General features: G+C 71.4%; 52 protein-coding genes and 1 pseudogene (2 of these 53 cut by a window edge). 25 read left to right on the forward strand and 28 right to left on the reverse strand.

All coding sequences use genetic code 11. The features are described from left to right. Both ACYVIH_RS01700 and ACYVIH_RS01705 read left to right on the forward strand, forming a co-directional pair. Positions 1-155: the 3' portion of a ParA family protein gene (locus ACYVIH_RS01700; RefSeq protein ID WP_460865729.1), read on the forward strand. Its footprint begins 715 nt before the window's first position; 155 of the gene's 870 nt are visible here — the last part of the coding sequence; its start codon lies beyond the left edge, outside the window; its stop codon occupies positions 153-155. Then, the gene (locus tag ACYVIH_RS01705; protein ID WP_460865248.1) at positions 152-1,189 is read left to right on the forward strand and encodes a ParB/RepB/Spo0J family partition protein; all 1,038 of its coding nucleotides are present in this window, start codon (positions 152-154) and stop codon (positions 1,187-1,189) included. The genes ACYVIH_RS01700 and ACYVIH_RS01705 overlap by 4 nt, the downstream gene beginning before the upstream one ends. Before the next feature lie 316 nt (positions 1,190-1,505). Here ACYVIH_RS01705 and ACYVIH_RS01710 read toward each other — a convergent pair whose 3' ends face one another. From ACYVIH_RS01710 to ACYVIH_RS01720, 3 genes are read right to left on the reverse strand one after another with little or no spacing between them, the layout of a single operon-like run. Next, positions 1,506-2,282: a lysophospholipid acyltransferase family protein gene (locus ACYVIH_RS01710; RefSeq protein WP_460865250.1), complete on the reverse strand. Its 777-nt coding sequence runs from the start codon at positions 2,280-2,282 to the stop codon at positions 1,506-1,508. 15 nt (positions 2,283-2,297) lie between these two features. Beyond that, a complete protein-coding gene (locus tag ACYVIH_RS01715) occupies positions 2,298-3,263 on the reverse strand; it encodes a D-alanine--D-alanine ligase family protein (RefSeq protein ID WP_460865253.1) in 966 nt (321 codons plus the stop codon). Between the two features lie 13 nt (positions 3,264-3,276). Beyond that, a complete protein-coding gene (locus tag ACYVIH_RS01720; RefSeq protein WP_460865255.1) occupies positions 3,277-4,677 on the reverse strand; it encodes an aminotransferase-like domain-containing protein in 1,401 nt (466 codons plus the stop codon). 68 nt (positions 4,678-4,745) lie between these two features. Between ACYVIH_RS01720 and ACYVIH_RS01725 the strand changes: the two genes are divergently transcribed. Further along, on the forward strand, positions 4,746-5,417 hold the full coding sequence (locus tag ACYVIH_RS01725; RefSeq protein WP_460865257.1) for a GNAT family N-acetyltransferase: 672 nt from the start codon (positions 4,746-4,748) through the stop codon (positions 5,415-5,417). Here the strand turns inward: ACYVIH_RS01725 and ACYVIH_RS01730 are convergent. The 8 genes from ACYVIH_RS01730 to ACYVIH_RS01765 all read right to left on the reverse strand — a co-directional run bounded on the left by ACYVIH_RS01730 (position 5,414) and on the right by ACYVIH_RS01765 (position 15,650). After that, positions 5,414-6,631, reverse strand: a complete 1,218-nt coding sequence (locus tag ACYVIH_RS01730) for an N-acetylmuramoyl-L-alanine amidase (protein ID WP_460865260.1) — start codon at positions 6,629-6,631, stop codon at positions 5,414-5,416. The two genes, ACYVIH_RS01725 and ACYVIH_RS01730, sit on opposite strands and share 4 nt — an antisense overlap. Before the next feature lie 106 nt (positions 6,632-6,737). Continuing rightward, positions 6,738-7,064, reverse strand: a complete 327-nt coding sequence (gene trxA, locus ACYVIH_RS01735; protein ID WP_460865265.1) for a thioredoxin — start codon at positions 7,062-7,064, stop codon at positions 6,738-6,740. A gap of 75 nt (positions 7,065-7,139) precedes the next feature. Beyond that, on the reverse strand, positions 7,140-8,150 hold the full coding sequence (gene trxB / locus ACYVIH_RS01740) for a thioredoxin-disulfide reductase (protein ID WP_460865268.1): 1,011 nt from the start codon (positions 8,148-8,150) through the stop codon (positions 7,140-7,142). A gap of 106 nt (positions 8,151-8,256) precedes the next feature. After that, positions 8,257-9,063 carry a hypothetical protein gene (locus ACYVIH_RS01745; protein WP_460865270.1) on the reverse strand — a complete coding sequence of 269 codons (807 nt, stop codon included), beginning with the start codon at positions 9,061-9,063 and terminating at the stop codon, positions 8,257-8,259. Continuing rightward, on the reverse strand, positions 9,060-9,791 hold the full coding sequence (gene sigM / locus ACYVIH_RS01750) for an RNA polymerase sigma factor SigM (RefSeq protein ID WP_460865272.1): 732 nt from the start codon (positions 9,789-9,791) through the stop codon (positions 9,060-9,062). The genes ACYVIH_RS01745 and sigM overlap by 4 nt, the downstream gene beginning before the upstream one ends. A gap of 2 nt (positions 9,792-9,793) precedes the next feature. Beyond that, a complete protein-coding gene (locus ACYVIH_RS01755) occupies positions 9,794-11,692 on the reverse strand; it encodes a protein kinase family protein (RefSeq protein WP_460865274.1) in 1,899 nt (632 codons plus the stop codon). Between the two features lie 62 nt (positions 11,693-11,754). Beyond that, positions 11,755-13,416: a murein biosynthesis integral membrane protein MurJ gene (gene murJ, locus ACYVIH_RS01760; RefSeq protein ID WP_460865276.1), complete on the reverse strand. Its 1,662-nt coding sequence runs from the start codon at positions 13,414-13,416 to the stop codon at positions 11,755-11,757. Then, complete coding sequence (locus ACYVIH_RS01765; RefSeq protein WP_460865731.1) at positions 13,413-15,650, reverse strand: DUF6049 family protein; 2,238 nt, start codon at positions 15,648-15,650, stop codon at positions 13,413-13,415. The genes murJ and ACYVIH_RS01765 overlap by 4 nt, the downstream gene beginning before the upstream one ends. A gap of 142 nt (positions 15,651-15,792) precedes the next feature. Here ACYVIH_RS01765 and ACYVIH_RS01770 point away from each other — a divergent pair, with 142 nt between their 5' ends. Further along, complete coding sequence (locus ACYVIH_RS01770; RefSeq protein ID WP_460865278.1) at positions 15,793-17,223, forward strand: CCA tRNA nucleotidyltransferase; 1,431 nt, start codon at positions 15,793-15,795, stop codon at positions 17,221-17,223. A gap of 22 nt (positions 17,224-17,245) precedes the next feature. Here the strand turns inward: ACYVIH_RS01770 and ACYVIH_RS01775 are convergent, their stop codons facing one another. The 3 genes from ACYVIH_RS01775 to ACYVIH_RS01785 form a co-directional block, all read right to left on the reverse strand. Continuing rightward, positions 17,246-18,541 carry an MFS transporter gene (locus tag ACYVIH_RS01775; RefSeq protein ID WP_460865280.1) on the reverse strand — a complete coding sequence of 432 codons (1,296 nt, stop codon included), beginning with the start codon at positions 18,539-18,541 and terminating at the stop codon, positions 17,246-17,248. Positions 18,542-18,701: 160 nt separating this feature from the next. Further along, the gene (locus tag ACYVIH_RS01780) at positions 18,702-19,793 is read right to left on the reverse strand and encodes an inositol-3-phosphate synthase (protein ID WP_460865283.1); all 1,092 of its coding nucleotides are present in this window, start codon (positions 19,791-19,793) and stop codon (positions 18,702-18,704) included. Between the two features lie 17 nt (positions 19,794-19,810). Further along, positions 19,811-20,422, reverse strand: a complete 612-nt coding sequence (locus tag ACYVIH_RS01785; protein WP_460865285.1) for a PadR family transcriptional regulator — start codon at positions 20,420-20,422, stop codon at positions 19,811-19,813. A gap of 181 nt (positions 20,423-20,603) precedes the next feature. Here ACYVIH_RS01785 and ACYVIH_RS01790 point away from each other — a divergent pair, with 181 nt between their 5' ends. Further along, a complete protein-coding gene (locus ACYVIH_RS01790) occupies positions 20,604-22,811 on the forward strand; it encodes a transglycosylase domain-containing protein (RefSeq protein WP_460865287.1) in 2,208 nt (735 codons plus the stop codon). A gap of 2 nt (positions 22,812-22,813) precedes the next feature. Further along, complete coding sequence (locus ACYVIH_RS01795; RefSeq protein WP_460865289.1) at positions 22,814-24,280, forward strand: glycosyltransferase family 87 protein; 1,467 nt, start codon at positions 22,814-22,816, stop codon at positions 24,278-24,280. A gap of 61 nt (positions 24,281-24,341) precedes the next feature. Here ACYVIH_RS01795 and ACYVIH_RS01800 read toward each other — a convergent pair whose 3' ends face one another. From ACYVIH_RS01800 to ACYVIH_RS01815, 4 genes are all read right to left on the reverse strand, one after another. Then, the gene (locus ACYVIH_RS01800) at positions 24,342-25,376 is read right to left on the reverse strand and encodes an alanine racemase (protein ID WP_460865291.1); all 1,035 of its coding nucleotides are present in this window, start codon (positions 25,374-25,376) and stop codon (positions 24,342-24,344) included. A gap of 7 nt (positions 25,377-25,383) precedes the next feature. After that, on the reverse strand, positions 25,384-26,535 hold the full coding sequence (locus tag ACYVIH_RS01805; protein ID WP_460865293.1) for a lipid II:glycine glycyltransferase FemX: 1,152 nt from the start codon (positions 26,533-26,535) through the stop codon (positions 25,384-25,386). 155 nt (positions 26,536-26,690) lie between these two features. After that, positions 26,691-27,500 carry a deoxyribonuclease IV gene (locus ACYVIH_RS01810; protein WP_460865296.1) on the reverse strand — a complete coding sequence of 270 codons (810 nt, stop codon included), beginning with the start codon at positions 27,498-27,500 and terminating at the stop codon, positions 26,691-26,693. Between the two features lie 23 nt (positions 27,501-27,523). Then, entirely contained in the window at positions 27,524-27,997 is a 474-nt protein-coding gene (locus tag ACYVIH_RS01815) for a pyridoxamine 5'-phosphate oxidase family protein (RefSeq protein ID WP_460865297.1), read from the reverse strand. A gap of 281 nt (positions 27,998-28,278) precedes the next feature. Here ACYVIH_RS01815 and rpsF point away from each other — a divergent pair, with 281 nt between their 5' ends. From rpsF to rplI, 4 genes are all read left to right on the forward strand, one after another. After that, positions 28,279-28,572: a 30S ribosomal protein S6 gene (gene rpsF, locus ACYVIH_RS01820; protein ID WP_460865734.1), complete on the forward strand. Its 294-nt coding sequence runs from the start codon at positions 28,279-28,281 to the stop codon at positions 28,570-28,572. Positions 28,573-28,696: 124 nt separating this feature from the next. Continuing rightward, on the forward strand, positions 28,697-29,293 hold the full coding sequence (locus ACYVIH_RS01825) for a single-stranded DNA-binding protein (RefSeq protein ID WP_460865300.1): 597 nt from the start codon (positions 28,697-28,699) through the stop codon (positions 29,291-29,293). 104 nt (positions 29,294-29,397) lie between these two features. Next, entirely contained in the window at positions 29,398-29,634 is a 237-nt protein-coding gene (rpsR, locus tag ACYVIH_RS01830; protein ID WP_128861280.1) for a 30S ribosomal protein S18, read from the forward strand. Between the two features lie 14 nt (positions 29,635-29,648). Beyond that, a complete protein-coding gene (gene rplI / locus ACYVIH_RS01835; protein ID WP_460865303.1) occupies positions 29,649-30,098 on the forward strand; it encodes a 50S ribosomal protein L9 in 450 nt (149 codons plus the stop codon). Between the two features lie 109 nt (positions 30,099-30,207). Here the strand turns inward: rplI and ACYVIH_RS01840 are convergent, their stop codons facing one another. The 3 genes from ACYVIH_RS01840 to ACYVIH_RS01850 all read right to left on the reverse strand — a co-directional run bounded on the left by ACYVIH_RS01840 (position 30,208) and on the right by ACYVIH_RS01850 (position 33,879). Continuing rightward, complete coding sequence (locus ACYVIH_RS01840) at positions 30,208-31,860, reverse strand: hypothetical protein (RefSeq protein WP_460865305.1); 1,653 nt, start codon at positions 31,858-31,860, stop codon at positions 30,208-30,210. Positions 31,861-31,975: 115 nt separating this feature from the next. Next, complete coding sequence (locus tag ACYVIH_RS01845) at positions 31,976-32,482, reverse strand: hypothetical protein (protein WP_460865307.1); 507 nt, start codon at positions 32,480-32,482, stop codon at positions 31,976-31,978. A gap of 50 nt (positions 32,483-32,532) precedes the next feature. Continuing rightward, positions 32,533-33,879, reverse strand: coding sequence for an MATE family efflux transporter (locus ACYVIH_RS01850; RefSeq protein WP_460865309.1), 1,347 nt, complete (start codon positions 33,877-33,879; stop codon positions 32,533-32,535). A gap of 555 nt (positions 33,880-34,434) precedes the next feature. On the opposite strand from ACYVIH_RS01850, the gene dnaB reads away from it, so the two are divergent. The 5 genes from dnaB (at position 34,435) to ACYVIH_RS01875 (ending at position 39,135) form a co-directional block, all read left to right on the forward strand. Next, positions 34,435-35,793 (forward strand): replicative DNA helicase, encoded by a 1,359-nt coding sequence (gene dnaB, locus ACYVIH_RS01855; protein WP_460865737.1) that lies wholly within the window; start codon positions 34,435-34,437, stop codon positions 35,791-35,793. A 19-nt stretch (positions 35,794-35,812) separates the two neighbouring features. Beyond that, positions 35,813-36,262, forward strand: coding sequence for an HNH endonuclease (locus ACYVIH_RS01860; protein ID WP_460865311.1), 450 nt, complete (start codon positions 35,813-35,815; stop codon positions 36,260-36,262). A gap of 395 nt (positions 36,263-36,657) precedes the next feature. After that, positions 36,658-38,022: an HNH endonuclease signature motif containing protein gene (locus ACYVIH_RS01865; protein ID WP_460865314.1), complete on the forward strand. Its 1,365-nt coding sequence runs from the start codon at positions 36,658-36,660 to the stop codon at positions 38,020-38,022. 73 nt (positions 38,023-38,095) lie between these two features. Beyond that, on the forward strand, positions 38,096-38,707 hold the full coding sequence (locus ACYVIH_RS01870; protein ID WP_460865318.1) for a LysE family translocator: 612 nt from the start codon (positions 38,096-38,098) through the stop codon (positions 38,705-38,707). Continuing rightward, on the forward strand, positions 38,704-39,135 hold the full coding sequence (locus ACYVIH_RS01875) for a PIN domain-containing protein (protein WP_460865322.1): 432 nt from the start codon (positions 38,704-38,706) through the stop codon (positions 39,133-39,135). Before ACYVIH_RS01870 ends, ACYVIH_RS01875 begins: the two co-directional genes overlap by 4 nt. Positions 39,136-39,237: 102 nt before the next feature. Here ACYVIH_RS01875 and ACYVIH_RS01880 read toward each other — a convergent pair whose 3' ends face one another. From ACYVIH_RS01880 to ACYVIH_RS01890, 3 genes and pseudogenes are all read right to left on the reverse strand, one after another. After that, entirely contained in the window at positions 39,238-39,849 is a 612-nt protein-coding gene (locus ACYVIH_RS01880; RefSeq protein ID WP_460865739.1) for an aminotransferase class III-fold pyridoxal phosphate-dependent enzyme, read from the reverse strand. Continuing rightward, positions 39,791-41,584, reverse strand: a pseudogene (locus ACYVIH_RS01885) (aminotransferase class III-fold pyridoxal phosphate-dependent enzyme); the annotation flags it as partial. The pseudogene ACYVIH_RS01885 and the gene ACYVIH_RS01880, both read right to left, overlap by 59 nt. A gap of 40 nt (positions 41,585-41,624) precedes the next feature. Beyond that, a complete protein-coding gene (locus ACYVIH_RS01890; protein WP_460865324.1) occupies positions 41,625-42,137 on the reverse strand; it encodes a cupin domain-containing protein in 513 nt (170 codons plus the stop codon). A 72-nt stretch (positions 42,138-42,209) separates the two neighbouring features. On the opposite strand from ACYVIH_RS01890, the gene ACYVIH_RS01895 reads away from it, so the two are divergent. The 3 genes from ACYVIH_RS01895 (at position 42,210) to ACYVIH_RS01905 (ending at position 45,137) form a co-directional block, all read left to right on the forward strand. Continuing rightward, the gene (locus tag ACYVIH_RS01895) at positions 42,210-43,271 is read left to right on the forward strand and encodes a response regulator transcription factor (protein ID WP_460865327.1); all 1,062 of its coding nucleotides are present in this window, start codon (positions 42,210-42,212) and stop codon (positions 43,269-43,271) included. A 205-nt stretch (positions 43,272-43,476) separates the two neighbouring features. Beyond that, positions 43,477-44,319 carry a phosphotransferase family protein gene (locus ACYVIH_RS01900; RefSeq protein WP_460865331.1) on the forward strand — a complete coding sequence of 281 codons (843 nt, stop codon included), beginning with the start codon at positions 43,477-43,479 and terminating at the stop codon, positions 44,317-44,319. 41 nt (positions 44,320-44,360) lie between these two features. Beyond that, entirely contained in the window at positions 44,361-45,137 is a 777-nt protein-coding gene (locus tag ACYVIH_RS01905) for an SGNH/GDSL hydrolase family protein (RefSeq protein ID WP_460865334.1), read from the forward strand. Positions 45,138-45,216: 79 nt separating this feature from the next. Here the strand turns inward: ACYVIH_RS01905 and ACYVIH_RS01910 are convergent, their stop codons facing one another. Then, complete coding sequence (locus ACYVIH_RS01910; protein WP_460865337.1) at positions 45,217-45,504, reverse strand: YiaA/YiaB family inner membrane protein; 288 nt, start codon at positions 45,502-45,504, stop codon at positions 45,217-45,219. Between the two features lie 215 nt (positions 45,505-45,719). Here ACYVIH_RS01910 and ACYVIH_RS01915 point away from each other — a divergent pair, with 215 nt between their 5' ends. Beyond that, entirely contained in the window at positions 45,720-46,115 is a 396-nt protein-coding gene (locus ACYVIH_RS01915; protein ID WP_460865339.1) for a hypothetical protein, read from the forward strand. Positions 46,116-46,210: 95 nt separating this feature from the next. Then, entirely contained in the window at positions 46,211-48,349 is a 2,139-nt protein-coding gene (gene glgX, locus ACYVIH_RS01920; RefSeq protein WP_460865343.1) for a glycogen debranching protein GlgX, read from the forward strand. An 80-nt stretch (positions 48,350-48,429) separates the two neighbouring features. Here the strand turns inward: glgX and ACYVIH_RS01925 are convergent, their stop codons facing one another. Then, complete coding sequence (locus ACYVIH_RS01925; protein WP_460865345.1) at positions 48,430-48,588, reverse strand: hypothetical protein; 159 nt, start codon at positions 48,586-48,588, stop codon at positions 48,430-48,432. Positions 48,589-48,736: 148 nt separating this feature from the next. Here ACYVIH_RS01925 and ACYVIH_RS01930 point away from each other — a divergent pair, with 148 nt between their 5' ends. Continuing rightward, positions 48,737-50,617, forward strand: coding sequence for a DEAD/DEAH box helicase (locus tag ACYVIH_RS01930; RefSeq protein ID WP_460865347.1), 1,881 nt, complete (start codon positions 48,737-48,739; stop codon positions 50,615-50,617). 103 nt (positions 50,618-50,720) lie between these two features. On the opposite strand, the gene ACYVIH_RS01935 is transcribed toward ACYVIH_RS01930, so the two are convergent. Further along, positions 50,721-51,464, reverse strand: a complete 744-nt coding sequence (locus ACYVIH_RS01935; RefSeq protein WP_460865349.1) for an RDD family protein — start codon at positions 51,462-51,464, stop codon at positions 50,721-50,723. A 109-nt stretch (positions 51,465-51,573) separates the two neighbouring features. Here ACYVIH_RS01935 and ACYVIH_RS01940 point away from each other — a divergent pair, with 109 nt between their 5' ends. Further along, positions 51,574-52,071 carry a VOC family protein gene (locus ACYVIH_RS01940; RefSeq protein WP_460865350.1) on the forward strand — a complete coding sequence of 166 codons (498 nt, stop codon included), beginning with the start codon at positions 51,574-51,576 and terminating at the stop codon, positions 52,069-52,071. A 9-nt stretch (positions 52,072-52,080) separates the two neighbouring features. Here ACYVIH_RS01940 and ACYVIH_RS01945 read toward each other — a convergent pair whose 3' ends face one another. Continuing rightward, positions 52,081-53,388 carry a cation:proton antiporter gene (locus tag ACYVIH_RS01945; protein ID WP_460865352.1) on the reverse strand — a complete coding sequence of 436 codons (1,308 nt, stop codon included), beginning with the start codon at positions 53,386-53,388 and terminating at the stop codon, positions 52,081-52,083. 480 nt (positions 53,389-53,868) lie between these two features. Here ACYVIH_RS01945 and ACYVIH_RS01950 point away from each other — a divergent pair, with 480 nt between their 5' ends. The 3 genes in view from ACYVIH_RS01950 to ACYVIH_RS01960 are tightly spaced (at most 2 nt apart) and all read left to right on the forward strand, a layout consistent with a single transcriptional unit that may run on beyond the window. Beyond that, positions 53,869-54,240, forward strand: a complete 372-nt coding sequence (locus ACYVIH_RS01950; RefSeq protein WP_460865355.1) for a hypothetical protein — start codon at positions 53,869-53,871, stop codon at positions 54,238-54,240. A 2-nt stretch (positions 54,241-54,242) separates the two neighbouring features. Beyond that, positions 54,243-54,941, forward strand: a complete 699-nt coding sequence (locus tag ACYVIH_RS01955) for a response regulator transcription factor (RefSeq protein WP_460865356.1) — start codon at positions 54,243-54,245, stop codon at positions 54,939-54,941. Beyond that, on the forward strand, positions 54,934-56,123 hold the 5' portion of the coding sequence (locus ACYVIH_RS01960; RefSeq protein WP_460865359.1) for a HAMP domain-containing sensor histidine kinase. Its footprint extends 49 nt past the window's final position; only the first 1,190 of its 1,239 coding nucleotides appear in the window; its start codon is at positions 54,934-54,936; its stop codon lies beyond the right edge, outside the window. Before ACYVIH_RS01955 ends, ACYVIH_RS01960 begins: the two co-directional genes overlap by 8 nt.

The raw sequence follows: 56,123 nt of genomic DNA on the forward strand, positions 1-56,123 counted from the left end.
ACCAGGTGCTGCGGACCGCGATCCCGCGGTCGGTGCGTGTCTCGGAAGCGCCGAGCTACGGCCAGACCGTGATGACCTACGACCCCGGCTCGCCAGGGGCACTCAGCTACCTGGAGGCGGCGCGGGAGATGGCACTCAGAGGAGCACAGCGATGACACAGCAGCGACCGGGACAGCGACGCGGACTCGGCCGTGGACTGGGCTCCTTGATCCCTACGGCGCCGCCCGCGCCTGATCACGGCGCTCGCGAGGGTCACGACGCGGCCGGGCAGGCGGTTACCTCGCCCGGCGATGTCGCCGCGGAAGCCGGATCGCCGGGCGCGGACGCGGCCGAGGACAGCCGAGGGCTGCCGGAAGGTCTGGCCCCGGTGGAGGGCGCCTACTTCGCCGAGCTCGAGGTCGCCCGGATCACGCCGAACCCACGTCAGCCGCGGCAGGTCTTCGAGGAGGAGGCGCTCGCGGAGCTGGTGCACTCGGTGAAGGAGGTCGGACTGCTCCAGCCCGTGGTGGTGCGCCGGGTCGGTGAGGACCGCTACGAGCTGATCATGGGCGAGCGGCGGTGGCGGGCCACCCAGGAGGCGGGACTGAGCAGGATCCCGGCGATCGTCCGGGACACCAGCGACGACGCGATGCTCCGCGACGCGCTCCTGGAGAACCTGCACCGATCCCAGCTCAACCCGCTCGAGGAGGCGGCCGCCTACCAGCAGCTGCTCGACGACTTCGGCTGCACACACGAGGAGCTGGCGTCGCGGATCGGGCGGAGCCGTCCCCAGATCAGCAACACCCTCCGGCTTCTCCGGCTGTCCCCGGCGGTGCAACGCCGGGTTGCGGCCGGCGTGCTGTCGGCGGGCCACGCCCGTGCCCTGCTGTCGGTGGAGAACCCGGAGACCCAGGACCGCCTCGCCGGCCGAGTGATCTCCGAGGGCATCTCTGTCCGGGGCCTGGAGGAGATCGTCGCCGTCGGCGACCTCGGCTCGGACGAGAAGCCGAAACCGCGCCGACGCAAACCCCACGCGCCCGCACTCGACGACCTGGCTGCTCGGCTCTCCGACCGGCTGGAGACCCGAGTCAAGGTGGACCTGGGCAAGACCAAGGGCAAGATCACCGTCGAGTTCGCCTCGATCCCCGACCTCGAGCGGATCGTCGACATCCTCGACCCGCGCTCGGGCGAGACGAACGAGCGACCGTAACGACTTGACGATCTAACGATTTAGATGCAAATCGCTTTGTCGACAAATATCGCAACAGAATGTTTCACATGAAACCCTCTGCGGATCCGGCGAGGTCCGAAGCGCGAGGCGCGACCGCTCATCCGCGAAGGGGAGCCCCGGCCGCGGCATCGGCGGCTCAGCGGGCCTCCCAGACGCGCTCCGCGACCGCCAATGTGGCGCCAGGCAGGCTCGCGTAGCCCAGTCTCACCCTGCGTGCCAAGACCCACGGCGCCTTTCGCGTGGGCGTGCAACCCCAGGGGGGAAGTGCCACCGGAGCGCCGAGCGCGGCGCTCGGTCAGCGGCGATCCTGCTGGGCGCGGCGCTCGGCCTTCCTCGCGGCCCGACGCTCCTTCTCCTCCGCGTCGAGCTCGGCGGCCCGCTCCGGAGTGGGGGCGCTCCCGCCTCGGGCGGCCGGCAACCACCAGGATCCTGGCGGCTGCTCCTGGGCAGGGTAGGAGTCGATCGTGTCGGCGAGCAGGGAGCTCATCGCGCGCCGGAGCTCCGCCGTGTCGGCGACGGGATCCTCACCCGAGGGACGCAGCGGCTCGCCGACGCTGATCGCGATCGTCTTGCCGCGCGAGAAGTCCTTCGGATGGTCCTTGGTCATCATCCGCTGCGTTCCCCAGACGACGACGGGGATCAGCGGAACCCCGGCCTCGGCCGCCATCCGCACCGCGCCCGTCTTGAGCTCCTTGATCTCGAAGCTGCGCGAGATGGTCGCCTCCGGGAAGATGCCGACGATCTCGCCCATCCGCAGGTAGCGCAGTCCCTCCTGGTACGACGCCAGCCCCTCGCCGCGGTCGACCTCGATGTGGTGCAGGGACCGCATCACCGGGCCGCCCACGGCGTGGTCGAAGATCTCCTTCTTCGCCATGAACCGCACCAGCCGCTTGGCGGGCTGGGCGGCGAACCCGGCGAAGATGAAGTCCAGGTAGGACACGTGGTTGACCGCGAGCAGGGCAGGGCCGGAGCGGGGGATGTGCTCGGTGCCGGACAGCTGGAAACGCAGGCCCAGCAGCTTGAAGGCGGTCTTGGCGGCCAGCACGACCGGGGGGTAGGTGATGTCGCGCACGGCAGGCTCCTCGGCTCAGCGATCGGTGGACCGCGCCACGGCGACGCGGACCAGGGACTCGACGAGCCCACCGAGCTCGAGCCCGGCGGACTGCACCGACAGTGGCACCGTCGAGGTCTCGGTGAGACCCGGAGCGACGTTCACCTCGAGGAACCATACTGTCCCCTCGGCGTCGATCATCAGGTCCGAGCGGGACAGGTCGCGCAGCCCGAGCGCCTCGTGCGCGGCGACGGCGACCCGCGCGCACTCGGCGGCGAGCTCGTCGCTCAGCTTGGCGGGCACCACGAACTCCGTGCTCCCGGCGGTGTAGCGGGCCGTGTAGTCATACACGCCGCCGTCGGGATGGATCGACACCACCGGCAGCGCCCGGGGGCCCTCGCCGGTGTCGACCACGGGTACGGCGACCTCCTGACCCTCGATCAGCACCTCCACCAGCGCGGTGTCGCCGTAGGCGAAGGCGTTGACCATCGCGCTGGGCAGGTCGCCGGCATCCCGCACCACGGTGCAGCCCAGGGCGGAGCCGCCCTTGGCGGGCTTGACGATCAACGGGAGCCCCAGCCGGTCGACGATAGCGTCCATCACCGCTGTTGCGCCGAGCTCACGGAAGGTCTCGTGCGGAAGTGCGACGCCGGGCGGGGTGTGCAGGCCGTGCCGGGCGACCGCGGCCTTCGCGACCGGCTTGTCGAACGCGGCGCGACAGGCGGCCGGCCCTGAGCCGACGTACGGCACCCCGACGAGCTCGAGCACCTCGCGGAGGGCCCCGTCCTCACCGGTCTCACCGTGCAGCAGAGGCACCACGCAGGCGGGTGGCTCGGCCAGGATCGCGGGCAGGAGGCCCGCGTCGACGTCGCGCTCCTCCACCTCGACCCCGGTGTCGCGCAGCGCCTCGGCGACCCTACGTCCGGACCGCAGGGAGACGTCGCGCTCGTGGGACAGGCCGCCGGCGAGCACCACGATCCGGCCCTCGACTGCTTCGTTCACGTCAGGCTCCTGCTCAGGTGAGGTCGGTGTTGGGGGCTTCGTAGCCGCGGCGGAGGGTCGAGTGCAGCTCGGCGGTGCCGAAGGTCTCGCGCAGCTCCATCTCCTCCTCGATCACGCCCACGAGGCGGCGCACGCCCTCCCGGATCCGCTCCGGGGTCGGATAGCAGTACGACAGCCGCATGCTCTGGGCGCCGAAGCCGTCGGCGAAGAACGCCGTCCCGGGCACGTAGGCGACCCGGGCGGTCACCGCGCGCGGCAGCATCGCCTTGGCATCGAGGCCCTGCGGCAGGGTCAGCCAGACGTAGAACCCCCCGTCGGGGACGTTCCAGCGTGCCGCGGCCGGCATCAGGTCCTCCAGGGCGGAGATCATCGCGTCGCGCCGTTCCCGGTACATCTCCCGGAACTCCTTGACCTGGCCGCGCCAGTCGTGCTCGGCCAGGTACGCCGAGACCGCCATCTGGGAGAACGACGGGGGGCACAGCGTGGCCGACTCCTGGGCCAGCACCAGCTTCTCGCGCACCGCGTGCGGGGCGAGCGCCCAACCGACCCGGAAGCCGGGGGCGAAGGTCTTGGAGAACGACCCGAGGTAGATCACGCCCTCCGCCTCGTCGGCCCGCAGCGCCCGGTGTGGCTGGTCGTCGAAACCGAGCAGACCGTAGGGGTTGTCCTCGAGGATCAAGATGTCGGCCTCGCGGCAGATCTCCAGGATCTCGGGACGGCGTTCGGGGGCCAGCGAGACGCCGGCGGGGTTGTGGTAGTTGGGGATCGTGTAGAGGAACTTGATCCGCTTGCCGGCCGCCTTGGTCGCGGCGATGGCCTGCCTCAGCGCCTCCGGCACCAGACCGTGCTCGTCCATCTCGGCATGGACGACCTCGCACTGGTAGGACTTGAAGACGCCCAGCGCTCCGACGTACGACGGGGCCTCGCAGATCACCACGTCACCGGGGTCGCAGAAGATCCGCGTGACCAGGTCGACCGCCTGCTGCGAGCCGACGGTGACGACCACGTCGTCGGGATGAGCCTCGATGCCCTCGAGACGCATCACGTCGCAGATCTGCTCGCGCAGGGTCGGGTCACCTTGGCCGGACCCGTACTGCATCGCCACCGTGCCGTGGTCGCGCACGAGGTCGCTGATCGCCCCGCCGACCACGTCGAGAGGGAGCCCGGAGATGTTCGGCATCCCGCCGGCGAGGGAGACCACCTCGGGGCGGCTGGCGACGGCGAACAGGGCGCGGATCTCGGAGGCGGTCATGCCCTGCGTGCGAGCGGCGTAGCGGTCCACGTAGCTGTCGAGCCGCGTCGCGCTGCGGCGCACCTCGCCGGCCCGTCCGTCGCCGGCCCGTCCGTCGCCGGTCCGTCCGTCGCTGGTCGGTCCGTCGCTGGGCCGCTGTTCTCCTGGACCGTTCTGAGACATCCTTGCTCCCGTCGGTGAACTACTAGGATGGATCATCAACCCAGCCTTGGCTCGAGGGGGGTCACGACATGGGATCGAGCTCGCGTCGCATCACCAGGCTCACGCTCGACAACCTCGACGACCTGCCCCTCGCCTGCCGCGGATGCGCGTTCTGGGAGCTCGACCCGGTGCGCCGCGTGCGGGCCACGGAAGCCGGCGAGGCCGCCTTGGAGAAGGAGTCGTGGGTCTCCTCGGTGCTCCTCGAATGGGGCTCGTGCGGCCGGGTGCTGTACGTCGACGACCAGCCGGCGGGCTACGCGATCTACGCGCCGGCCGGGTTCGTGCCGGGAGCGGAGTCGTTCCCGACCGCGCCCGTGAGCGAGGACGCCGTCCTGCTCGCGTCGCTGGTCGTGCTCCCGGAGTACGCCGGCGGTGGCCTGGGTCGGATGCTGGTCCAGGCGGTCGTGAAGGACGTGCTGAGCCGCGGTGGGATCCGGGCGCTCGAGGTCTTCGGTGACCGCCGGCCCGGAGCGCTCGGCGGTCTCCCGGGCTGTGTGGTGCCCGCGGACTTCTGGCTGCGCGTGGGCTTCAAGACGCACCGGCAGCACGCCCGGTACCCCCGGCTGCGGATGGAGATGCGGTCGGTGCTGACCTGGCGGGAGGAGCTCGAGCAGGCGCTCGAGAAGCTGCTCGACGTGGTGCGTCCGCGTCCGGTGCCGGCTCCGGCGGCCGACCGCGGTGCGGAGCGCGCCGAGCGCTAGCCCGGCGGCCCCGGCTCCTCGCGCAGGGCGCGACGCAGCTCGGAGAACCGAAGCACGCCGGTCTTGGTGTCGGTCTCGGGGGAGAGGTAGACCCGCTGCACGGCGACCACGACCGCTTCGGCGAGCACGTCGCGGAACGCCGGGTCGGCCAGTCGGGCTGCGTCGCCGGCGTTGGTGATATAGCCGACGTCGATGCGGACCGCCGGCATCCGGGTGCGGCGCAGCAGGTCCCAGGTCTTGGCGTGCGTGCGGAGGTCGACCAGGCCGGTGCGGGCCACGATCTCACGCTGGACGAGGCTGGCGAAGCGCTCGCCGCCGCTGGAGCGCACCCCGCGGGCGTCCAGGCCGTAGTAGTAGCTCGAGACCCCGCTGGCCTCGGGGTGCGAGGACGCGTCGACGTGGAGGGAGACGCAGAGGTTGGCTCCGGTGCGGTTGGCGAACTCGGCGCGCTCGGCCTCGCTCGGCGCCGGGTCGGTGCCGGCCTGGTGGGTCAGGAAGGCCTGGACCCCGGTGGCGGCCAGCCGGCCCTCGACCCGGCGGGCGAGGTCTTCGCTGATCTCGGTGGCCCGGGCGGCGAGCTCGGGGTCGGCGAGCCGGGTCTCCGCCGCGTCGATGATCACCACCTTGCCGGGCAGGCCCGGGCCGGCGAGGCGGATCTGCTCCTCGGTGCGCAGCGCGTTGGGCCGGCCGCCCTGGACCCGGGGGGCGAGCCGGGCCAGCGCCTTGAGGGTCGCGGGCCCGCAGGTGCCGTCGGCCGGGACACCGATGTTGCGCTGGAAGTCGCGGACGCCCTGCTCGGTCTGGTGCCCGAAGATGCCGTCGGCGCGGCCGACGTGGAAGCCGAGGTCGAGCAGCCGCTGCTGCAGGGTGAGGACGTCGTCGCCGGTCAGGGGACTCCCGGGGACGTGGGTCAGCAGGCGGTCGCCGAGCCGCCACCGGGCCTCGTCGAGGGCGCGGTAGGTCTCCGGGCCGACGATGCCGTCGACGCTGAGGCCGCGGTGCTGCTGGAACGCCCGCACCGCCCGGTCGGTGGCGGCGTCGAACGTGGACGCTGCGTCCTCCTGCGGCGAGGCGTCGCCCTCGCCGTCGCCCAGCAGTCCGATCATGCTCAGCAACGTGCGGATCTCCGCGACCGCCGTACCGGCGTCACCGATCCGGAACAGCCGCTGGTGCCGACCGGTCGGGGGTCCGGGGGTCTCCGGGGACGGGCTCATCGCACCCCTCTTCGTTGGCTTCCGAGACAGGAAGAGAGGGCCGGCCCTTGGGAGGACAGCCGGCCCTCTCTCCTCCAGTCGTGATCCCTCAGCCAGGGACCGCGACTCAGGCGATGAACTCGCTCAGGTCGTTGAGCAGCGCGGCCTTCGGCTTGGCGCCCACGATCTGCTTGACGAGCTCGCCGTTCTTGTAGACGTTCAGCGTCGGGATGCCCGTGACACGGTAGGTCGAGGGGGTGACAGGGTTCTCGTCGACGTTCAGCTTGCGGAACATCAGCTTGTCACCGTGCTCGGCGTTGATCTCCTCGAGGATCGGGGAGACCTGGCGGCACGGACCGCACCACTCGGCCCAGAAGTCCACCAGCACGGGCTTGTCGGCCTTGAGGACCTCGGTCTCGAAGTCGGCGTCGGTCACAGCGGGAATGTCACCCACAGGGGGCTCCTTTGCTCAACGATGGGTTTCAGTGTGCAGTAAACAACGGGGCACCGACAAACATGCCCCGAGGGCTCACAGGCCCGCGGACTGGACCTGCTCGGTGAGCATCTCCGCGGCGACCTGCGGCGAGTCGGTCTTGGCGGCGTGCTCGAGGTCGGCGAGGTAGCGCTCGGCGTCGAGGGCCGCGGCGCAGCCGGTGCCGGCGGCGGTGATCGCCTGCCGGTAATTGTGGTCGACCAGGTCGCCGCAGGCGAAGACGCCGGGAAGGTTGGTCTTCGTCGAGGGGTGGTCCACGAGCACGTAGCCCTCCTCGTCGAGCCGGACCTGGTCCTTGAGCAGCTCCGAGCGGGGGTCGTGACCGATCGCGATGAACAGGCCGGTCACGTCGAGCTCGCGCTCCTCGCCGGTCACGGTGTCGACCAGCGTCACGCCGGTGAGCTTGTCGTCACCGTGGATGGTCTTGACCGCGGAGTTCCAGGCGAACTCGAGCTTGGGGTCGGCGAACGCACGGTCCTGCATGATCTTGGAGGCGCGCAGCTCGTCACGGCGGTGGATCAGGGTCACCTTGGAGGCGAACCGGGTCAGGAAGGTGGCCTCCTCGATCGCGGAGTCACCACCACCGACGACGGCGATGTGCTGGTCGCGGAAGAAGAACCCGTCGCAGGTGGCGCACCAGGAGACACCGTGTCCCGACAGCCGCTCCTCGTTCTCCAGTCCGAGCTTGCGGTAGCCGGACCCGGTGGCCAGGATCACCGCGTGCGCACGGTGCTGGTTGCCTGCACCGTCGGTGACGACCTTGATCGGGCCGGTCAGGTCCACAGCGGTCGCGTCGTCGGTGACCAGCTCGGCGCCGAAGCGCTCGGCCTGCGCGCGCATGTTGTCCATGAGCTCAGGGCCCATGATGCCCTCGCGGAAGCCGGGGAAGTTCTCCACCTCGGTGGTGTTCATCAGGGCACCACCGGCCGTCACGGAACCCTCGAACACCAACGGCGTGAGGTTGGCGCGGGCTGCGTAGACAGCTGCGGTGTACCCGGCCGGGCCGGATCCGACGATGATGACGTTGCGTACGTCCTGGTCCGCCATGTGACTCGTGCTCCTGTGTGGTGAGGGTTTCGTGTCGTTCCGCCGGACTCAACCGATCCTAGGCCGCAGACATTCCCGACACCCCCGGGGGTACCGGCGGTGATGGTCACCGGGCCGCCAGGACCTCCGTGGACAGTGCGGGGCTCTCGGCATCCTCGCAGGTGAAGATCTCCGCGGTACGGCGGCCACCGACCGGCGCCCTCAGCACCAGGGCCCCCGGCTCGCCGTCGAGGCGCACCGGCAGCCACTCGTCGCCCGGCCCTGCGGCCGGCTGCACGCACATCCGGGCCCAGGCCCCGGGGGCGTCGCCGACCGGGACGGCGAGCGCGAAGTCCTCGATCCGCTGGACGTCGAGCGTCGCCGAGCTGGTGCTCAGCCGGGGGGCGGTGGCCAGGGAGGGGTACGGATCGGCCTGCACGCGCTCCTCGGCGGTGCCGGTCGCGGGATCGCCCTCCCGGCGGCCGGGGGCGGCCTCGCTCGAGAGGGTCTCCGGCTGCGGACCGGACTCGGGCGCCTCCTTCTCGGACAGTACGCCCGCCTCGGGCACGACCCGGTCCTCGGCGGCGCCTCCCGCGGCCGACTCCGTGGAGGCGGCGTCCCCGGTACCGGCTCCGGTGAGGTCGTCCAGGTTGCCGATGCCCAGGCCGAGCACCGAGACCGCCGCGGCGGCGACCAGCAGGCGCGGCCACGACCGGGCGCGTCGGGAGCCGAGCTCGGTGGCACCCACCACGGCACCGTCGGCGTGTGGCCTCTCGCGCTCGGCCACCAGTCCGGCGAGGGCATCGTCGAGCCGCGCCGCGACGTCGGGCGGCGTCGGCGCCGCGTCCGCAGACTCGGCGAGCAGGGCACGCACCTGCCGCTCGGTCTCCGGGGAGACGCCGGTCTCCTCCGGAGTGTCGTCACGTCCGGTCATCGCTGCTCACCTCCTCCCCGAGCTCTGCTGCTTGGACGTGCCGGCTGCTCCTGTGGTTCCCCGGCGGGACCGGTCGTGGCAGGGGGTCTGCTCGACGCCTCCCCGGCCGTCTCGCCCAGCAGCCCGGCCAGCAGGGGCGCCAGCCGGCGCCGACCTCGCGAGCAGCGGCTCTTCACCGTGCCCGGCGCGCAGTCCAGGATCAGAGCGGCCTCCTCGACGGGGTAGCCCTGCATGTCGACCAGGACCAGCGCGACCCGCATGTCTACCGGCAGGACGGCCAGGGCGGCGGCCACCGCCTGTCGCCGCTCACCGGCGAGCACCACGTCGGCGGGATCACCGACCTCCCCGGTGCCCGGGTTCGCGGTGCTCGTCGAGACAGCACCGCGGCCGGCGTACTCCTCCAGGTCGTCGGGCAGCGGTCCGGCTGCCCGAACCTTCTCCCGGCGGATCCGGTCGAGACAGGAGTTGACGACGATGCGGTGCAGCCAGGTGGTGACCGCGGCGTCCCCGCGGTAGGACTCGGCACGGCGGAACGCGGAGACCATCGCGTCCTGGAGCGCGTCCGCGGCCGACTCCGGGTCTCCTGTCGTCCGCAGCGCCACCGCCCACAGCCGGTCGCGGTGGCGCCGGAAGAGGGTCCCGAACGCGTCGGGGTCACCGGCCACGTGGGCGCTGAGCAGGCTGCGGTCGTCGGGGACCGGCGGGTCGTCCGCCGGCGGCTGCGTCACGGTCAGGGCCTCACGACGATCTCGGCGATCTTGCCCCGGAAGTTGCCGCCCTCGGGCGGCAGGGAGGTCAGCCAGACCACGAGGTACCGCGTGGTGACCGGATCCCGCAGCTCCAGGTCCGTGCGACCGTCGGCGCCGCCGTCCGAGGCGACCCGTTCGAGGCCGGCGACGTCGGTCGGGGCGCCGGTGCCCTGCGGCGCGGCGTACACCTGCAGTCCGGTGGGTCCGCCCTGCGTGGTGACCTGCACCGAGCCGACCTCCTGCTCGTCGCCGAGGTCGACCACGAGCCCGACGCCCTCCTTGAGGTTGCCGAACTGGGGGTTGCGGTAGTACTCCATGGTCTGCCACGCGGTGCCGGGGTCGCCGTCGATCGCGAGCGCGGCGAGCTCGGGGTTCTCCTCGCCGTTGCCGTCCGGGAGCGGGTCGAGGTCGCTGACGGCGGCGATCCGCAGCGGGCCGGCCGGTGCCTGGGAGGGCGACTCCTCCGGGCCGGGGGCGGTGTCCGTGCCTCCGGAGTCCCGGCCGAGGTTGAAGGCGAAGATGATCGCCACCACCAGCAGCAGGATCACGGCCACGGCCGCGGCCAGCTTGAGCCAGTCGCGGCTGCTGTCGCGCGAGGCCCAGTCGGTCTCGTCGCGCCCCTCGGTGTCGGGACCCCAGACCGGCGGCAGCGACCCGGTGCCGTGGTGGGAGTGGCCGATCGCTCGTGCGCCTGCGCCGGTGGCAGCAGGCGCCGGGCTCTCGGTCGCGGCCCGCGGTGGGCCGGGCGCGAACAGCGGCCTCTCCTCGGGCTCGGGCAGTGGAGGCGGCGGCGGTGGCGCCACTCGGCGGGTCGGCTCGTCGTCGTCGAAGAACGGGCCGGCGGCCTGGGTGGCGTCGAGCTCCTCGGCGCCGGCGAGGGGAACCGCCTGGGTCGCCTCGGGGTCGGCGGAGGGGGCCGCGTGCCTGCCCGCTCCGGCTGCTCCGGATCGGCCACCGGGCGCTGTCCCGGGGCGGGTGTCGGGAGAGGTCTCCTCGGGTGAGGGGTGTGGGGACGCCTCGGGCGTCGGCCGGGCACGGAGGCCGGCAGCGGCGTCGCGCGGGAGGGCGACGGTCGGCTCGTGGCCGGCCATCGGGACCACCGCGTCACCGATGAAGTCGCTGAGCGCCGCGCTGATCTCCTGCGCCGTCTCGAGCGAGCCGGGTCCCTGCCCGGGGTTGAGCACCTGGTCGCAGATCGCGTCCAGCGCCCGCGGCACCCCGGCCCGCACCTGTCGCGGTCGCAGGATCCGCTCGTGGTCCGTCGGCGCGGGTGGCAGGTTGCAGGTCTGCTCTCCGGGCCACTTGCCGACCAGGGTGGCGTACAGCAGGGCGGCGAGGTTGTGCACGTCAGACTCGTGGTCGCTGAGCACCCGGCCGCCGGGACCGGCTTGCCGCCGGCCATGGAGCACGGCGTCGACCACGAACCCGATCAGCTTCACCGAGCCGGCCTCGGTGACCATCACGTTCTCCGGCACCAGCCGGCCGTGCGCGATGCCGTGCTGGTGGGCGACGGTGATCGCGTCGGCGACCTCCTTGACCAGCCAGGCGGCACGCCGTGGGGTGAGCGGCTCCTCGGCGAGGATCTTGTCCAGCGACATGCCCGAGCCCCACTCGTGCACGACGTAGACGACCCCGTCCTCCTGGGCGGCGTCGAGCACGCGGAGGAAATGACCCTCGGTGACCGTCGCGGAGGTGCGCGCGGCCACGAGCAGGGCGTCGGCGCGCGGGTCCGCGGTGTCGATCACGTTCACCGCGACGCTGCGGGCCAGGATCTGGTCGACGGCACGCCAGAACCGAGCGCCGTCGGTGTCCTGGACCAGGTCCTCGAGACGGAACCGCCCTGCGAGGACGGTCCCACGCCCGATGGGCTTGTCGGTCACGTCCCTCCTCGCTGCGTGCGTCTGCGGTGCCTGGGCTGTGCCCTTCCTAGGCAACCTACATGCTAGGCCGCGCGACCCCGCCCGAGCCGGGACGTGACCAGTCCGAGGACACCGGTGACCTCCTGGATCCGCAGCGCTCTGGCCAGCAGCACGAAGACGAGCACGTCCACGCCGGTCAGCAGCCCGAGCATCGTCAGCGACCGGGTCTTGCTGTCGTCGACCGGCCACACGGACGCGAGCCCTTCGCGCAGCGCCCAGGCGAGCGCCGAGGCGACCGCGGCAGCGAGCAGCAGCCTGCTCAGGAAACGCACCAGCGTGGGCGTCTCCAGGCCGCCGAGCAGGTACCGGAGCAGGCCGTAGGAGACTGCGGCGCCGACCGCGTAGGCACCGGTGTAGGCGAGCACGAGCCCGGAGGCGACGTCGGCCTGGGCGGCGGTGCGGGTGAGTACGACGGCCAGCACGATGTTGGTCGCGGCGATCACGCACTGCACCCAGAACACCGTCCGCGTGCGCTCCAGGGAGTAGTACCCGCGCAGCATCAGGAAGTGGACGGTGAAGAAGACCAGCCCGATGCCGAACAGCGCCAGCGGGCGGGCGTAGTCGACGTACGCCTCCGACGCGGCGAGCCAGCCGTACACCACGTTCGCGACGTCACGTGCGATCAGCGGCAGCAGCAGCGCGAACGGGATGATCAGGGCGAGCGTCGTGCGCAGCGTGGAGGCCAGGCCGCGGGCCACCCCGGCGAGGTCGTCGTCGGCGGCGTGCGCGGACAGCCGGGGCAGGATCGCGGTCGCCAGGGACACCGTGACCACGGCGTGCGGCACCATGATCAGCAGGAACGACTGGGAGTAGATCGTGTAGCCGGTGTTGCCCTCGGCGCTGCCGCTCGACGCGATCCGGACCACGACGGTGTAGGCGATCTGGTTGACGATCACGAACAGCACCGTCCAGGTGCCCAGCCGCAGGGTGTGGCCCAGGCCGGTGCCACGGAAGTCGAACCGGGGGCGGAAGGTGAAGCCGGCCTTCTTCAGGTAGGGCAGCAGCACCAGCAGCTGCACGGCGATGCCGATCGTGGAGCCGATGCCGAGCAGCAGCTCCTGCTCGGTGGTGTAGCCGCCGTACAGGTCCTCGGCGGGGCCGAAGACCAGCAGGTAGACCACGAGCACCAGCACCGAGATCACGTTGTTGGCGATCGGCGCCCACATCATCGGCCCGAACCGGCCGCGGGCGTTCAGGATCTGCCCGACGAGGACGAACATCCCGTAGAAGAACACCTGCGGCAGGCAGTACCGGGCGAAGTCGATCACCGACTGCCGCTGCTCGGCCCGGTCGGGCTGGTCCCAGGCGTCGGAGAGGAAGATCTGCATCAGCCACGGGGCCGTGGCGACGAGGAGCACGGTCACCCCGAGCAGGAACAGCCCGGCGAGGGTGACGATCCGGTTGGTGTAGGCCTCGCCGCCGTCCGCGTCGTTCTTCATCGCGCGCACGAGCTGCGGCACCAGGACGGTGTTGAACACCCCTCCCGCGAGCAGGATGTAGAGCATGTTCGGCACCGTGTTGGCGATGTTGAACACGTCGGCGTGGAGGTAGGCGCCGAGCGCGGCGGCGAGCAGGGCGCTCCGCATGAAGCCGCTGCCCCGGGAGACGACGGTGCCGGCTGCCATCACCGCGCTGGAGGACAGGATGCTGCGCCGCTCCTCGTCCCCGCCGGAGTTCTGGCTCATGCGGTGCCGCTCCCGGGTTCGGTCTCCGGGCCCCGTCGGCTGTCGCGCACCCGCCGCCAGATGCGTACGACGATCGCGGCGACGAAGACGATCCCGCCGACCCCCATCACCAGCCAGATCACGAGCCCGACCTGGCTGCTGCGGACCTTCACCGTGGTGGAGTGGCCCAGCTCCCGGCCGTCGCGGGTGGTGGGCAGCAGCCGCACCGAGTGCACGCCGGTGTCGGTGGCGGTCACGGCCAGCCGCACGGAGGCCCGCTGGCCGGCGCCGAGCGAGACCAGGTCGGGCGCCCGGATGACGAGGTCCTCGGAACCGGTCTGCGCCTTGATCCCGACGGTGACCGGCTCGGCGAGCCCGTTGACCACCGTGACCGAGAAGTTGCCGGTCTCGCTGGACATGGTCACCAGCGGGGAGCCCTCGATGGTCACCTGCTGCAGCCGTCCGCGGACCTCACCGGCGATCCGGCGGGTGCGGAGGACGGCGCGTCGTGGCTGCCGGCGGGCATGGACCGAGGAGGCGGCCAGCGCCGCCCGGCCGACCTGCTCGGAGATCGAGTCCTCGCCGGTAAGCAGGTCACCGAGCAGGGAGCCGGCGGTGGTCAGGTCCTGGGTGGCCAGCACGTTCGCGTCCGGGATCTCCGCGCGTCGGCTCGCCCGGGAGTAGAACAGCTGGCCGTCGTAGGGCTCCGGGGTGCTGGTCGCCCGGGCGAACGGGACGTCGACGAGGCTGAGCCACGGCGCCTCCAGGCCGCCGAAGAAGTCCGCCACGGGCCAGTCCACCCCGGGGTCCCACAGCTCGGGGAGGGACACGACCAGCGGCTGCCCGGCCGGACCGCTCAGCGCGTGCACCGCGGCCTCGGCCAGGATCCGTTGGCGCAGCGCGAGCGCGGCGAAGGGAGCGGTCGGGGCGGGCCCGCCCACCCGTGCCGCCTCGCTGGTGAGCACGGCCTCGGTGTCCCCCTCGACCTGCACCACGCCGGCGTCCGTGCGGGGGGCCGCGCGCTGGGAGAGCAGCAGGTCGGTGTCGGCGTCGAGATGCTCGAGCGCGGCGTTGGGCAGCAGCCCGTCGAGCGGCGCCACGACGGGCTCGGACTCCACGCCCAGGTCGGCCATCGCACGCTCGCCGAGCTCGGTGGCGGCCGCGAACGTCTCGTCGAAACCGCTGCGCAGCAGGCTCGCCGCGTCGACGTCTGCGTAGGGAACGTGGAGCACGGTGTGCTCGGTGGCCAGCTCGGTGAAGTCCTCCAGCCAGGTCGCGGCAGCGGCGGCCTCGGGGCTGATCCGGGTCAGCTCCTCCTCCGGGTCGTCGGGGCCGTCGGGCGTGGCGCCCTCGCTCTGGCCCGGGCTCTCGGTCACCACGCCGCCCGGGGTCTCGCCGTCCGGCCCGGCAGCGCTGGTGGTGAGGTCGAAGTCGGGGTTGCCCTCGCCGAGCGACCGTGCGGCCTCCAGCACGGCGGGGTCGACCAGCCAGGTGACGGGCACGTCGGAGCCGGTGCGGGCCAGGTCGAGCAGCCGGCGGAGCCGGCCGTCGTCGGCGAACCGGTCGGTCCAGAGGTCGACGTTGTCGAGTCGGCCCTCGGTCGTACGGCGGACCGGCGCTCGTAGCGGCAGGACCAGCGAGAGGGTCGCCCGGGGGCCCCGGGGCGCCATCGACGTGATGAACGTGCGGGCCCGGCCGTCGGCCCCCTCGAGCCGCCCCTCGGCGGTGGTCCCGAGGACGTGGACGCCGATCCAGTACACCCCGGGGGCCTCGAGCCCCAGGTCCGCGCGGGGGAGCGAGATCCGGTAGTCGGTGGTCTCGCCGGGTTCGAGGTCGTCCACCTCGTCGTACTGCCCGGGGCCGGTCAGCCGGCCGCCGACGTCGGCGGTCTCCCCGGTCGCGGTCGCCTCCTCGAGCTCGGCCGAGGTGGTCATCGGCGTCGTGGAGGCGAACAGGTAGACGTCGAGGTCGGTCCAGGTCTCCTCGGAGTCGTTGGTGATCCGCCCGGTCAGCGTGATCCGGCCCCGCCTGGGCACCGCCGCGGGGGTCATCGTGTCGATGGTCACGCTCAGCGGTGGACGGTCGCCGCCCTCCCCGTCCTCGGCGGCCCCGGGCCGGCCGGCCGGGTGGGCGACCGCCGGTGTCGCGGGCACCGCCAGTGCGGTGACCACGAGCGCGGCCGCAGCGACCGCGTGCAGACCGCGCCGCAGGACCGCCGGCACACGCCTGGGCGGACGTGCATCGGCGGGTGGCATCACGCGGTCGATGCTAACGGGCGTGGATCGGCGCCTGGCACGGGTGCAACTAGAGTGGTCTCCCGTGTCCGAACAGCCGAAGGCGCCCCCGACAAGCCCTGCCGGGGCCGCAGCCCGAGCGTCCGAGCGACCTCCCGTCCGCATGAGCGAGGTCCAGGAGACCGCGGTGCGCGAGATGATCCGGATCGCGCCCGTGATCGACGAGCTGGGCGCCCGGTTCGCGGCCGCAGGTGAGCAGATCGCGCTGGTCGGTGGACCGGTCCGCGACGCGCTGCTGGGACGGCTGCACAACGACCTCGACTTCGCGACCTCGGCCCGGCCTGAGGTGACCGAGCGGCTGGTCAAGGGCTGGGCGGACGCGACCTGGGACATGGGCCGCGCCTTCGGCACGATCGGCTGCCGGCACGGCGACTGGCAGGTCGAGATCACCACCTACCGGTCGGAGAAGTACGACCCCGACTCTCGCAAGCCCGAGGTCGACTTCGGCGACTCCCTGGAGGGGGACCTCGGCAGGCGGGACTTCACGGTCAACGCGATGGCGGTCTCCCTGCCCGGGCGAGAGTTCCAGGACCCGTACGGCGGTCTGGTCGACCTGGCCCACCAGGTGCTCCGCACCCCGGGTCGCCCGGAGGACTCGTTCTCCGACGACCCGCTGCGGATGATGCGCGCCGCGCGGTTCGCCGCCCAGCTCGGGTTCACCGTCGCCCCCGAGGTCGTCGAGGCGATGACGGCGATGGCCGGCCGGATCGAGATCGTCTCCGCCGAGCGGGTGCGCGACGAGCTGGTGAAGCTGGTGTGTGCGCCGTACCCCCGCCTCGGGCTCACGCTGATGGTCGAGACCGGACTGGCCGACCACGTCCTGCCCGAGCTGCCCGCGCTCGCGCTGGAGCGCGACGAGCACCACCGGCACAAGGACGTCTACGAGCACACGCTGACCGTCCTCGAGCAGACCATCGACCTCGAGCACCGGCTGAGCTCGGAGGACCCGCCCGCTCCGGACTTCATCGCGCGCTTCGCCGCGCTGATGCACGACGTCGGCAAGCCGCGCACCCGCCGGTTCCTCGGCGACGGCACCGTGACCTTCCACCACCACGACGTGGTGGGCGCCAAGATCACCCGGAAGCGGATGCGTGCCCTGCGGTTCTCCAACGACGAGATCGCCGCGGTGAGCAAGCTCGTCGAGCTGCACCTGAGGTTTCACGGCTACGGCTCCGGCGAGTGGACCGACTCGGCCGTCCGGCGCTACGTGCGTGACGCGGGGGACGAGCTCGAGCGGCTGCACATCCTGACCAGGGCCGACTCCACCACCCGCAACAAGCGCAAGGCCGAGCGGCTGCGCCGCGCCTACGACCATCTCGAGGAGCGGATCAGCCGCCTCGCCGAGGAGGAGGAGCTCGCCTCGCTGCGGCCCGACCTCGACGGCAACCAGATCATGACGATCCTGGGTATCGGTCCCGGCCGGGAGGTCGGCGAGGCCTACAAGTACCTCCTCGAGCTGCGCCTGGACCGGGGCCCGATGAGCGAGGAGGAGGCCACCGCCGCGCTGCGCGAGTGGTGGGCCGCGCGCGGCTGACGAGCCGCTCCGCTCACGTGGGTCAGCGCCGCACCTCGCGGGCGTGCCGCCCCGACTGGCGTGCGTAGACCAGCGCCGTGCCGACGTAGCCCAGCGCGATCACCACCAGCACGGCGTGCGAGCGACCGGTGGTGGGGAGTACGACGGCCGCCACCGCAGCCGCCGCGACGAAGGCGACGTTGAAGATCACGTCGTAGAGGGAGAAGATCCGCCCGCGGAACGCGTCGTCGACACCGGCCTGCACGAGCGTGTCGACACAGATCTTGATGCCCTGCGAGGCGACCCCGAGGAAGAACGCCGACACGAGCAGCGCGCTCTCGGTGAAGAACGCGCCCGGCACGATCTGCGTGAACGCCGCCGCCAGCAGCAGCGTGATGATCCACGCCCGCAGCGTGATGCGCTCGGTCACGAACGGGGTGATGAACGCGGCGCTGATGAACCCCGCCCCGCTGACCAGCACCGCGACGGCGAGCCCGTTGAAGGCGGCGTCGACCTGGTCCGGGGCGTTGAAGTAGTTGCGGTGCAGCAGGATCAGCATCACCGTCGAGATGCCGAAGAAGAACCGGTGCGCGCCGATCGTGGCCAGCCCGTGTGCGGCCGTGCGCCGGTGACCGAGGTGCGCGAGCCCGTCCACGAGGCCCCGCGCGACGTGCCGGGCGGCCTCGCGGACGCCGGGGCGGGCGGGGTCGAACGTGGGGCCGAGCAGCGGTCGGGGGATGCGCAGTGCGAGCAGCACCGCGACGGTGTAGATCACCGCGGCGGTGACGAGCACCACGACATCGGGGTCGAGGCCGCCGCTGCCCTCGAACAGCACCCTGCCCGTCGTACCGACGGCCACGCCGGCCAGCGAGGCGAGCGTGCCGCTGGTCGGGGTGACCGCGTTGGCCATGATCAGGTCGGGCGGGTCAACGACGTGGGGCAGCGAGGCGGACAGGCCGGCGAGCAGGAAGCGGTTGACCGACAGCGCGGCCAGGATCAGCACCAGCAGCACGGTGCCGAGCTCGAGGGCGACGCCGACGGCGATGACCGACACGAGCACGACCCGCACGGCGTTGGACCACACCAGCACCTGGCGGCGCGACCAGCGGTCGAGGAAGACCCCGACGAACGGGCCGAGCACGCTGAACGGGAGCAGCACCACCGCGAGCGCGCCGGCGATCGCGGCCGGGGAGGGGGCCTGCTCGGGGGAGAAGATCACGTAGGAGGCGAGCGCGACCTGGAAGACGCCGTCGCCGAGCTGGCTGGTGACCCGCACCGCGAACAGCCGGCGGAACCACTTCCCGCGCAGGAGGTGGGCCAGGTGCCGCCATGCGGTCACGTCTCTCGGCTCCTCTCGGCTCGCCGGCGTCGTCTTCGCCGGCGCTATGGACGCATCCTGAGCGATATGCCCCGTGTAGAGCGTCCATAACCCCGCGTTACACGGAAGGAGGGGGTCCGAAGCTGCGTCGGACCCCCTCCCTGTCAGTCGTGGCTGCGGGTCAGCGCTCGACCTCGCCGCGGATGAACGCCTCGACGCTGGCGCGACCCTCCTCGTCGGGGCGCTGCACCGGCGGCGACTTCATCAGGTACGACGAGGCGGACAGGATCGGGCCGCCGACGCCCCGGTCCTTGGCGATCTTCGCGGCCCGGAGCGCGTCGATGATGATGCCGGCGCTGTTGGGGGAGTCCCACACCTCGAGCTTGTACTCCAGGTTCAGCGGGACGTCACCGAACGCGCGGCCCTCGAGCCGGACGTAGGCCCACTTGCGGTCGTCGAGCCAGGCGACGTAGTCCGACGGGCCGATGTGCACGTTGCGGTCGTCGACCTTGCCCGCGAGCGAGCCGTGCAGGTTCGAGGTGACCGCCTGGGTCTTGGAGACCTTCTTCGACTCCAGCCGCTCGCGCTCGAGCATGTTCTTGAAGTCCATGTTGCCGCCGACGTTGAGCTGGTAGGTCCGGTCCAGCGCCACGCCGCGGTCCTCGAACAGCTTGGCCATCACGCGGTGGGTGATGGTCGCGCCGACCTGGGACTTGATGTCGTCACCGACGATCGGGACGCCCGCGTCCTCGAACTTCTTGGCCCACACCGGGTCGGAGGCGATGAACACCGGCAGCGCGTTGACGAAGGCCACGCCGGCGTCGATCGCGCACTGGGCGTAGAACTTGTCGGCCTCCTCCGAGCCCACCGGCAGGTAGGAGACGAGTACGTCGACCTCGGCGGCCTTGAGCGCGGCGACCACGTCGACCGGCTCCGCGCCGGACTCCTCGATCGTCTCGCGGTAGTACTTGCCGAGCCCGTCGAGCGTGGGGCCGCGCTGCACCTCGACGCCGAGCGTCGGCACGTCGCAGATCTTGATCGTGTTGTTCTCCGAGGCGTTGATCGCCTCCGCGAGGTCCTTGCCGACCTTCTTGTCGTCGACGTCGAACGCGGCGACGAACTCGACGTCGCGGACGTGGTAGTCGCCGAACTGGACGTGCATGAGCCCGGGGACGGTGCCGTTGGGGTCAGCGTCCTTGTAGTACTCCACGCCCTGGATGAGGGAGGTCGCGCAGTTGCCCACTCCCACGATTGCTACACGTACCGAACCCATCGGGCTCTCCTCACTACCTATGCGTTTTCTGTCGGTTGGTTGTCCAGGGGCCGTTTCTGGTCCCGGGTTCGCTCCGCGGCGATCATGTCCGAGAGCCACCGGACCTCCCGCTCGACCGACTCCACCCCGTGTCGCTGGAGCTCGGTTGCGTAGCGGTCCATCTCCTTCTGGGTCCTGGCCAGCTGGCCCTGCACCCGCTCGAGGCGCTCCTCGAGCCGGGTCCGGCGGCCTTCAAGGATCCGTAGCCGGATCTCCATGTCGGTGCGGCTGAAGAAGGCGAACCGCACACCGAAGTTGTCGTCCTCCCAGGCCGAGGGTCCGGCCTGGGCCATCAGCTCGTTGAACCGGACGTCGCCGGCCTCGGTGAGCTCGTAGACGATCCGCTGTCGACGGCTGCCCCCGACCGAGCCGCCGACCGCCGTACCGGCAGCCGTCTCCGGAGACGCCTGCTCGGCGATCCACCCGGCCTTGAGCATCCGCTTCAGCGCCGGGTAGAGCGAGCCGTAGGACAGCACCCGGCCCCAGCCGAGGACCGTGTTGAGCCGCTTGCGCAGCTCGTAGCCGTGCATCGGCGACTCGTGCAGCAGTCCCAGAACCGCCAGCTCGAGGGTGTCACCGCGCCGCGCCACTGTCCCAACCTTCTTCCCGCTCCTGGATCACTAGCGGAAGAATCTATCGTACCGATATATCGCGCCTGCGCTACCTGCCCCATGGGCGTGAGCCGCGTCGCAGCTTTGACGGTCTCTGCGCGGGCCCCCGTACCCTGCTCTACAGCACGTTGATCGACTTCCCCTGCCCTGGAGAGACCTCTTGAGTGCACAGCGCAAGGCCAGCACGCCCCCCGGCGGCCGCCGCAGCCGACAGCCGGCCGGGGCCAAGAAAGCAGCCAAGGCGCCCCCCAAGAGCCTGGGCCGCCGGATCCTGAAGTGGACCGCGATCACCGGCTTCACCGGTCTGGTCCTCGGCGTCCTCGGGTTCGCCTACCTCTACGCGCGCACCGAGATCCCCGACCCCAACAAGGCCTTCCAGGCGCAGACCACCTTCGTCTACTACGCCGACGGCAAGCGTGAGCTGGGCAAGTTCGCCGACCAGAACCGGGTCAGCATCCCGCTCACCGAGATGCCCCAGCACGTCCAGGACGCGGTCGTCGCCGCGGAGAACCGAACCTTCTGGGAGGACCGCGGGATCGACCCCAAAGGCATCCTTCGGGCGGCGTTCAGCAACGCGACCAGCGAGTCGACCCAGGGCGCCTCGACGATCACCCAGCAGTACGTGAAGCTGCTCTACCTCTCGCCCGAGCGGACGATCACCCGCAAGGTGAAGGAGGCCTTCCTCTCGCTGAAGATCCACAACCAGCGCTCGAAGGAGGAGATCCTCCAGGGCTACCTGAACACCGTCTACTTCGGGCGCGGTGCCTACGGCGTGCAGGCCGCGGCCGAGGCGTTCTTCGAGAAGGACGCCAAGGACCTGTCCGTCCGGGAGGGTGCCGCGCTGGCCGCGATCCTGAACCGGCCGGGCGCGTTCGACCCTGCCGACGGCAAGGAGGCCCGGGCCCGGCTCAAGGAGCGCTACGAGTACGTCATCGGCGGGATGGCCGACATGGGGGTCCTCGACGCCGATGCGGCCGAGAAGGCTGCCGCGCACCTGCCGAAGTTCGCCGAGGTGATGGTGCAGGACAGCCTCGGTGGTCCGAAGGGGTTCCTGCTCGCGCTGATCAAGTCCGAGCTGCGTGAGGTGGGCTTCACCGACAGCGAGATCGAAGGGGGCGGCCTGCGGGTCACCACCACGTTCTCCCCGAAGATGCAGCGCGCCGCGGTGGCCGCCGTACGCGAGGAACGGCCGACCGAGAACGCCAAGGGCGTCAACATCGCGATCGCGGCCGTCGAGCCGGGGACCGGCCAGCTCAAGGCGATGTACGGCGGTCCGGACTACGTCAAGGACCAGCGCAACTGGGCGCTGACCGGTCGCCAGCCGGGCTCGACGTTCAAGCCCTACGCCCTGGCCGCCGGCCTGATGAACGACATCAGCCTCTTCGACACCTTCGACGGCAACACCTACTACTTCCCCGGCGGCGGTGAGGTGAACAACGAGGGCGGCACGAACTACGGGCCGGTCAGCATGCTCACCGCCACCGAGAACTCGATCAACACCGCCTACGTCGACATGACCGTGCAGATGGAGAACGGTCCGCAGGAGGTCATCGACGCCGCGGTCGCCGCCGGGATCCCGCGCAAGGCACCGGGCCTCGAGCCGGTGCCGACGATCACCCTCGGCACCGCCGACATCCGGCCCGTGGACATGGCCACCGGCTACGCCACGTTCGCCAACAACGGCCTGCGCAACGACTGGTTCGTGATCCGCAAGGTGACCGACGCCGACGGCGACCCGCTCTACACGCACAAGAAGGACCAGAAGCGGGCCTTCCCCGCCGACGTGAACTCCAACGTGGTCTACGCGCAGGAGCAGGTGGTCAAGTCCGGCACCGGCACCGCCGCGCTCGAGTTCGGCTGCCCGGTGGCGGGCAAGACCGGTACGGCGAACCTCCGCCCCGACACGCCGGGCGTCACCTCGGCCTGGTTCGCGGGGTACTCCCCGAAGCTCGCGGCGGCCGTGATGTACGTCAAGGGCAAGTCCGGCACCGAGAACCTCGACGGTGTCGGCGGCCTCCCGGACTTCTACGGCGGCGCCTACCCGGCGCGGACGTTCACCGCGTTCATGTCCAAGGCGCTCGAGGGCCAGGAGTGTGTCGACTTCCCCGAGGTGGACTACGTCAACGGCTCGCCGACGCCGACGTACGTGCCGCCGCCGTCGCCGACCGAGGAGCCGAGCCCGACCGAGTCGCCTTCGGAGAGCCCGACCCCGACGGAGGAGCCGACGGTCACCGAGTCCCCGACCGTGACCGAGGAGCCGACCCCGACCGAGACGCCGACCCCGATCTTCCCGCCCCCGGACGGCGGTGGTGAGGAGCCGCCTCCGCCGGACGAGGGTCAGGGCCCTGACGGCCAGGGCAGCGGCTGAGCGTGGACGAGGGGGAGGGTCGCCGGACGCCCGGCGCACCGGTGAGCGCCACGCTCGAACCGGTGGCGCGGCCGTCGCTCGAGGACCCGGTCGCGACGGCCGCGAGCGAGGTGGTCGGCGGCCCGGTCGGTGAGCACGCCGCCCCGCACCCCTGGTGGACGCCGGTGCGTGTGGTGCTCGCCGTGGCCGCGCTGGCGTTCGCGCTCGGCATGGTGCAGAAGACCCCGTGCGTCGCCAGCAACTGGACCGACGGCCAGCTGCGCTACTCGGCGATGTGCTACTCCGACATCCCCTACCTCTACACCGGTCGCGGCTTCGCCGAGCTGAGCGTTCCGTTCAGCGACACCGGCGGGCGCTACCAGGTGATGGAGTACCCGGTGCTGATCGGCTACTTCGCCTACGGCGCCGCGGTGGTCACCCAGGCGGTCGCCGGCGACGTCGACCTCGAGGCGCGCCGCGCGTTGCCCGCCGACCAGGTGTACGCCGCGCCCGGGGTGGCCGACGAGTCGGGGCTGTACTTCATGGTGACCGCAGTGCTGCTCGGCGCCGCACTGCTCGTCGCGACCTGGTTCATGGCCGGAGCCCAGCGCGGCCGGCCCTGGGACGCGATCCTGTTCGCTGCCTCACCGGTCCTGGTCGTCACCGGGCTGATCAACTGGGACGTCCTCGCCGTGCTCGCCGTCGCGGTCGCGATGTGGGCGTGGGCCCGCGACCGGCCTGTGCTCGCCGGGGTGGCGATCGGTCTCGGCACGGCCACCAAGCTGTATCCGCTGTTCCTGCTCGGCGCGCTGCTCGTCGTGTGTCTGCGCAGCAACCGGATGCGCCGGTTCTGGGTGGCCACCGGCGCGGCGGCGGGTGCCTGGCTGCTGGCGAACGCGCCCGCGATGCTGCTCGGCTTCGAGCAGTGGAAGGTGTTCTGGAGCTTCAACGCCGACCGGGGGCCGGATCTCGGCTCGCTGTGGCTGGTGTGGCAGCAGGCCGGCCATCCGGTCGGCGCGGACACGGTGAACCTGGTGTCGTGGGTGGTGTTCGCGGCGATCTGCCTGGCCGTGCTCGTGCTCGGACTGCTCGCGCGCCGTACCCCACGGGTGGCTCAGCTGGCGTTCCTGATCGTCGCCGGCTTCCTGCTGGTGAACAAGGTGTACTCGCCGCAGTACGTCCTGTGGCTGCTGCCGCTCGCCGTGCTCGCCCGCCCCCGCTGGCGCGACCTGCTGGTCTGGCAGGCCGGAGAGCTGTTCTACTTCGCCGCGGTGTGGCTCTACCTCGGCGGGTTCACCGCCTCGAGCGTGAGCGACGCCCCCGATCGGCTGTACTGGGTGGCGATCCTGGTGCGGGTCGCCGCAGAGCTCTACCTGGTCGCGATGGTCATCCGCGACGTGTGGCAGCCGTGGCGCGACCCGGTGGACGAGGCGGCGGCCGAGCCCGTTGCGGCCCCGCGGCCCCGCCACGCCGCGAGCGGGGTCGGCTGACGCACGCCGCTGGTCGGCCCCGGTGGTCGAGCCCGGTGGTCGAGCTTGTCGAGACCCGGGCTCAGCTGACCACGGTCCGGTCGAAGGTCGTGGTCGTGAACCGCACGCGTACGTCGACCTCCGCGCCCACCTCCGGCACCGGCGCGCCGTGCGGCAGGAACAGCATCGAGGCCTGCATGTGCGGGGGCTCGGCGAACAGCCGCTGCTTGCCACCGATGGTGAACGGCGAGCGGACGAAGCCGGAGGCCTCGAGCCCGCCCTTGGCGAGGGTCACCGCGCGCTGGCGCAGGCCCTCGACGGCGCTCGGTGCCTCGAGCCCGATGCCGTGGGCGGTCCCCCCGGAGACGACGAGGATGGTGCCGGCCTTCGGGGCGCTGCGCGCGCGGTAGCCGAACACGTCGCCGCGCTCGACCGGGTGCGCGTCGAGCACGGTCGCCCGCACCGCGAGCGCACCGCGGTCACCGAGCCACAGGTTGGTGCCGACCCGCGGACGCAGCTCGAAGTCCGGGTAGGTCGCGGCGAGCGTCGACAGCTCCGCGTCGGTGAGATGGGAGACCCAGACCCGGTTGGTCGGCAGGCCGGCGGCGACCACGTCGGTCATCAGCCGCTCCATCTCCGGCAGGTGCGAGCCGTGCGCCATCGGCAGGTGCAGGGCGACCCCCTCCACCCGGAGGGACCCGGTGTGCGGGGCGGCCTCGCGCAGGCCGCGGGCGGTGAACCCGTGGCGGCGCATCGAGGTCATCAGCTCCAGCACCACACGCGGGCGGTCGTCGCGGGCCGCCAGGGCGTGGAGGTCCTCGAGCCGGCCGACCGTGTGCACGATGCGGTCGTCGTACTCCACCCGCTCCTCGAACGGCCGCCAGGGGGTGAGCACGAGGATCGTGCCGTCGAAGCGCGTCCGGACGTCCTCGACCTCGGCGTAGGTGCCCACCGCGACCGTGTCGACGCCGAGCCAGGCCGACTTGCGGGCCAGGCGGGCGTTGCCGAAGCCGTAGCCGTTGCCCTTGATCACCGGCACCAGGCTCGGGTGTGCCTCCAGCACGCGGCGCAGGTGGCCGCGCCAGCTGTCCCCGTCCACGTACAGCGTCACCGACATCGCAGGCTCACCCCCGACGCTTCATGTAGAGCTCGAACGCCTTGTAGAGCAGCGGTCGCAGCGGGAGGTCCCACTCGCCGGCGTACTCCACCGCCTCCCCGCCGGTGCCGACCTTGAACTGGATCAGCCCGACGTGCGGGTCGTCGGCGTCGAGGGTGTCGGTGATGCCGCGCAGGTCGTAGACGTCGGCGCCGGCGGCCAGCGAGTCGCTGATCATCGCCCACTGGGCGGCGTTGGAGCCGCGGACGTCGCGCTTCTCGGTGGAGGAGGCGCCGTAGGAGTACCAGGTGTGCCCGCCGACGCGCACCCAGATCGTGGCGGCGACCAGGTCGCCCTCGTGGTGCGCCAGGTAGAGCCGGATCCGGTCCGGCTCCTCGGCGCCGAGGGCGTCGAACATGGTGCGGAAGTAGCTCAGCGGCCGGGGGGTGAAGTGGTCGCGCTCGGCGGTGTGCGCGTAGAGGGCGTGGAAATCCTCGAGAGCGGGGCCCAGGTCCGCGGGCTCGACCCGGGTGACGACGACACCGGCCTTCGCGGCCTTCTTGATGTTGCGTCGCCACTGCTGGTTCATGCCCTTGAGGACGTCGTCCTCGGTGCGGCCGGTGAGCGGGATCTGGAAGTTGTACTGCGGCTGGCCGGCGGCGAACCCGCCCTCGACCGACTGCAGCCGCCAGCCGAGGTCGCGCAGCTGGGAGACCACACGGGCCCCGACCTGGGAGCGCTCGGCCGGTGCGATCTCGGTGAGCCGCCGGATCCCCTCGTCGGCGACACCGCGCTTGACGTCGTCGGCCGACCAGCGCCGGGTGACGACCGGAGGCCCCATCCGGACGCCGAAGGCGCCGCGGTCGGCGAGGTGGCGGGTCATCGGCGCGAGCCAGGCGTCGAGGTCCTCGCTGCCCCAGTCGATCATCGGGCCCTCGGGGAGGTAGGCCAGGAACCGCTTGACCTTCGGCAGCTGCCGGTAGAGCACCAGCGCGGCGCCCACGAGGGTGCCGTGCTCGTCGTACCAGCCCAGCGACTCGGCCTGCCACTCGCTCTTGACCTTCGCCCAGGCCGGGGTCTGGAGGAAGCTGGCCGAGCGCTGCCCCCGGATGAACGACAGGTGCTCCTCGGCGGGGATGGTGCGGACGGTCAGGCCGGTCGTCTGGGGCGGGGAGGTCACGCGCCCGAGCCTAACGGGCCGGTCGGTGTGCAGCTGACCGCAGGCGGAGCCGTCACCATCGTTCAGCTGAACGCTTGTGACGTCCCTTGGCGCCTATTCGCTGTCACAACCGCTCACGTGAACGATCGTGACGACGCGACCCGGCTCGGACGTGGTCAGGCGCGCTCGCGGAGCCAGGCGAAGTCGGCCTGGTGCTGCTCGGGACCGCCCGGTGTCTCGCAGACCACGGGCGCGCCGGCCTCGCGCACGACGGCGGCCAGCTCGTCGGGGTCGATCTGGCCCTGGCCGAAGTTGGTGTGCCGGTCGGCGCCGGAGTCGAACGCGTCGCGACTGTCGTTGGCGTGCACCAGGTCGATCCGGCCGGTGATCCCGCGGACCTTCTCCACCACCGCGGTGAGGTCGATGCCGCCGGCGTGCGCGTGGCAGGTGTCGAGGCAGAACCCGACCATGTCGGCGCCCTCGGCGTGGCTGATCGCCTCCCAGACCCGGCCGATCCGGTCCAGCCGCCGGGCCATCGCGTTGGTGCCGCCGGCGGTGTTCTCGATCAGGAGCGGGATCTTCAGGTCGAGCTGGTCGACGCACTTGCGCCAGTTGTCGAAGCCCTTCTCCAACAACTCAGCATCGTCGTCCGATTTCCCGACGTGGCCACCGTGGACGATCAGGCCCTTGGCGCCGACCTCGGCGGCGGCGTCCATGTGCTTCTGCAGCAGCTTGCGGCTCGGGATCCGGATCCGGTTGTTCGTGGTGGCGACGTTGAGCACGTAGGGGGCGTGGACGTACAGGTCGATCCCGGCCTCCTCGGCGGCGGCGCGCAGGGCGGCCGGGCCCCCGTCGTACCGGACCTCGGGGCCCTTCCAGCCCTGCGGGTCGCCGAGGAAGAACTGGCTGAGGTCGGCCTCACGGGCCAGCGCCTCGGCCACCGGGTCGGTCTGGTCGACGTGGGCACCGATTCGCAGCTGGGTCATGGATCCAGACTAGGGACCCGGGCTCAGAGGTCGACGGTCGCGTTGTCGCCTTCGTAGCGCTCCCCGGACACGACGGACTTGAGCAGGTTCGCCACCTGGGTCACCTTGCCGCCGGGGGAGTCCCAGTACTCCGCGCTGTCGGCGGAGACCTTGATCAGGACGTTCTCGGGGTTGTCCGGGCCGCCCTCCATCCAGGCGTCGGTGAAGGTGCCCCACAGCTCGCGCAGCTTCTCGGCGTCGTCGAGCACGACCGCGTGCCCCGAGACCGACACCCAGGAGTCGCTCGAGACGTAGGCGACGTTGACCCGCGGGTTGTGCCGCAGGTTGGTGACCTTCTCCGAGGACCGCTCGGTGATGAACCACAGGTCGGAGTCCGGCTCCACGTCCTGCGTCGCCATCGGGGCGCTGACCAATCGGCCCTCGGGGTCCACGGTGGTCAGCATCGCCACCCGGGTGTCCTTGATCAGCTTGCGGACCTTCTCCTGCTGCTCGGTCATGTCGTTCCTCCCCTTCGTCGGCTGCTCACGTCTCGGCGTACCCGCACCCGACGCCGGCATGTGCCCCGGCAGCCTGTGGATGACGATTCGTGGGGCTGAGTCCTGCGCTGATACCCTGGGGCGTCGATCGGCTCGACCCCAAGACATGAGTGGGCGTCGGGCCGTCGGTACGTCGCACACCTCACCGGCCCGTCCCGGGCAAGCGGGGGGTTCGACGGACGCAAGCCCTCCTGCCACGGAGACGCCGTGGCCGCCCGAGTCCGAAGGAGGTGGAGACCGCTTTGCGTGCCTATGAAGTGATGGTCATCCTCGACCCCGACCTCGAAGAGCGCACTGTTGCGCCTTCGCTGGAGCAGTACCTCAACAACGTCGTCGTCAAGGACGGCGGTTCGGTCGGTTCGGTCGACGTCTGGGGACGTCGCCGCCTGGCCTACGAGATCAACAAGAACGCCGAGGGCATCTACGCCGTCATCGAGCTGCAGGCCGAGCCGGCCACGGTGAAGGAGCTCGACCGTCAGCTCACGCTGAACGAGTCGGTGCTGCGCACCAAGGTCATCCGTCCCGACGTTCGCTGACCCTCCATGTCGTCCGGCCGGCCCGCCGGCCCGGACGTCTTGATCAGAACATCGCGTCCCCGACCGATTCCCCCGGTCACTCTCGTCGGAACACATCGACAGACATCGAGACTGGAGGCCTGACATGGCAGGCGAAACACCCATCACCGTCGTCGGCAACCTGACCGCCGACCCGGAGCTGCGCTTCACCCCGTCGGGTGCGGCCGTCGCGAACTTCACGGTCGCGTCGACCCCTCGCACCTTCGACCGGCAGAGCAACGAGTGGAAGGACGGCGAAGCCCTCTTCCTCAACTGCTCGGTGTGGCGGCAGGCCGCGGAGAACGCCGCGGAGTCCCTGCAGCGCGGCATGCGGGTGATCGTCTCCGGTCGCCTCAAGGCGCGCTCCTACGAGACCCGCGAGGGTGAGAAGCGCACCGTCTTCGAGATCGACGTCGACGAGGTCGGCCCGAGCCTGAAGTACGCCACGGCCAAGGTCACCAAGACCACCCGTCAGGGTGGTGGCGGTGGCGGCTTCTCCGGCGGCGGCGACGACCCGTGGGCCTCCGGTGGCCAGGCTGGTGGCCAGTCCGCCGGCGGCTCCGGTGGTGCCGGTGGCGGCTGGGGCGGCCAGCAGGGCGGCTCCGGCGGTGGCTGGGGCGGCCAGCAGGGCGGCGGCTCCGGCGGTGGCGACCCGTGGGGTGCGCCGGGCGTGGGTGGCTCGGCCGACGAGCCACCGTTCTGATCGACCCCGGCCCGCCGTCCCGGTGACGGGCGGCGGACCGACTTGTCCATGACCCACTGACCATTCCGGCGGACCCGCCGGGCTCTTTGAAAGGGAGCACCACAATGGCCAAGCCAGTACTCCGCAAGCCGAAGAAGAAGGTTTGCCAGTTCTGCAAGGAGAAGGTGTCCTACGTCGACTACAAGGACACCACCCTGCTTCGCAAGTTCATCTCCGACCGCGGCAAGATCCGCGCGCGTCGGGTGACCGGCAACTGCGTCCAGCACCAGCGCGACGTGGCCACGGCGGTCAAGAACGCCCGCGAGGTTGCCCTCCTTCCCTACACGTCCACGGCTCGCTGAGAGGGGTTTGCACGATGAAGCTCATCCTGACTCAGGAGGTCGACGGCCTCGGTTCCGCAGGTGACGTCGTCGAGGTGAAGGACGGCTACGCCCGCAACTACCTCGTCCCGCGTGGCCTCGGCATGCGCTGGACGCGTGGCGGCGAGAAGCAGATCGAGTCGATCAAGGCCGCCCGCGCCAGCCGCGCGGTCCGCGACCTCGACCACGCCAAGGAGATCAAGACCAAGCTCGAGGGTACGACGGTCAACCTGCCGGTTCGCGCCGGCGAGGGTGGTCGTCTCTTCGGTGCGGTCACGGTCAACGACATCGCCGGCGCCATCGCCAGCACCATCGGTGAGGACACGGTCGACAAGCGCAAGATCGTCCTCGGCAACCCGATCAAGTCGCTGGGCGCGCACACGGTGACCGTCAAGGTGCACGACGAGGTGGACGCGACCGTCAACCTCAACGTGGTCTCTGCCTGACCCAGCACCACCCGGTGCCCGCCGTACACCGGCGGCACGCAGCAACGAAGAAGGGCCGCTCCCCGATGGGGAGCGGCCCTTCTGCTGTACCGCGGTGCTGTACGGCGGGCTAGCGGTCGGCCACGCCGAGGCCGTCGATGCGGACCGGCTTGCCCTGGGTGGCCACCACGACCCGGATCTTGCCGCGGCGCATCGGGCCGTCGAACTTCTTGATCGTGATCACCTTGCGCTTCTGCAGGCGCTTGGCGCTGAGGTTCACGGTCTTGAGCAGCTTCTTATTCCAGAACACCTTGACCGTGCCGTGGCCGCGGCCCTTGTCGGCGACCAGCACGATGCGCCTGAAGCGCTGCGGCGCTTGGGTGACCAGGGCGGCACCCTTGACGCGGGTGAGACTGAAGGTGTTGCGGAAGTGGCCCTTCTGGGTCTTCTGCGCCCACTTCTTGACCCGCAGGAGCTGCTTGTCGTCGAAGGGCACGTGGAAGACGCGGCGGGCGGCGCTCAGGTCGCGGGTGCCGTTCGCGGTCGCCTCGACCTGGAAGGTGTGCGTACCCTTGCCGGGACGCCGCACGGTGAACGCGCCGTTGTCGCACGCCGTGCCCTGCATCCGCCCGTTGAAGGTGCAGTCGAACTGGCTGCCCTCGACGGTGCTGCGGAACCTGTACGTCACCTGCGGGCCGAGTGCCCAGGCGCCTGACCGGGGACCGGCGGTGATCACCGTGTCGGGCACCTGCGGCGGCACCGAGATCCGGAAGCTCTGGGTGGCCGGGGTCTCGTCCACCGCGGCCGCGTCACCGCTGCCCTTGACCGCGCGTACGGCGAACACGTAGTCGCCGTTCGCCAGCTTCTTGCCGACACCCGGGTAGCTCGCCGAGCCGCTCGTGCCGCATGCCTGCCAGTCGTGTCCCTGGTCGGCGCCCTGCGGCGCCGTGCCGCGGAAGGTGACCTTCAGGGCGCACTCGAAGCTGATGTCGTCGCCGGCCGGTTCGGCGGCGAACCGGAAGGTGTGCGAGGTGGCCCGGGGGCCCGGGGCGGCGCTGGTGATCGTGGTGTCGGGCGCGTCGTCCGCCCCACCGCCCATGCCGGGCAGGAACCCGACGATCGGGGCCAGCGGGGTGTCCCCGAGCAGGTCGTCGAGGGGCAGGGTGCACAGCGCGCCGATGGCGTCCGGGCAGGTCGCGGGGTCCCACTCCGGGATGCTGCCTGAGCCGGGCGCGGGCACCGCGGTGAGCACCAGCGAGGCGACGCCGGCGAGCGGGCCGAGCTGGTCGAGCGGGAGCGCGTCGCACACGGCTCCGGCGCCGGTGGAGGAACACACGGTCGCCCCGAGAAACTCGATGCTTCCGGCCCCTCCGGGCGCGATCTGCGGCACCGGCGCCTGCAGGATCTGCTCCGTGACCGGGTCCAGGATGCCGAGGATGTCACCGGTCGGGCCGGTGAGCAGACCGGTCACCGGGTCGAGCGTGGCGACGAGGTCACCCCCCGGGCCGTCGGTGATCACGCCGGTGACGGGGTCGAGGATCGGGTCGGTGACCGGCTCGAGGACCTCGGTGAACGGGTCGAGCAGGTCGACGATCGGCGTGGTGACCGGGCTCAGCGGGGTGTCGCCGAGCAGGTCGTCGAGCAGCCCCGCCTGCGCGGGGGCGACGGTCAGGCCGGACGCGCCCAGAGCCAGTCCGAGCGTGGTGGTCAGGCCGGCGGCCAGGCGCCTGCGCATCCGACCGCGGAGCGCTGTGCGGGCGTGCGTGGGTGCACTGATACCCATGTGTGTCCCTCCCCAGAGATGTGTGAGAGATCACGCTAAGCAACTTTACCTTCCAGTGCCGCCGAAATCTGGACAAATCGGGCCATCGAGCTAGCCGGAGCCTAGCCCGTTCGGTCTAGCCGGAGGGCGGGACGTTGGTCCCGAGTCCGACACGGGCGACCCGGAACAGCAGGTAGACCAGGTAGACGTTGGCCAGCACCGTGAGCACGGCCAGTGGCACGAGCAGCACGTCGACCCCACCGCCGTACAGCAGCACCGGGCCGACCGCGGCGACGCCGAACGTCCAGGCGAGCACCCCGAACCGGCGCGCCAGCCGGGGGACCGCACGGCCCAGCTCGACGCTGAGCAGCAGCGAGAAGGCGAACTGCGGCAGGCTCAGCAGCCAGCCGGTGCTCTCGGGGAGGTCCTCGATCAGGTCGGGCCGCAGCGTCGTCAAGGAGGCCATCCCCGCGAGCACGGCCAGGCCCACGAGCGTGGTGGTGGCCAGGACGTCGCGCAGCCGGAGCAGCGCCGGCACGACCATCACCCAGCCCAGCACGTCGGGCACGGCGTCGTACCCGCCGATGTCGGCGTCGACGAGGGTGAGCACGAGGCCCATCGCCACCCACTGCAGCGGGGTCATCGAGCGCACGGGACGGGTGCGAGGGCGGGCATGGGCGGCACTGTAGCCAGTCAGCGCCGCGCCGGGACCCCGGTGGTCATCCAGGCGGTGCCCCGGGCGCGGTGCAGGAGTACGACGGCCCGGGTGCCCATGAACAGGGCACCGAACACCACCCACAGGGCGACCAGGCCGGCCGACCCGTCCAGCACGGTGGAGAGCAGTGCGGCCGGCGCGAAGAGGGCGAGGACGACCACGCCGCCCCAGGCGAGGTACCGGCCGTCGCCGGCGCCGATCAGCACGCCGTCGAGGACGAACACCACGCCCGCCACGGGCTGGAACGCCGCGGCGACGAGCAGCACCGGCCACAGCATCCGGTGCACGGCCTCGTCGGCGGTGAACAGCGGGCCGAGCAGCGGCGCCGCCAGTGCCAGCGCCAACCCGGTGACCACTCCCGAGGCGAGACCCCACTGGACCATCCGCCGGGCGGCCGCCCTGGTGGCCGCCCGGTCACCGGTGCCGAGCGTGTGCCCGGTGATCGCCTGGGCGGCGATCGCGATGGCGTCGAGCGCGAACGCGAGGAACGTCCACAGCGTCATCGCGAGCTGCTGGGTCGCGGTGGCCACGGCGCCCAGCGTGGCTGCGGAGTAGGTCATCACCAGCAGCGACGCGCGCAGGGTGAGGGTGCGCACCACGAGCGCGACCCCGGCGCGGGCGGCCGCGCGGACGCCGGGGAGGTCGGGGCTCAGCGAGGAGCCGTGGGCGCGCGCGCCGCGCACGACGACGACCAGCAGTGCGACGGCCATCGCGGTCTGGGCGAGGACGGTGCCGATGGCAGCCCCGGCGATGCCCAGCTCCAGGCCGTAGACCAGGAGCACGTTCAAGACGATGTTGAGCAGGTTGCCGCCGACTGCGACGTAGAGCGGGGTGCGCGTGTCCTGCAGCCCGCGGAGCACACCGGTCGCGGCGAGTACGACGAGCAACGGGGTCACCCCCAGCCACGCCCAGCCGAGGTAGCTGACCGCGTGCTCGGTCGGACCCGGGTCCATGTCGAACGCACCCACCAGGGGCAGGGTGAGGGGCAGGCCGATGGCCGTGGTGAGGACGCCGATCAGCACGGCCAGCCAGACCCCGTCGATGCCCTGGGCGAGGGCACCGCGCACGTCGCCCGCACCCACGCGGCGTGCCACGGAGGCGGTGGTGCCGTAGGCCAGGAAGATGCACAGGCCGACCGCGGTCTGGACGACGGCGCCGGCGATGCCGAGCCCGGCGAGCTGGTCGGTGCCCAGGTGACCGACGATCGCCGCGTCGGCGAGCAGGAACAGCGGCTCGGAGACCAGGGCGAGGAACGCCGGCCCGGCAAGGCGGAGGATCTGGCGGTCATGGTCCCTGTGGACGGCGCGGCGGGTCGTGGAGGGCATCCGCACCAGGATATCGACGTAACCAGTGCCACGTTACCTGGCCATTACAGGACTACGTCCGGACTAGCTGTGTGTAACTAGCCCTTCCCTGTGGGAATCCAACTTGCGCGTCCAATTGTCGACAAGAAGACGAGGCGCCGTTTCGGTGACTTCCGGGTGAACCAGAAGATTGCGAGGTTTCTTCCACCCACAGGTGGTGGAGCACGTTTCCGCAGGTCAGAGGCCATGTGGCCGCTCACATCCCGGCGGTATCCACAGCCTGTTCAACAAACTGTGCACACGATCGTCGGCGCGTTCCACACAGAACCTCCGGTTATCCCCAAGACCTGTGGACAACCGAGTGTCATCGGGGTGGCCGAGCAGCGTACCGTCAGGCGTCGCGCGGGCGTGGAGCCAGCGGTCGTCCCGCCCTCGCGGTGTCGTCCGACCTGGCTTTGGGGGTGCTCCCTCGTACGGTCGCGGTGGGGTCGATGGACGACGGTTCGAGGAGAGGCACCGGTGAGCATTGCAGAGTTCCCGAGCGGTCCGGGACAGGCGATCGACGGTGGGTGGACCATCCCGTCCGACGTCGGTGACTACGGGGGCGGCGGTGGTGGCGGCGATCGGACGCCTCCCCAGGACAACGCCGCCGAGCAGAGCGTGCTCGGGTCGATGCTGCTGTCGAAGGACGCCATCGCCGACGTGATCGAGTCGGTGCGCGGCACCGACTTCTACCGCCCGGCGCACGAGACCATCTACGACGCCATCGTCGACCTCTACGGCCGCGGTGAACCCGCCGACCCGGTCACCGTGGCCGCCGAGCTCCAGCGTCGTGGTGAGCTCGGCCGGATCGGCGGGGCGCCGTACCTCCACACCCTGTCGGCGAGCGTGCCGATCGCGGCCAACGCGGGCTACTACGCCGAGATCGTTCGGGAGAAGGCGATCCTGCGCCGGCTGGTCGACGCCGGCACGCGCATCGTGCAGTGGGGCTACGCCGGCGAGGGCGAGGTCGACGACGTCGTCGACCGGGCCCAAGCCGAGGTCTACGCCGTCACCGACAAGCGTGCGGCCGAGGACTACGCGCCGCTGAGCGAGATCATGGAGGCGACCCTCGACGAGATCGAGGCGATCTCCAACCGTGACGGCGGGATGTCGGGTGTGCCGACCGGGTTCGCGGACCTCGACGAGCTGACCAACGGCCTCCACGGCGGACAGATGATCATCGTCGCCGCGCGTCCGGCGATGGGCAAGTCCACCCTTGCCCTCGACCTGTGCCGGTCGGCGTCGATCCACCACAACATGGCGAGCGTGATCTTTTCCCTGGAGATGACCCGCAACGAGATCACCATGCGTCTGCTCTCGGCGGAGGGGAAGATCCCGCTCAACCACATGCGCAACGGTCACATGGGCGACGACGACTGGGCCAAGCTCGCGCGCAAGATGGGCGAGGTCTCCTCGGCGCCGCTGTTCATCGACGACTCGCCCAACATGACGATGATGGAGATCCGGGCCAAGGCCCGCCGGCTCAAGCAGCGTCACGACCTGCGGCTGATCGTGATCGACTACCTCCAGCTGATGAGCTCGGGCAAGAAGGTCGAGTCACGCCAGCTCGAGGTCTCGGAGTTCTCCCGGCAGATCAAGCTGCTGGCCAAGGAGCTCGACGTCCCGATCATCGCGCTGTCCCAGTTGAACCGTGGTCCCGAGCAGCGCGCTGACAAGCGGCCGATGATGAGCGACCTTCGTGAGAGTGGCTCGATCGAGCAGGACGCCGACATGGTGATCCTGCTGCACCGTGAGGACGCCTACGAGAAGGAGTCCACCCGGCCGGGTGAGGCGGACCTGATCGTCGCCAAGCACCGCAACGGTCCCACCCGGGATGTCACCGTGGCGTTCCAGGGCCACTACTCGCGGTTCGTCGACATGGCCCACGGCTGAGCCCCTACGCTCGGGTCTCATGGCGGCGAACCGCAGTCGCAGAGCCCGGGCCGCTCGCCGGCGGAAGCTGCGCATGGATCGCGTCGAGCACGACCTCAGCGATCAGCAGTGGGCGGCACTGCAGGCGGCCTGGGGCGGATGTGCGTACTGCGGGGCACGCGATGTGCCACTGCAGCGCGACTGCGTGCTGGCCCTGTCGCGTGGCGGCCGCTACACACTCGCCAACATCGTTCCGGCGTGCAGCTCCTGCAACGCCAGCAAGTGCAACGACGAGGTCACAGGGTGGCTCCGACGCAAGAAGCTGGACGAGCGCGCCTTCCTCGTGCGGCACTTCGAGATCTCGGCGGTGCTGCGAGAGCGGTTCGCTGCCGAGGCTGCTGCTGTACCGTGTTCGCCGAGCAGTCGGCTCGACGGTGACGTGAGCGCAGCCAGCGCACAGCTGCCACCGGGAGCACCGCGGCCCACATGACCCAGCCCTCCCAGACGCCGGAGGCGTCGGCCGTGGCGAACACGGTCGTGAGGGCGAACGCGAGGAACAGGCCGAACAGCACGCCGTCTCTCGCCTTGCCGCTGCCGATTCTGACCAGGAGGAGAGCGGCCAGTCACTATCTGCCCGCTCTGCTCCTCTCGTTCGGGTCGCCGGGGAAGCGGCACGCTGAGCGGGTCGTGAGCAGCCCGACGACGGTCGCAGGAGCTGCCGGGCTCCGGGCGCCGGACTCCGTAGGAGACGTCAGCGTACGCGTCACGGCCGGCGGAGCCTCTGGATCACGCCAGGTTTCGTCCACAGCTGGGTGGTGTGCGCGATCGTCCACATTGTTCGAACTGGTGTTCGACTGATGGGTGGGTTGTTTCTAGCGTGGGGGTATGTCCACGTACGTGATTCCGGAGTCGTCGGTCGCCGCTGGTTCGGCGGCGGGCGCGGCTGGTGCTGTTGCGACCGGTGCGGCTGAGTGCACGGCTGCTGCTGCGTCGGGCGCGGCTGCCGCGGTGGGCGCGGGGGCCGGGGGCGGTGGCGGTGGTGGGGTGGTGCCGCCGCATCGGTTGGTGGGGTTTGCGCACGAGGTGGAGGAGGCGTTGGTCGGGCTGGGCGGGGTGCCGGCGTGGTCGATGACCCCGGCGGAGCAGGCCGAGGTGTTGGTGGTGTTGGACCGGGTGTCCTCGCGGATGGCGGAGCTGGAGCTGCGGGTGCTGGCCGCCGCCGACCGGGACCAGGTCGGCAGCGAGGCGGGGGCGACGTCGACCGCGGCGTGGTTGGCGCACGCGACTCGGCAGACCCGGGCCCGGTGTGGTGCCGCGGTCCGGTTGGCGGAGGCGTTGGACGAACGCTATGAGGCGACCCGGCGGGCACTGGCTGCGGGTGTGGTCAACACCGATCAGGCGCGGGTGATCGCCCAGGCGGTGGATGCGCTCACGAGGGAGCACGACGACCTGCCCGATGACATTCACGAACGGGCCCAGGCGCACCTGCTCGACCTCGCGGAGCAGTTTGATGCGGTGGTGTTGCGGCGGTTGGGGAAGCGGTTGTTCGAGGTGGTGTGTCCCGAGGCCGCTGATGCCGCCGAGGGTGAGGCGCTGGAGGCCGAGGAGGAGCGGGCGCGGCGCAAGGCGTCGTTGTCGATGCGTGACAACGGCGACGGGACGGTGTCGGGTTGGTTTCGGTTGCCGGTGCTGCACGCGGCGTTGTTGAAGAAGGCGCTGGAAGCACTCACTTCGCCGCGGCGGGTCGGGGACGGCAGGCTGGACCCCGCGACGGGGAAGAAGCTGCCGTATCAGGTGCTGCTCGGGCAGGGGTTCACCGAGCTGCTCGAGCACCACCTGAACCCGGCGGGTCTGCCGTCGCAGGGTGGGTGTCCGTTCACGCTGGTGGTCACCATCGGCATCGACGCCCTCCGCACCGGGATCGGGGCGGGGACGTTGGAGACCGGGGAGCGGATCAGTGCCGGGGCGGTGCGTCGGTTGGCGTGCCGGGCGGGGTTGATCCCGATGGTCCTGGACGGGGAGTCGGTGCCGTTGGATCTGGGGCGGGAGCAGCGGTTGTTCGACCGCTATCAGCGTCTCGCGCTGGCCCAGACCTACGGCGGGTGTGCGACCGAGGGCTGTGACCGGCCGCCGTCGTGGACTGACACCCACCACAAGCATCCCTGGCAGCACGGCGGCCGGACCGACCTGGCCGACGGGCTCCCGTTGTGCCCACCGCACCACCAGATGGCCGACCACCCCCAGCAATGAGACATGCACACCCTGCCCTCGGGACGAGTCCGGTTCAGCAGACGCCAATAGGGGAGAGGGAGAGACTGTGCTCGTGTTGTTTCAGCTCTCGGCGGCGGCAGCGGTGCTCGCGTTGCTCACCGTCGTCCCCGGACCCGACCTGGCCGTGGTGACCCGGCGCGCGCTGGTGGGCGGGTTCGGCGACGGGCTGCGGACAGCCCTCGGCGTGGCCTCGGGACTCCTGGTGTGGGGCGCGCTGGCCGTGCTCGGCCTCACCGCGCTGCTGGCCTCCGCGCCCACGGCCTACCTCGTCGTGAAGGTGGCGGGGGTGGTGTACCTGCTGTTCCTCGGTGTCCAGGCGCTCGCAGCCCGAGACCGGGAGGCGGACGTCGAGAACCCGATCCCGCGGCGCGACAGGCCGTTCCTGACCGGGCTCTCGACGAACCTGCTGAACCCCAAGATCGCCATCTTCTACACCGCGCTCCTGCCCACGCTCGCGCCGGCTGCGGTGCCGGCCCCGTGGTCGATGGCGGTGTTGGTCGGCATCCATGCACTGCTGACGGTCACCTGGTTCGCGGGATTCAGCTACGCCCTGACCCGCGCGCGTGCAGTCTTCGAACGGCCGAGGGTACGCCGCGCACTGGACCGGCTCACCGGCGTCGTGCTGGTCGGCTTCGCGATCCGCCTGGCCACGGACCACGCGTGAGCCTGGAAGACGACCGGGGCGACCGGGGCGACCGGGGCGACCGGGGCGACCGGGGCGACGGGCGGCGGGTGCTCGTCGTGGACGGCGCCAACGTGGTCGGCAGCCGGGCCGACGGGTGGTGGCGGGATCGGGCCGGCGCCGCGGCGCGGCTGCATGACGCACTCATCCAGGCGGACCTCGGGTTCGACACCGTCGTGCTGGTCCTCGAAGGCGCAGCCAGGGCCGGCGTACCAGCCGGTGAGGACGGCGGGGTGCAGACCGTCCACGCTGCAGGGTCCGGGGATGACGCGATCGTCGCCGAGGTTCTCGCTCGGAACGAGCGGGCCGACGAGGTCACGGTGGTCACCGCGGACAGAGCCCTGAGAGAACGTGTCACGGTTGCCGGCGGCACCAGCCTGGGTCCCTCGTGGCTCCTCGAGCGGACCTGAGGCGCTGGAGCCAGAGGCCGCGGACGAGGCCGGTCCCACGGGGCGGGGAGGGTCGCCGGCGGGAGCCTCGACGCCTTGAGGAACAGGCCGTCGGGCCAGTCGTCAGTCGGTCACCGACGCATCTCTCAGCGCGTCCGCCAGTGCGTCGACGAGCAGGCCGACGTGCTCCTCACCGAAGACCAGCGGCGGGCGGATCTTCAGCGTCGCGCGGTGCCGGCCGGTGCGGCCGACCAGGACGCCGCGCTCGCGCATCCCCTCGACCACCGACTGGGCGCGCGCGGCGTCCGGCTCTCCGGTCGAGGGCTCGACGAGGTCGACCGCCAGCGCCAGTCCCCAGCCGCGCACGTCGGCCACCTCCGACCGGTCCGCCGTCGCCTCCCGCAGGGACGTGAACAGCCGGGCACCGACGTCGGCCGCCCGGCTCACCAGCTGTTCGTCCTCGATCACGCGCAGGACCGCCAGCGCCGCGGCACAGGCCGCGGTGCTGCCGCCGAAGGTGCTGAAGTAGTCGGTCTCGGCGACGAACGGGTCGATCAGCTCCGCCGGTCCGATCACCGCCGCGACCGGGTACCCGTTGCCCATCGGCTTGCCGAGGGTGACCAGGTCCGGCCGGTACGTCGCCGGCCACGAAGCTCCACAGCGACGCGCCCGTGCGACCGTGGCCGGCCTGCACCTCGTCCGCGACGTAGAGGCCACCTCCCGCGTGAACCGCATCGGCAGCCTCCGCGGTCCAGTCGTGAGCGGGACCGAGGATCCCGTCGCTGGTGAAGACGCCGTCGACGAGCATCGCCGCGACCCGGTGCCCGGACTCGGCCAGGCCGGCGACCGCCTCCGCCACCGAACCCGGCGCAGGTGGCGGGTCGACCAGCCGCATGTGAGCAGGCGCCGGAAGGTCGCCCCAGCTCTCCGGGGAGAACGGCATCGTCGCGGCGGTGATCCCGTGGTAGGCCCACCTCGTGGCGATCCCGCCGGTCGCCCCGGTCGCGTGACAGGCGATCCGCCAGGCCAGGTCGTTGGCCTCGCTGCCGGAGTTGACCAGCAGGACCCGGTCGAACCGGTCCGGCACGGTCGCCAGCAGCCGCTCGGCGAGGGTGACGGGTGCGTCCTGCAGGTACCGGCTGTTGGTGTTCAGCGTCGCCAGCTGCGCGGCGACCGCCTCGACCACCGCCGGGTGGGAGTGCCCGAGGACCGGGACATTGTTGTAGGCGTCGAGGTAGCGGCGACCGTCGGCGGCGTGCAGGAAGACGCCCTCGCCCGAGACCAGGTGCAGTGGTCGGCGGTAGCTGAGCTCCTGCCGGCCGAAGGAGCGTGCCCGTGCGCGCTCCAGGTCGGCGGTGGACCGGCGGGTGTACGGCAGTGGTGTGTCGCTGGGGCTGCGGTTAGCAGCACCCGGTCGACCGCCGTACGCCCACGGGCCCGGGCCGGCTGCGGCCAGGGCCTCGAGCATCTGCACGGCGTCGGCGTCGATCGGCGGAGCCCATCCGTGTTCCTGGGTTCGCCAGGCGGTGATCAGAACCGTCGCGGCGTACCGGGCGGCGACGAGGTCTGGCAGCAGGCGGCGTTCCTCCGGCTCCAGCGGCGTCACGGACTCATACCCAGCGACCACCTCCCTCGCCCGGTCCAGCGACTCGGGGTGGCCGCTGAGCAGGTCGGCGACCGAGACCGCGAGGTCACACACCAGCGCCGTGTGGGCCATGTCACCGAAGTCGGTGATCCCGGTGAGGGTGCCACCCTCGTCGACGAGCACGTTGGTGGGGGCCAGGTCGTTGTGGACCACCTGCGCCCGGAGTCGCGGCAGGGTGGGGGCGACGTGGACCTCGAACCGGTCGAGCACCGCCTCGACCGCCGGGCGTCTCTCCGCGCTGACCGCGGGGAGCCAGGCGCGCAACTCAGAGAGGCGGCGCACGTCCCACAGGATCGGCTGGGCCGCGGCCGGGTGGATGAAGCCGCGCAGCGCCCTGCCCACCCGCGCAACGGTCCGCCCCCACTCGCGCAGCTGCGCGGGGCTCATCTCGTCCGCCCGCGGGTGCCTGCCCTCCAGCCAGGTCATCACCCAGGCCAGTGACGTACGTCCGTCCTGCGCGGTCAGCGCAACCCACGAGCTCCCTTCCCGTGTCGGCACCAGGGTGGGCACGGGGAGGTCCGGCGCCACGCCGTGGAGGTGGTGCAGAGCTGCGGCCTGGAGGTTCAGGACGGTCTCGTCGTCGGCGGGGTTGTGCACCTTGAGCAGGTACCGGCCGCCCGAGGTGTCGACGCGGAAGTTGCGGTCGCGTTCCCCGTGGAGCGGAGTCAGCTCGCCCTCGAGGCCCCAGTGCCGGCGCAGCGCCGTCCGGAGGTCGTCTGGGTCGACGTCAGGGGCCGGCACCCGCAACGGGTCAGGCGTCCTCGACGGGTCTGCCGCCCTCGACGGGTCTGCCGCCCCGAAGGGGTCCGGTGATGGCGCGCTCACCCCGACATTGTGGACCGTGCCGGGCAGCGAGATCCGGAACTCAGCCGACCGGGAACGGCGGCGGCCCGGTGATCGTGCAACCCAGTGGCGTGAGCACCTCCTGCAGGGCGGCGACGGCCTCGGGTGCGATCGGCCCCGGCAACGGCAGCTCCCCGTGGAACGGCTGGTCCGAGGGCACTCCGGTGGCGGTGAAGAACGACTCGAAGCCCGCCGGAGTGATCAGGTTGTAGAAGTGCGCCTCCGCCGAGGCGACCCGGTAGGCATGCTCCCGGCCCGGCGGCAGGTGCAGCACGTCGCCGGCCTCGACCAGCTGCAGGTCGCCCTCGCACCACCCCTCGAGGGCGCCGTCGAGCACCACGAAGGTCTCCGCCTCGCGGGCGTGGATGTGGCGAGGTGTCATGCAGCCGATCCGGCCGCGCTCCTCGACGAGGCTGAACGTGCCGCCGGTCGAGTCCCCCGTCAGCAGGGTGCGGCACAGGAGGCTCAGGTGGTCGAGGACCGGCGCGCGGGTCGCATCGACGTACGCGGGCTCGACTCCGGTGAGAGTGGTCATGTCCCGAGCGTGGGGCAGTGAGGCTGACCAGGACCATCCCCGGTTGGTGGGATTGCGTCTACGCTGGCGAGCATGTCCACCGACGCGGTGGCCCGGTCCGCCGAACGTGTGGTGCGGGCTGTCCGCAGCGTTGTCACCGAGGCCGGGCCGGCCAGCCCGCCGGCCCTCGCGGCGCGCCTGCTCGAGGTGCTCGGCCCGGCGCTCGGCGCGGATGGGGGCGCCCTGGTGCTGATGGATCCGGACACCGGGCTGTTCACCACTGGCGCGGTCGACCGGCTGCCGGCACCCTCCTGCCACCCGTTCTTCGCCAGCGAGCTCGACGACGGGAGGCCGCGCGCCTTCCGGCGCCTCGCGCGGGACGGTGCGGGCGCTTCGGCGCTGGCCGGGGCCGACGAGGACTTCCGTACGGCGGTCCTCGAGCCGTTCGGGTACGACGACGAGCTTCGTGTGGTGTGCCGGGACGCCGGAGTCGCATGGGCGGGGATGTCGCTGTGGCGTCGGCGCGGGTCGGCGCCGTTCACCAAGGAGCACGAACGGGCTTTGGACGCGGTGGCCGACCTGGTCGGTGCCGCGATGCGCGACGCCGTGCTCCGCTCGCTGGTCGGTCCGGGGCCGTCCCAGGCCGTCCACGGCGCGCTGGTGATCGAGGACGGCGCGGTGGTGGAGGCCGGATCCGAGGTGCGCGCCCTGTTGCGCGAGATCGACGAGCCGGGGACGCAGGAGTACCGCCCCCTCGACCACCTGCTGGCGCTCAGCCGGCGCGACTCTCGCTTCTCCGTGGTCCTGGGCACACGCGACGGGCGCTGGGTGACTGCGCACGGCACCGCGCTGAGCGAGTCGCGGACGGCCGTGGTGCTCACGACCCCGAGCCCGGCGGACCTGCTCGGTGCCCTCGTGGCCGGAGCTGGGCTCACCGCCCGCGAGGTCGAGGTGACCCGGCTGCTGTGCCGCGGGCTCTCGGACGCCGAGATCGCCCGGGAGCTGACCATCTCCGCGCACACCGCGCACGACCACGTGCGGTCGGTGCGCACGAAGCTGGGGGTGCGGAGTCGCGCCGAGGTCGTCTCGCGGGTGTTCGCCGACCGGTACCTCGACCGGTTCCTGACGACGGCGAGCGTCGTGCACGAGGACTGAAGCGGGCGGCTCAGGCGCACACCGCCTCGACCGGGACGACCGCGACGAGCGGGTGAGCCTTGCCGGCCAGGGCGGCGTCCACCGTGGCCAGGGCGGGTCCACCTGATCCGCCAGGCGGTACGACGAGACACCCGGTCACCGAGCAGACGCATCTCGAGCTCGGCATCCGATCGTGCAGCCGGAGCGCCGGCACTATCCTCACGCCGTGACCCACCGCCCCGGACTGACGCCCACCCAGGCCGGCGTCGTCGACGGCTGGTTCCCCGGCGCCGAGCTGGTCGAGGACCTCAGCTGGGGTCAGACGGACACGGCGGTGCTGCACCTGCGCCACGACGGACACGACGTGGTGGTCAAGGCCGGTGGCCCGAGCAACCACCACATCGGCAGGGAGATCACCGGTCACGAGTGCTTCACCGCGCCGTTGCTGCAGGTCGGCGGCGCCGCGCGACTGCTCCACGCCGACCGCGACCTGCGCCTGCTCGCCACGGAGTACCTGCCCGGAACCCTGGTGGAGGGCGACCCGGCGGAGGGGGTGGCGGACACCTACCGGCAGGCCGGTGCCCTGCTGGCCGCCCTGCACTCCCAGGCGTCGCGCAGCGAGCCGGACTACGAGGCCACCGCCGACGCGCGAGCCCTGGCCTGGTTCGACGAGCCGCACCGGATCGCTCCCGAGACGGTGGCGCGGCTGCGCGAGGCGCTGGCGGGCGGTGACCGGGTGCCCGCGACGGTCGTTCCCACCCACGGCGACTGGCAGCCCCGCAACTGGCTGGTGCACGAGGGCGCCGTACGCGTCATCGACCTTGGCCGCGCGGACTGGCGGCCGGCGTACACGGACTTCGCGCGCCTGGCCGCCCAGCAGTTCCGCGGCCGGCCCCACCTCGAGCGTGCCTTCGTCGAGGGCTACGGTCACGATCCGCGGGAGCCGGAGGCGTGGCGCCGGACGCGGATCCGGGAGGCGATCGGCACGGCGGTGTGGGCCTACCGGGTCGGCGACGAGGGGTTCGAGGCGCAGGGGCACCGGATGATCGCGGACGCGCTGGCGACCTGACCGGGTGCGTGCGGTTTCAACCAGCGTGACAGCATGAGGCCATGACCAGCAGCCCCGTCTTCACCCGGTACGTCGCTCTCGGTGACTCGTTCACCGAAGGGGTCGGGGACCCGGACCCGCACCGGCCGAACGGCCTGCGGGGCTGGTCGGACCGGGTCGCCGAGGTGCTGGCGCGGCATGCGCCGGACTTCGGCTACGCCAACCTGGCCATCCGCGGTCGGCTGCTCCGACCGATCCTCGACGAGCAGCTCGAGCCGGCCGTCGCGCTGCAGCCGGACCTGGTCACCATCTACGCCGGCGGCAACGACCTGCTCCGTCCGAGCGTGGACCTCGACGCCCTGGCCGAGCGCTACGACGAGGCGATCGGCAAGCTCTCCGCGACCGGCGCCCGGGTGTTGATGTGGACCGGGTTCGACCTCGGCTGGGCGCCGGTCTTCGGCCGCCTGCGCGGTCGGGTGGCGATCTACAACGAGCTCGTGCGCGAGATCGCCGACCGGCACGAGGCGACGATCGTCGACTTCTGGCGGCTCACCGAGTACCGCGACCAGCGGCTGTGGGACCCCGATCGGATGCACATGTCCCCGGCCGGCCACCAGCGGATGGCGATCGAGGTGCTGGACACCCTCGGCGTCCCCCACGACCTGGTGCCGATCGACCTGCCCGAGCACCCGGTGCTGAGCAAGGCCGAGGAGCGGCGGGCGGCGTACGACTGGGCCCGGGGCTTCGCAGCGCCGTGGATCAAGCGCCGGCTGACCGGCACCTCCTCCGGCGACGGGGTCACCCCGAAGCGGCCCGGGCTGGCGCCGATCGAGCCCTGAACACAGGTCGTGAGGCTCCGCGGACGCCCTGGTGCTCGCTGGACCACACGAGGGGCATGGGTGGCAGGCCGTCGGCGGCTCAGACGGCCGGCGCGAACGGGTCGTGCTCGGCGAGCATCTTCTCCATCCGGGCCTGGTCGATGCGCGCGGTCACGGCCGCGGTCTCCTGCTGGTCGCGGATCACCTTGGCGAGCGTGAACGTCGAGGTCACCAGGAACAGCGAGCCGACGACGAGGAAGGCGCGGATCCACCCGTCGACGGGCAGGAACCAGATCCCGAACGTGACCGCGGTCAGCGCGGCGGCGAAGGCGATCACCGACTGGATGTAGAAGGCGGTGGTGGTCTTGGAGGCAGGTGCTGTGGTCATGCCCCGAGCCTGCCGGTTGCGCGGGACAGTCGCCCTCCGTGCGGATACTCAATTTCGGCACCGGCACATCACTCAGCCCTCACGGCCCGCTCCCTCTGCGGCGTCGGCGGCTGCGGTGGGCCTTTGGTCCCGAATCGGTTACCCCGTGGGGTTTCGCCGGATTTGCGGGGGGCCGAGCACTAGGCTTCGGGCAACCGTCGTGACCAGGAGAGACCGTGGCCAAGCCGATCACCGAGGAATCCGTCGCCGCTGACCTCAGCGCGCTGATGGAGGACACCCGCAAGGACATCGAGGACGTCCGTGCCGAGATCAGCGAGGTGCTGGCCGAGACCGGCGGCAAGGACATCGGCACCGGCCTCACCCGAGCGGCGCTGCGGCTCGCCGAGCTCGAGGGCCGGCTCGACTGCTACAAGACCGTCGACTACCGACTCAACGACCACGCGATGCAGGACACGCCGTACGACGACCGCCGCGCTCGTGCCTACCACCTGCTGGTGAACCGGCTGGCACAGACGCCGACCGAGGACCGGGTCAACCACGCTGCGCAGGCGCACCAGGAGGGCTTCCGGCTCGCGTTCCGCGACGTGGCCGGCTGGCTGACCGCCGACTGACGCAGTTCACTGCAGCGCGGCGCGCACACGATCGCCGCGGCGGGGTACGGGTGGCTACTGTCGTCCCAGCACCACCCCTTCCCGAGGAGCACTGCATGCAGATCTGGCCCGGCCGTTCCTACCCCCTCGGCGCGACCTACGACGGCTCCGGGGTGAACTTCGCGCTGTTCACCGAGGTCGCCGAGCGCGTCGAGCTGTGCCTGATCGGGGACGACGGGGCCGAGACCCGGGTCGACATGGTGGAGACCGACGGGTTCGTGCATCACGTCTACCTGCCCGGCGTACAGCCCGGACAGCGTTACGGCTACCGGGTGCACGGGCCCTACGACCCGGCGAACGGCCACCGGTGCAACCCGGCGAAGCTGCTGCTCGACCCCTACGCGAAGGCGGTGGAGGGGCAGATCGACGGCGACGAGTCGTTGTTCTCCTACCGGTTCGAGGACCCCGACGCCTTCAACGACACCGACAGCCTCGGGCACACGATGCTCTCGGTCGTGGTCAACCCGTTCTTCGACTGGGGCAACGACCGGCACCCCGACCACGAGTACCACGAGTCGGTGATCTACGAGGCCCACGTCAAGGGGCTGACCCAGACCCACCCGGGCATCCCCGAGGACATCCGAGGCACGTACGCCGCGATCGCGCACCCGGCCATGATCGAGCACCTCAAGACGCTCGGGGTCACCGCGATCGAGCTGATGCCGGTGCACCAGTACGTCCAGGACGCGCACCTGCTCGACAAGGGGCTGTCGAACTACTGGGGCTACAACACCATCGGCTTCTTCGCCCCGCACAACGCCTACTCCTCCACAGGCCAGCGTGGGCAGCAGGTGCAGGAGTTCAAGGCCATGGTCAAGGCGCTGCACGAGGCGGACATCGAGGTGATCCTCGACGTGGTCTACAACCACACCGCCGAGGGCAACCACCAGGGCCCCACGCTGTGCTTCCGGGGGATCGACAACAACAGCTACTACCGGCTCGTCGACGAGGACAAGTCCTTCTACTTCGACACCACCGGCACCGGCAACAGCCTCTTGATGCGACACCCGCACGTGCTGCAGCTGATCATGGACTCGCTGCGCTACTGGGTCACCGAGATGCACGTCGACGGCTTCCGCTTCGACCTCGCCTCCTCGCTGGCCCGGCAGTTCCACGAGGTCGACCGGCTCTCGGCGTTCTTCGACCTGGTCCAGCAGGACCCGGTGGTCAGCCAGGTGAAGCTGATCGCCGAGCCGTGGGACGTCGGGGACGGCGGCTACCAGGTCGGCAACTTCCCGCCGCTGTGGACCGAGTGGAACGGCAAGTACCGCGACACCGTCCGCGACTTCTGGCGCGGCGAGCCGTCGACCCTGGGCGAGTTCGCGTCGCGGATCACCGGCTCGGCCGACCTCTACGAGCACTCCGGGCGCAAGCCGATCGCCTCGGTCAACTTCATCACCGCCCACGACGGCTTCACGCTGCGCGACCTGGTGTCCTACAACGAGAAGCACAACGAGGACAACGGCGAGGGCGGCGCCGACGGGGAGAGCCACAACCGGTCCTGGAACTGCGGCGTCGAGGGCGACACCGACGACCCCGAGGTCCTCGCCCTGCGCGCACGCCAGCAGCGCAACTTCCTCACCACGTTGCTGCTGTCACAGGGCGTGCCGATGATCGCCCACGGCGACGAGCTCGGCCGGTCGCAGCAGGGCAACAACAACGTCTACTGCCAGGACAACGAGCTGGCCTGGGTCGACTGGGACCTCGTCGAGGCCGAGGAGGACCTGCTCGCCTTCGCTCGCCGGGTGGTCGCGCTGCGCCACGAGCAGCCGGTGTTCCGGCGTCGCCGCTTCCCCGGGGCGGGCACCGACGAACACGGCCGGCCCGAGATCGGCTGGTACAACAGCACCGGCGCGCGGATGACCGACACCGACTGGAACGAGAGCCACGCGCTGTCGATGATGGTCTTCCTCAACGGTGAGGCGATCCCGGAGCCGGACCCGCGCGGCGAGCCGGTGGTCGGGGACTCGTTCCTGGTCGCGTTCAACGCCTTCCACGAGACGATCTCGTTCACCATCCCCGAGGGGCTGTACGACGACGGCTGGATCGTCGCGCTCGACACCAGTGACGACCAGATCGGGATCGTCTCGGTGTTCGACGACGCGCCGGTCTTCCAGCCCGGCGACGAGTTCCCCGTGACGGGCCGCTCGATCGTCGTGCTCCGCCGGCCGCTCGGCGGTGTCGCCCGGGGCTGACCGCCGGCGGATGGCGGGGGGCATCACGCGGGGCATCAGGCCGGGCATCACGCCGGGCACGCAGGGCTTCACGCCGGGGGTCACGTGGCTCGGGTGGTGACCCGCTCGACGAGCAGCGCGAGCAGGAAGGCAGCCGACGCGGCCACGACGACCGCGTCGCGCCAGCTGCGGACCCCGGCCACCCGGGCGGCGGGCACCAGCACGGGAAGCAGGCAGAGCATCACGGGGAACCACGGCACGATCCCATGCTCGGCGTACCTGGCCCCGTGCACATCCGTGCGCGTACTCAGCTGGCGGTCGAGCATCGGCGGTCGAGCATCCGGCGGTCGAGCCTGTCGAGACCCGCGCGGCCCGGGGTGACGGCGCGCACACGGCTACCCTGGGGGGATGCCTTCCCCTGACGACGCCGAGACCGGCGCGCCGGACCAGACCCCCACCTTCGCCGACCTCGGCCTCGACAAGCGCGTGCTGCGCGCCCTCGACGACGTCGGCTACGAGTCGCCGTCGCCGATCCAGGCCGCAACCATCCCGGCCCTGCTCGAGGGCCGGCACGTCGTCGGCCTCGCGCAGACCGGCACCGGCAAGACCGCGGCGTTCGCGGTGCCGATCCTGTCCCAGCTCGACCTGAAGCAGAAGACGCCGCAGGCACTCGTGCTCGCCCCGACCCGGGAGCTCGCGCTCCAGGTGTCGGAGGCGTTCGAGCGGTACGCCGCGCACATCCCCGGCCTGCACGTGCTGCCGGTGTACGGCGGTCAGGCGTACGGCGTCCAGCTGTCGGCGTTGCGCCGCGGCGTGCACGTCGTCGTGGGCACCCCGGGCCGGATCATGGACCACCTGGAGAAGGGCACCCTCGACCTGTCCGAGCTGCGCTTCCTGGTCCTCGACGAGGCCGACGAGATGCTCAAGATGGGCTTCGCCGAGGACGTCGAGACGATCCTCGCCGACACCCCGGCGGACAAGCACGTCGCGCTGTTCTCCGCGACGATGCCGGCGCAGATCCGGCGGATCTCCAAGAAGTACCTCACCGACCCGGTCGAGATCACGGTCAAGAACAAGACCACGACCGCGGCGAACATCACCCAGCGCTACTTCACCGTCGCGCACCAGCAGAAGCTCGACGCGCTCACCCGGATCCTCGAGGTGGAGAACTTCGAGGGGATGATCATCTTCGTCCGCACCAAGCAGGCCACCGAGGTGCTCGCCGAGCGGCTGCGCGCCAGAGGCTTCTCCGCGGCCGCGATCAACGGTGACGTCGCGCAGGCCCAGCGCGAGCGGACGATCAACCAGCTGCGCGACGGCCGGCTCGACATCCTGGTCGCCACCGACGTGGCCGCGCGCGGCCTCGACGTGGAGCGGATCAGCCACGTCGTGAACTACGACATCCCCACCGACACCGAGTCCTACGTGCACCGGATCGGGCGCACCGGTCGGGCCGGGCGCACCGGTGACGCGCTGTCGTTCGTCACCCCGCGCGAGCGCCACCTGCTCAAGGCGATCGAGAAGGCCACCCGGCAGCCGCTGACCCAGACCCCGCTGCCCAGCGTGGAGGACGTCAACGTCACCCGGGTCGCCCGCTTCAACGACGCGATCACCGAGGCGCTCGCCTCGGACAAGCTGGCGCTCTACCGGGAGCTGGTCGACGCCTACGAGCTCGAGCACGACGTGCCCGCGGCCGACATCGCCTCGGCGCTGGCGATCATGGCCCAGGACGGCCAGCCGCTGCTGATGGAGCAGGCGCCGGAGCCGCAGCGGGTGTTCGACGGCAAGCGCGAGGACAAGCGCGGCGCGTGGGACCACGAGAAGGGCCGGCGCCGTGACGCCGCCGAGGGCGGTCGCCCGGAGCGCCGCGAGAAGCCGCGCCGCGGACGCAGCGACAAGGAGTACGCCGCCTACCGGATCGCCGTGGGCAAGCGGCACCGGGTCGAGCCGCGCCAGATCGTCGGCGCGATCGCCAACGAGGGCGGTCTGGGCCGCGACGACTTCGGCCACATCGACATCCGGGGTGACCACTCGATCGTCGAGCTGCCGGCCGACCTGCCGGCCGAGACGTTCGCCGCCCTGGAGCGCACGCGGATCTCCGGCAAGCTGATCGAGCTGTCTCCGGCCGATGGGGCGCCGACGCGAGCGTCGTACGAGAAGAAGGGGTTCGAGAAGAAGCCCTACGCCAAGAAGCCGTACGAGAAGAAGCCGCACCGCAAGGGCCAGTCCGCCGACGGGTTCGACTCGGCGGGGAAGAAGAAGCCGCGCACCAAGAAGCCGCGGGACTGACCGCCGGTCCTGCTTGGCACGAAGAACCGGGACTTGGCACGGTGCGTGGACCGTGCCAAGTCCCGGTTTCCCATGTTCACGTGGTAGACTCCCAGGCGGGGAGCTAGCCGACCTTCACCACCTGCGTGCCGCCGGCGAAGTCGTCGTGCCAGCCGCGGCGGGTGACGCTGTTGTTGTTGATCGTCACCGCGATCATGATCACCGCCACCAGGCTGAGCAGCCCGGAGATGAAGCCGATGACCGGGATGATCCCGAGCAGGCCGATCGCGGTGAACGCGTTGCGCTTGACCGCCTGCTCCATCGTCGGCCGGCCACCGTCGGGACCCCGGGTCTCGAGCTTGAGCAGCATCTTGCCGACCGTCTGGCCGCGGTTGTGCTCCATGAACGTGAAGTACCCCAGCGTGATCGCGGTGCTGAGGATGGAGGACACCGCCCCGGCCGCCCAGGCCGAGCCGTTGTTCATCCCCCAGGTGCCGAAGGAGTCGACGTCACCGTCCATCAGCGAGCCGATCACGAAGACGCTGACCAGGACGCCGTTCACGATGCCGACCAGGATGAAGTCGATCAGCCGCGCGAGGAACCGGGGCAGCAGCTCGGCCGGCTGCCCGATGCCGGTGTTGTAGCCCTGCACCGGCGGCGGCATCGACCCCGGCTGCTGCCAGCCCCCGGGCGGGGGAGGCGGCGGTGGGGCACCGGTGCCGTAGTCGCCCCCGCCGGGCGGTGGTGGGTTGTACCCGCCCTGACCCGGAGGGGGCGGCGGGTACCCACCCTGGCCCGCGCCGGGTGGCGGGGGTGGCGGGTTCTGTCCGCTGTCGTCAGGCGGCGGGTTCTGTGTCGGGTCGCTCATCGTCAGCCTTCCTCGAAGGAGTCCTCGCTGTCGACGGTAGTGACCCGCGGACTGGATGTCTCGTAACCCCGGTTGGCGGATCAGCCCATGTCCTTTGCATGATGGACCGATGAGCGCACCAGACGTGGAGTCACTGACGGCCGAGCGGCAGCGACTGAGGGACGCCCACCTGCGTCCCGCCGGTGACCGGCCCGCGTCGACCGGGCGCGGCCTGCACCACACTGCGCTGATCAGCAGCGACGTGGAGCGGACCATCGAGTTCTACCAGGGGCTGCTCGGCTTCCCGCTGACCGAGCTGATCGAGAACCGCGACTACCCCGGCTCGTCGCACTTCTTCTTCGACATCGGCCACGAGAACCTGCTGGCCTTCTTCGACTTCCCCGGCCTCGACCTCGGCCCCTACGCCGAGGTGCTCGGCGGCCTCCACCACGTGGCGATCTCGGTGGATCCCGCGCGCTGGCAGGAGATCGTGGACCGCTTCGACCAGGTCGGCGTCGAGTACGTCGTCCACAGCGGCGTCTCGGTCTACTTCACCGACCCCGACGGCGCCCGGATCGAGCTGATCGCCGACCCGCTCGGAGAGATGTACGGCGACCACGTGCTGTGACGAGCCGGGTCAGCCGACCTGATCGCGCGACCGCTCCAGCCACCGCATCGCCGGGGTGGCGCTCACCCCGTGCACCAGCACGGAGAGCGCGATCGTGAAGGCCACGGTCGACCACAGCAGCTGGTGGTCGCCGAAGTCGGCATGGCCGGTGGCGTAGGCCAGGTAGTACAGCGACCCCACGCCGCGCACGCCGAAGAACGAGATCGCCAGCCGCTCCGGCGCGGTGAGCACATGGTCGCCGATCCGGCAGGTCGAGCGCCGGAACCCCATCGAGACCAGGCTCGCCAGCGGTCGGATCACCAGCACCAGGAGCACGGCGAGCGCCACCGCCTCCCAGGTCAGGTTCCGCAGGATGCCGTTGGTCATCGCCACCCCGAGCAGCAGCAGCACGACGAGGGTCAGCAGCCGTTCGAGCCGCTCGACGACGTCGTGCATGTGCGCGTGGTACTCGTGTCCCCGCTCCGCGGAGCGCAACGTCATCGCGCACGCGAAGACCGCCAGGAACCCGTACCCGCCCAGGGTCTCGGCGACCCCGTAGGACAGCAGCACGGCGGCCAGCGCGAGCAGCGGCTCACCGGTCTCGGCGAGCCGGAGCGAGCGGGCCGGGGCCCGGAACGCCGCCTTGGCCAGCAGCCAGCCCACTGCGATCCCGAGCAGCACACCGACGGCCACCTTGCCGACCAGCTCCCAGCCCAGCCAGCGCAGCCCCCACTCGGTGACCGGGCCGAGCGAGGCGAGGAAGATCGCTGCGTAGACGAACGGGAACGCCAGCCCGTCGTTGAGGCCCGCCTCGGAGGTGAGCGCGAAACGGACCTCGTCGCTCTCATCGATCTCGTCGTGGTCCTCCACGGAGTCGGCGGGGGTGGGTCCCTCCACCTGGACATCGGAGGCGAGCACGGGGTCGGTCGGGGCCAGCACCGCGCCGAGCAGCAGCGCCGCGGCCGGGGCCAGGCCGACCATCCACCAGCCGACCAGCGCGACGGCCGCGATGCTCAGCGGCATCGCGATGCCCAGGAGCCGCCAGGCCGCACTCCACTTGCGCCAGCTCGAGAAGTCGCGCGGGTCGAGGGGGCGGTCCAGTGCCAGTCCGACACCCATCAGCGCGATGATCACGGTGAACTCGGTGAGGTGCTCGACGAACGCCAGGTTTCCCATCGGGGTGACGTCCGCGTCGCCCCACGGCAGCAGGCCCATCAGCGCACCGACCAGCAGCAGCACGATCGGCGCGGAGATCGCGGCCCGGCTCAGCGCCGTGGGCAGGACCACCGCGAGGAGCAGCGCGGCGCCGGCGAGGAGGTAGACGACGTCGGCGCTCATCGCGGTCCAGGCTGGGATCGGTGCACGAGACTCCTCGGGGTCGGTGGGCCGCCGCCTCGCGGGAGCCGGGCGGTCGCCCGCCCGTCGTACCCCGACGCAGGCCCCTCAACGAGGTCCGCACGAGGTGGGCGGGTGAGCCGGCCCACTGTTACCCAAGTGTGGCGCAGGTGTGGAACACGCGTTGCCCCGACGTGTCGGGGACGAACGTAGCGTTGTACGCACAAGCTCCGGGGGGAGATGGAAGTAAGACCAGCAGGGCCGTCCAAGGGCGGGAGGCGGCCCTGCTGGCAACAAGACGTAGGTGCCTGACATGAACTCGACCGGACGCATCGTGCTGACCTCCCAACAGCACGACGACAGCGTCCGGCAGGTCTCACCCAGCCCCTCCTCCCAGGCCTTCATGGTCGGGGGCAACCGGTGACGACCGCCGGGTTCGTGTCAGGCGCCCGCGACGAGGCCGCGCCCTCGGGGTGTTCCCGAGTGGCCGCGGCCGCTTCGTTGCTTCTCGGCGCGGTCCTCCTCTTCGTGCTTCCCGCACTGGCGGACGCAGCCTTCTACGTGGCGGTCCTCGACGCCGCTGCCGCGGTCGTGGCGATCTCGGCCGGGCTGGCCCTGTGGAGCAGGGTCACGCTGGTTGCGCGCACCATCGCCGGCCTCGCCGCCGGGGCCACGGTGCTCGGCCAGCTCGTCCAGGCCTCGCTCGGCCTGCCGGGCACCCAGAATCTCGACGGGCTCGGTGTCGCGGAGGGCTGGCTCACCGCGGGATGTGCCGCCCTGGTCCTGGTGTTCCTCACCGTCGACGGCCTACGTCGACAGCCCGAGCCGACGCCTGACCAGCCCTATGCTCTATGACCATGGCAACGGTGCTCATCGTCGAGGACGACGAAGGAATCGCGATGCCCCTGGTCCGCACCCTCGGTCGTGAAGGCTACGAGGTCGAGCGGGTCGCCGAGGGTGGCGTCGCGGTGGAGAAGGCTCTCGGCGGGGGAGTCGACCTGATGATCCTCGACCTCGGGCTGCCCGACATCGACGGCCTCGAGGTGTGCCGCCAGGTCCGCGCCGGCGGGTACGACGGCGGCGTGCTGATCCTGACCGCCCGCGGGGGCGAGCTCGACCGCGTGGTCGGCCTCGACGTCGGCGCTGACGACTACATGTCCAAGCCGTTCGGCCTCGCCGAGCTGCTCGCGCGCACCCGGGCCCTGCTGCGCCGCAGCGGCAACCACACCGCCGCTCCCGACGAGCCGGCCGCCGCCGAGCCCGGGCTGCGCATCGACACGCACGCGCGGCGGGTCTGGGTCGGTGACAACGAGGTCGCACTGACCACCAAGGAGTTCGACGTGCTCGCCCTGCTCAGCGAGGACCGCGGCGCCGTGGTGACCCGCGACCGGCTGATGGACGAGGTGTGGGACAGCAACTGGTACGGCTCCACCAAGACCCTCGACGTGACCGTCGGCCGGCTGCGGCAGAAGCTCGAGGAGAGTGAGGCGCCGGCGAGGGTGGTGACCGTCCGCGGCGTGGGCTTCCGGCTCGAGGACGGCCCTCCTGATGCGTGACCGCCTCGTCATCGCGCTCGTCTCGCTCACCCTCGCGGTCGTGGCGGTGTTCCTCGTCGAGCGTCTCTACTCAACCTCGAACCTGATCCGGGCCGAGGAGGAGCGCAAGGTCGAGCGCTCGGCGGAGACCATCGCCGCCTTCCTGGGTGCCGAGGAGGGCGAGGTGCGCGAGTCGGTGCTCGAGAGCGTGCTGTACGACGGTGAGCACCTCGTCTACGTAGCACCCGACGGCACCCGCTACGAGGCTGAGCGACACTCGGGGCCCGACGACGAGGAGCACGACCTCAGCCTGAGCACCACCCGGCCGGTGGCCGGCGGCGGCACGCTCACCCTGTCCCGCGACACCGACGTGGTCGACGACCGGGTCGCCGACGCGCTGCTCCCGCTGGTCATGGTCGCCCTCGGACTGATCCTGGCGGCGGCGCTGACCGCGCTCTGGCTCTCGCGCCGGCTGGCCCGGCCGTTCGGCGAGCTGGCCGACGCCGCAGGGCAGATCGGACGCGGTGACTTCGAGGTGGACGTGCCGCGCTCCCGAGTGCCGGAGGCCGACGCCGTGGCCCGGGCCCTCAAGGCCAGCGCCCGCGACCTCGACGTGCTGGTGCGGCGCGAGCGCGACTTCGCCGCGCACGCCTCCCACGAGCTGCGCACCCCGATCACCGCCGCCCGGCTGGAGATCGAGGAGGCCGCCCTCGACCCCGGTGCCACGCCCGAGGTCCTGTCCCGGCTCTCCGGGGCGCTCGGGCAGCTCGACCGGCTCAGCGACGCCGTCGCCGAGATGCTCGACGCCTCCCGGGCGAGCCGCGAGGGCACCCGGGTCGACATCGACCTGGCGGCGCTGCTCCGTGACACGGTCGCCCGCTGGCGCAACCTGGCCCCGAGTCGGGACCTCGACGCCGACTGCACCTCGGTGGTGCGGGTCCGGATGCCGGCCGGCTCGGTCATGCAGATCATGGACGTCCTCATCGGCAACGCGGTCACGCACGGCACCGGCCGGATCAGCGTCGACGTCGTGGAGGCGCCCGCCTACGTCGAGGTGCGGGTGACCGACGAGGGGACGCGCGAGGCGGCCGCGCGGGGCATGAAGCACCCGATCGCCCGCGGCGCCGGTGGACTCGCGAAGGCGACCGAGATCGCGGAGGGGCTCGGTGGCCAGCTGCGGCTGTCCGACGCCGAGCACACCAC

The sequence above is a fragment of the Nocardioides pakistanensis genome (genome assembly GCF_054781215.1).

Bases quoted from the DNA above. Each gene is read 5' to 3' on its own strand.
- ACYVIH_RS01895 (WP_460865327.1), top strand. From the start codon at position 42,210: ATGTCCACCGACGCGGTGGCCCGGTCCGCCGAACGTGTGGTGCGGGCT.
- ACYVIH_RS01770 (WP_460865278.1), top strand. From the start codon at position 15,793: ATGAGCGAGGTCCAGGAGACCGCGGTGCGCGAGATGATCCGGATCGCG.
- ACYVIH_RS01850 (WP_460865309.1), bottom strand. From the start codon at position 33,879: ATGCCCTCCACGACCCGCCGCGCCGTCCACAGGGACCATGACCGCCAG.
- ACYVIH_RS01945 (WP_460865352.1), bottom strand. From the start codon at position 53,388: ATGAGCGCCGACGTCGTCTACCTCCTCGCCGGCGCCGCGCTGCTCCTC.
- ACYVIH_RS01765 (WP_460865731.1), bottom strand. From the start codon at position 15,650: ATGCCACCCGCCGATGCACGTCCGCCCAGGCGTGTGCCGGCGGTCCTG.
- ACYVIH_RS01705 (WP_460865248.1), top strand. From the start codon at position 152: ATGACACAGCAGCGACCGGGACAGCGACGCGGACTCGGCCGTGGACTG.
- ACYVIH_RS01955 (WP_460865356.1), top strand. From the start codon at position 54,243: ATGGCAACGGTGCTCATCGTCGAGGACGACGAAGGAATCGCGATGCCC.
- ACYVIH_RS01880 (WP_460865739.1), bottom strand. From the start codon at position 39,849: ATGCGGTTCACGCGGGAGGTGGCCTCTACGTCGCGGACGAGGTGCAGG.
- ACYVIH_RS01910 (WP_460865337.1), bottom strand. From the start codon at position 45,504: ATGACCACAGCACCTGCCTCCAAGACCACCACCGCCTTCTACATCCAG.
- ACYVIH_RS01935 (WP_460865349.1), bottom strand. From the start codon at position 51,464: ATGAGCGACCCGACACAGAACCCGCCGCCTGACGACAGCGGACAGAAC.
- ACYVIH_RS01890 (WP_460865324.1), bottom strand. From the start codon at position 42,137: ATGACCACTCTCACCGGAGTCGAGCCCGCGTACGTCGATGCGACCCGC.
- ACYVIH_RS01800 (WP_460865291.1), bottom strand. From the start codon at position 25,376: ATGTCGGTGACGCTGTACGTGGACGGGGACAGCTGGCGCGGCCACCTG.
- ACYVIH_RS01845 (WP_460865307.1), bottom strand. From the start codon at position 32,482: ATGACCCCGCTGCAGTGGGTGGCGATGGGCCTCGTGCTCACCCTCGTC.
- ACYVIH_RS01860 (WP_460865311.1), top strand. From the start codon at position 35,813: ATGGCGGCGAACCGCAGTCGCAGAGCCCGGGCCGCTCGCCGGCGGAAG.
- ACYVIH_RS01720 (WP_460865255.1), bottom strand. From the start codon at position 4,677: ATGTCTCAGAACGGTCCAGGAGAACAGCGGCCCAGCGACGGACCGACC.
- ACYVIH_RS01730 (WP_460865260.1), bottom strand. From the start codon at position 6,631: ATGAGCCCGTCCCCGGAGACCCCCGGACCCCCGACCGGTCGGCACCAG.
- ACYVIH_RS01815 (WP_460865297.1), bottom strand. From the start codon at position 27,997: ATGACCGAGCAGCAGGAGAAGGTCCGCAAGCTGATCAAGGACACCCGG.
- ACYVIH_RS01940 (WP_460865350.1), top strand. From the start codon at position 51,574: ATGAGCGCACCAGACGTGGAGTCACTGACGGCCGAGCGGCAGCGACTG.
- glgX (WP_460865343.1), top strand. From the start codon at position 46,211: ATGCAGATCTGGCCCGGCCGTTCCTACCCCCTCGGCGCGACCTACGAC.
- ACYVIH_RS01905 (WP_460865334.1), top strand. From the start codon at position 44,361: ATGACCAGCAGCCCCGTCTTCACCCGGTACGTCGCTCTCGGTGACTCG.
- ACYVIH_RS01745 (WP_460865270.1), bottom strand. From the start codon at position 9,063: ATGACCGGACGTGACGACACTCCGGAGGAGACCGGCGTCTCCCCGGAG.
- ACYVIH_RS01725 (WP_460865257.1), top strand. From the start codon at position 4,746: ATGGGATCGAGCTCGCGTCGCATCACCAGGCTCACGCTCGACAACCTC.
- murJ (WP_460865276.1), bottom strand. From the start codon at position 13,416: ATGAGCCAGAACTCCGGCGGGGACGAGGAGCGGCGCAGCATCCTGTCC.
- ACYVIH_RS01930 (WP_460865347.1), top strand. From the start codon at position 48,737: ATGCCTTCCCCTGACGACGCCGAGACCGGCGCGCCGGACCAGACCCCC.
- ACYVIH_RS01780 (WP_460865283.1), bottom strand. From the start codon at position 19,793: ATGGGTTCGGTACGTGTAGCAATCGTGGGAGTGGGCAACTGCGCGACC.
- rpsR (WP_128861280.1), top strand. From the start codon at position 29,398: ATGGCCAAGCCAGTACTCCGCAAGCCGAAGAAGAAGGTTTGCCAGTTC.
- ACYVIH_RS01825 (WP_460865300.1), top strand. From the start codon at position 28,697: ATGGCAGGCGAAACACCCATCACCGTCGTCGGCAACCTGACCGCCGAC.
- ACYVIH_RS01865 (WP_460865314.1), top strand. From the start codon at position 36,658: ATGTCCACGTACGTGATTCCGGAGTCGTCGGTCGCCGCTGGTTCGGCG.
- trxB (WP_460865268.1), bottom strand. From the start codon at position 8,150: ATGGCGGACCAGGACGTACGCAACGTCATCATCGTCGGATCCGGCCCG.
- rplI (WP_460865303.1), top strand. From the start codon at position 29,649: ATGAAGCTCATCCTGACTCAGGAGGTCGACGGCCTCGGTTCCGCAGGT.
- ACYVIH_RS01840 (WP_460865305.1), bottom strand. From the start codon at position 31,860: ATGGGTATCAGTGCACCCACGCACGCCCGCACAGCGCTCCGCGGTCGG.
- ACYVIH_RS01810 (WP_460865296.1), bottom strand. From the start codon at position 27,500: ATGACCCAGCTGCGAATCGGTGCCCACGTCGACCAGACCGACCCGGTG.